This is a genomic window from Coprococcus sp. AF102-57 (genome assembly GCF_027686195.1).
In the GTDB taxonomy this organism is placed as follows: Bacteria; Bacillota; Clostridia; order Lachnospirales; family Lachnospiraceae; genus Allocoprococcus; species Allocoprococcus comes.
In genome coordinates this window covers 1-50,070 of sequence record NZ_JAQCSY010000024.1, presented here as the reverse complement: position 1 = coordinate 50,070, position 50,070 = coordinate 1, and the positions used below count along the sequence as shown (strand labels likewise).

Here is a 50,070-nt window from a genome sequence, read left to right as displayed (position 1 = left end):
CCTTGACTTTTTATTTGCAGGCTATTTTTACGATAATCTTTTCCCCACTAGATTTTTTTCTTCACCTTCTTAATCAACTTGTTTTTTGAAAAAAGCTCTCTCCGTTCATAAAATTGTTCATTTTTCTTATTTCCGCTTCGACTTTCTTTATGCATATTATACATAACATTCCTGCCCGTGACAAATCAATTCTTTTTCTTTATAATAGAATTTCTTAATATATAATGAACGTCCATTTTCATTAAGCAACATGAAATTATATTTTCAATAGAATTTTTACAAAAAAACCGCCGCATCAGCTTCATTCTGACACAGCGGTACTTTTTTCTTTCATAAAACTAGTGAGTAGTTCCCATAGCCTCTTTTACATCTTCTGTATTATTCACTACAGCTTCAACACAATATTCCAGAGACTTTGCGATTGTCTCAAGCGGCATACTTGCCATTCCGTTCGCCTTATCTACAACCTGATCGCAAGCATATGGTACATGGATAAATCCGGCACGGATGTTAGTGTATTTGGTTGCACACATATGCAGTACATTGTACATTACACAGTTGCATACGTAGGTTCCTGCCGTGAAAGATACATGGCATGGAAGTCCGTGAGCACGTACATTCTGAACCATTGCATTTACCGGAATTGTTGCAAAGTATCCGGTTGGACCGTCTGCCTGAAGTGGCTCATCAAGTGGCTGGTCACCTGCATTGTCCGGAATCCGGGCATCTGCAAGGTTGATTCCTACTTTTTCTACAGTGACGCAGGAACGTCCGCCTGCCTGACCTACATTGATCACTATATCCGGGTTATGTTCTTTGATTGCCGCTTCAACTGCCGGTGCACTTTTCTTGAATTCTGTAGGGATCTCTACATATACGATCTCGGCCCCCGCAATTGTTGACGGAAGAAGCTTGATTGCCTCGAATGCCGGGTTTACGCTTTCTCCTCCAAATGGATCAAATCCTGTTAATAAAACCTTCATGTTAATTTCCTCCTTTATATCTCTTAGTATAACACAGGCTCCGGGATAATAACCTTCCCCTGCTGCATAATCTGTCGGTTGTCCGTGTAGATATCCGGTTCCATACATACCAGATCAAAATGCCCTTTGGCGTTCTGAATACCTCCAAGAGCAATATTACGCCCAAGTCCTACATGGAATGTCCCATAAGCAGATTCATCTTCAATATAGCAGTTTCCAAGGCATTGTGAGCATGAATTAAGCCCGATTCCGAGTTCCCCCGCAATATAGATCCGAGAATCCTGATAATCTTCCATGTATTTTTTCAACCGAATACCGGTCGGAGTCTCTTCAATCTCCGTAATCCGTCCGCCTTTAAATAAAATCCTTGTCGGTTCCTCTGCGCGACCAATATATCCCAGAGAACCGTCAAGCACCATCACACCTTCTGTCTTTGTCTCCTCGATCGGGACATAGACCTCAATACTGGAAGAAGAATATCCCTTTCCATCCTTTAGAACTCCGTTAAAAAATCCCGGATCTCTGCCCACTTTGTAGAACATCATATCCGTTCCTGCCGGAGTTGTCACACGGACTTTTTCTGAATACTTGAGATATTTGATAAATGCCTTTGCCATCAGCCGGCTCTTCTTCGTATCCATCGTCAGGAAATCGTATTCCAGAAAAGATCTTCCGTCATTGGTTGCCAGTGGCAGGGACAGAAATTTCTTGTGTCTTTGTATCGCACGCTTTGCGGCTTTCGTTGTCACCAGCGAATACTCTGTCGCCGCGATAATTGCCGTATAAGGATCAAAAACTGCTTCATTATCATCAAAAAAGATTCCCACATGGCGCCCCTTGTTCTCGACAAGCAGTGTATTCACTGACCGTGCTTTTCCGGAAGCCTCTTTTTCCATTGCTTTTGCTTCTGCAAGATATTCCTTCGATGTCACGATCAGTACTTTGTCCCACGCCCTTACTTTTACCCATTCGTGAATAATGATCCGGGCACCCCGTTCCATATTCGGTGTCATATGTCCCTCTTCTTTCTCCATACCAAAAACTAGAATAAGCTTACGAATTCTAAGGCCATTATTTTCTGCTTTTCCAGTGAAATAATGACCTTAGCTACTTATGTCTTATTTACTTTAATACTATCATATAACAGATCTGGAACACAAGCATAATAATTGCAACCAGAACCTGTTTTTTGATTACGCCCCAACGGTCCTTCATATTCAGGATCGCTACCGGCAGGATATTGAAGTTTGCTGCCATTGGTGTAAGCAGAGTTCCACAGTATCCACATGTAAGTGCGAGCATACCGATCACTACCGGATTGGCACCGTAAGCAAGTACGAATGGTGCACCGATACCAACGGTCATAACAGTGATCGCTGCAAATGCATTTCCCATGATCATAGTAAAGAGTACCATACCGATCGCATATACGATGATACCAATGTTTACATTTCCCTTCGGAACGATCTTTTCAACAAGCTGTGCGACAACATCGCCGACTCCTGCTGCTGTAAATACACCACCAAGGCATCCGAGTAACTGTGGAAGCATACTGAGTGGTCCTGTAATCCCGAGGAATCTTTCCGAATCCTTTAAGAATACTACCGGTTTATTCTGTTTTGAATCGTAAGCAATCAGTAAGATCATTGCAACAACGACACCAAGTGTGATTGCGACCATTGAACTCATGTTACTGAATAATGCAAAGAACAGGGAGCATACAGCTACGGAGAATGCCGGGATGAAAATTTTCATACCGATCTTCTTAAACTGCTGTTCTGTATGTTCTTTTGTCGGATTATCGACTTTGCCGATTTTAACCTTCTTAAAGATCGGCGGCAGGCACATGATCAGAACAAGGGCACCGGAAACTTTTGCCGGCAGCCATGTACCGAATCCACATACGATACCGAAAGAGCACCAGAAAACAGCGGTTCCGACTCTTGACGGATTCTCTTTGTCCAGAAGGTTCTTGATTCCTGCATAAATTGTGATCAGTCCAATAATGAGCCATACTACATTCAGTCCGTTGGCATTAAACGAATCACCGATCTGTATAAATTTTAAATTACTCATCTGTCTTCCTCCCTCTACTTCTTAGTATCTGCTGATTTCCCGTAATATTTCTTCATCAGTCGGTTGTCTTTCACGATAACAAAAATGCAAGAAACAGCCAGTGCGACTAATGCTACCGGGATTTCAACTGCGGCAAGGTCGATCAGTTCTACTTCATATCCAAGACCAGCAAGTGTTGTCTGTACAAGGATTCCACCTGCTCCACCTACGAACAGTACCTGGAAGAAGAACCATGTGAAGTTCTGCATTGCAACGGAAAGTCCTTTTGCCTCGTCCACGTGATCCTCATTTGCTTTGCCAAATTTGTTGGTGATCGCACCTTCTTCCATCGGAAGAAGTACCGGACGGATAAATCCGGCTACACCACCGAAACTGACATTAAATGCTCCAAACAGTGCATTCAGAATACCATATACAGCAACCAGTTTACCTGCTGTCGCACTCTTAACCTTTCTGATCAGGTTTGCGGCTGCTTCACGCAGACCGTTTCTTTCAAGAGTACCTGTAACAAGCAGAATCATGATAAAAATCGCCATACTTCTGTTCGCTACAAAGTTTGTACCGATTGTTTCCAGTAGTCCGCCCACTCCAAGTCCTCCAACAATCCCTGTTGTAATAAGGGCCAGGAAAATGATGAGGATTGAATCCAGTTTCAGCGCGAATCCAACGATTACGATCAACACGCCAAGTAATTTGATGAGTTCCATACCTAACTCCTCCTTTAGAAAAATATTAAAAAGTTATTTATTTTTTCCAGTCACTTTGACAATCATCGGACGCTGTCTTATGTAACTGGTCAAAATCTGTCCATCCTGCTCTTCCAGATGACATTCCATCACATGCACTGCTTCCATCAACATCCGGATAGTCGCCTCGTCATGTGCCACATGAGCCCTTGCACACAAATTCAGGTATTCACCCTGTGCGGTCTCATCTGCAACCTCGCTAGTATAAGCAACCGTTGTGATCCACGGAAAACGGATCGACGGATAACGATGGTTTGGATCTGCCGCGAACGGGATCCAGTAGTTGATCATTTCTTTATAATAGTTTGCCGGGAACAATTTCGGCATCCATGCATGTGCATATTTTTCAAACTGAGCACTCCATTCACGGTTCAATTCTCTCATCTCCGGATACTCGGCAATCTTGTCTGCAATCACATCTTCCATTACCTTATTGACCGGGTAATTGTCCTTGTACTCTGGATTGGTCACATACCAGAAATAACCATAAAGCAGAGATCTCGGAAGCCAGAAGCCTTTGTAAGACGGGGAGGTATAACCTGAAAACTGCTGCTCCCATTCATGGCTCGGTACTCCGTGATTGTCCACGATCATATCCGGGACATACCGGTCATAAATACGGGTTAATCCCATCGCCTCGCTGTGGATCGTATCCTGCTGGAAATGTTCATAGTAGAACTCTTTTCCAAGCGAATTAAATCTTGCCACATGGAATTTCCAGGTTGGATGCTCTTTCTGCAATTCATAATGGATTGCCGCACCATCCACATTTTCCATCGGAACGATCACCAGATTCAGTTTATCCGGTAAATCTTTGTAAACATCTTCTGTCAGCAGCTTCTTGATCAGGATAAATGCTGCATTTGTCGAAGATACTTCATTTGCATGATGTCTTGCATTGATCATCTCGCCAGGAATTCTTGATATACGCTTCGTCATGGACAGATAGCCTTCGTATTCCGGTTTGATCCATACTGCATAGAGTTCACGTCCTGTATAAGATACCGCAGTCCGGAACACTTCGATTCCAGGAACCTGCTTCAATTCTTCGATGATCTCACGGTAAGTATCATATCCGATCAGTTCATGCTCATGCAGGTCAATCTCTTCAATCCGTTTCGTCTTTGGTTTTTCTTCTCTTTCCGGTGTAAGTGCTACATACTGTATCTCGCCCTGCTCACTTTCAAACAAAAGCTTCGTACCTGCTGCAACACTTTCACACTCTGCTAGTACACCCTTTGACCACAATGTTGAGTAAGTGTGTAATACATTAGATTGTACCCCATTTGTGCGGATATGGAAAGTAAAATTATCATTTTCCCATGAAATAGCACGAATCCATGCATCTGCTTCTTCCCGTTTTCTCTGTAAAAGAACCGTTTTTCCATCTTTTACAATGCATGCTTCTTCTTTTAACGGCTCGGTCAGTGTCACTTTAAATACCGGTCTGCCTTCTTTTTCATGGATCACCGGAAGGATCAGTCCCGGCGCATCCAGCATGACATCTGCTTTCTTCACACCGTAATTTTTAAAATAGTCGCTTCCGACAAAATACATATCTTCATGCAAAGCATCCAGTGAAGAGATCAGATCCTCTCTTGATCCGGTCGCATAGTCCGGTTCACTTGCGGTCACGTCCAGACGCAGTTCATGGAAGAACGGCTGCAGGTCTGCGGAAATCTTTCCGCCTGTCTTTTCCTCAATATATCGTCTGCAATCCGGAAGAACTTCCTTCTGGTAAACATCCCAGATCTCTTCCATATCGGTACGGACGGTCTGATAAAATACTTCCTGTCCGTCAATCTCTGCTTTTACATAACCGGTTGCCGGATGAACCTTTCCCATCTGCGGATATTCATCCATATATGGTCTTTCCGACCAGACTGCTTTGTAAGTATCCTCACAGCAGACCTTTTCGTCCTTGATCCCCTTGCAGAGATAAGTGATATCTTCTTCGCCTTCATAAGCTTTGAAAATGACTTTATCTCTTTCAATTCCAAGCTCTTTTACCAGAATATCTTCTACCGGATACAGTTCCTGCAGATAGCGGATCGGAAGATCATACCACTTGTCCGGAGTGTCTGCATTCAGATTGTGATAGGACGGGGTTGCACCGTTCTCATCCAGCCAGTCTGTCTGACCTTCCGGCAGGAACGGTTTGAAATAAATCTCAACCTGATCTGCCTGCGCTTCCTTCATCACCGGAAGCATCTCTTCAACGATCCAGGAATATCCCTGTTTGTATGCACAGATAACAGAGGTATCCTCAGGCTTGGCACCTAACATCTGGATTCTGTCTTCGATTTTTTCTTTTATCTTCTGGCGTACTTTTATATTTTCACTTACCGCACCGGTAATCTTTACCTTGCTTCCTTTCCTAATCTGCGGATAAACCTTTTCTTCCAGAAGTTTTTCAAAAACTTCCACTTCCCACGGAAGCTCATACACCTTCTCGTACATCTTCTGTCCGGATTTGTAATTATATATCTTTGCATCCCCGGCTTCTTTTTTCTGTGTATCATTCCAGAGCGGAGATCCGTACACTTCGTATTCTCCTGTCTGCTCTTTCTGCATCGCTTTCAAAGCTGCAAGCTGTCCATCTGCGCTGCGCAGTACAAAGTCATCCACCATATCCATCAGCAGGTCTTTCCAGCTTCTCTGACCATTGATCTGTGGAAATTCCATACAGAGGCTGGAGGTAAATGCAATTAGTTCCTCTCCGTCACCGCGAAGAGATACTTTTACACTTTCTCCTTCTTTTTCCCGTACAAGCTCTGTCTGCTCTGCTTTTTCCAGAACGAGCCGGTTGCCTGTATAAGCTGCATCTGCCGTAATATTTCCTTTATATCCGGTTGTCTCCATACCAAAACGCCATGCCAGGTTACATGCTGCAACGAGCATCGCATCATCTGCATCCTCCGGAAGTACAATCTTCACATCCAACACATCCGGAAGAAGATCCTGATTCTCGTCTTTCAGGAAATCCCCTTTCTGAAGCATCGTCTCCAGCCCTTTTTCCTTACGGAAATCCAGATCAAAGATCGGACCTGTATGCTTTGATGCTGATTCGTACTCTTCCGGCACCTCCCCTGTACTCTTTTTCCACAGGGCTTTCAGCTCTTCCATATTCTTCGGCACCGGAATCTCACCGTCCGCTGTGATCACCGGAAATGTAGCTGTCTCTGTCTGAAATCCCAGAAGCAGTGCCGCTTCAACCGCATAACGCTTCTGTTCTCCTGTCATGCCGGCTGCAAGTTTTAATTTTTCCATCTTACACCTCCAAAAGCACTGTAGTTCGTTTTCGTACTACGGTCTAAAAAGATACTGTATTCCGAACTACGTTCTGCTTTTTATATCCTTCATTCTACTAAAGTGTTCAAATAAAGTCAACCATATTATCCTTATATGGACATTTTCAATAAAATGTATGCAGAAACAAAACATTGCACTCTCCACATCCCTGTGTTACAATAGCTTCAATACTTTTAAGAAGGCAGGAACGATCAATTATGACAACGCACGGCAAACGACATGCAAAACAGGACATCATGGATGCAGCATGGAAGCTGTTCACAGAACAGGGCTATGACGAAACTACGATCGCGCAGATCATCGAACTCTCCGGTAATTCCCGCAGCACCTTTTACCACCATTTTCGTGGAAAAGATGAACTTCTCTTCAGCCTCGCCTATTCCTACGACAGTGACTATGATAGCTGGCTTCAGACCTGCGACCGGACGCTTCCAGCCGCCGATCTGCTGCTCGCCTTCAACCATTTTGTGCTGAATAACCTGGAGCACTCACCATATATGGATCTCTTTGCGTCCCTCTACGGTCTTCAGGTAGCTACTACCGGAACCAGACATATTTTAAACCCGGATCGTAATTATTATAAGATCCTGCGCAAGATCCTTTTCGACGGGATCAAATGTGGAGAACTAAAGTCAGACTACTCCTACGTCGAGCTCTCCCAGATGATCACCTCTGCCCAGATCGGTCTCACCTACTCCTGGTGTCTCACCCAGAGAAGCTTCTCCCTGCTTCAATACGGCGAATCCCTCCTGACACCATTTATTGAATCTTTACGCGTCAACTAACCTAACCCACCCTCAATATAAATACCCTCTCCCATATACCAGGAAACTATCTCTCTATAGTTTCCTGAATTTTTATGTTTAGCAGCCGCCAGGTCTGCGCCCAAAGTCTTGAGGGCGGATTTAGAAAAAGAATAGGTGTGAAGGCACTTATTGTGCAATAGAGATGAGACTCAAAAATTGTGGAAGCCTTTGCTGACACAATTTTCGTTCTCAGAGGCTCATCGGAATGCCCTGCACAATGGACTTCACACCTATTCTTTTTCTAAATCCGCCACACAACCTCCCCCTCGCAGACCGTCTCTCTCCACAATCGAGTAGGCTGACTCCTACTCGATTTGTATACTTTGTACACCATCTCGCTTAACAACTCGATGATGTACATTCGCCAAATGCAGATCCTTGTGCAAGCACAAATCTGCACTTGGCTCATCGTATACACAAAAAAACAGGAACCAAATCACTTTGATTCCTGCTTCTCACTATTCCTGGTATTTATATAAATTAGCCATTGATCATGAAGTTAACCAGTTTATCGATGTCTTCTTTTTCGTATGCAATGATTTCCAGTTCCGGAATCTCTCCGTTAGAGAAAATATTTGCCATAGAAACATACTGAGAAAGTTTAGATTTCAGATTCAGTCTGTCGCCTTCTCCTGTTACAAGTTCTACTTTTCCTTTGCAGCTGTCTACTACTTCAAAAAACTTATCAATGTTTGTAATATTCTGTACCTTCATGATGTACACTCCTTTTCTTTTATCTCTTCCTATCTTTTACACCCTCAATATATACAATTTTTTTTTGAAAATCAAGGGTTTTTTTTTAAATCAGCGTTTTAGGTATTGTGAACAATTTAACAGTCTGTTTTTTGTGCATAATCACAATGTCTATTTCAAAACAATACTGTCCTTACGGATCTCGATCTTACGCTCTTTATACAAATGTCCGACTGCACGCTTGAATGCATTCTTGCTCAGATCAAACTCCGCACGGATCACCTCCGCATCTGCTTTATCGTTAAACGGAAGGACTCCGCCCTTTTCTTCCAGACGCGCCAGTACCAGAAGCGCATCCTTATCCATCTGGATAAATGCTTTCTCACGGACACTTAAATTCAGCTTTCCATCCGGTTTTACTTCTGTCACTCTCGCATGGATCTTCATTCCCGGTCTTAGACTTTTCGGTGCTTCTCTCTTTGGCACAAGCGCAGAATATTTTCCGTCCACTGCAACGAAAGCCCCGAAATTATCACTCACTTCGTAAACGATTCCCTCTACCTGATCATCCTTCTGATAAGGAGAATCACTGGTCAGATACTCATATACCTTCATGGTCGCACAGAGTCTCTGGCTCTTATCAATATAAAGTCCTACCAGACATTCATCCCCCGGTTTCACCTTATAAGTCTGCTCCTTAAATGGCAAGAACAGATCCTTTTCCAGTCCCCAGTCCAGGAAGGCACCGAATTTGCCAACCTGCGCTACCTTCAGGATTGCACTTTCCCCCAGTGTAAGCTTCGGTTCATTTACCGTTGCGATCAGACGGTCAGAAGAATCCTTATACAAAAACACCTCAATCGGATCGCCCGGTTCGATTCCTGCCGGAACCTGCTTCTTCGGAAGAAGAACCTTTTCTCTGTCATCTCCCAGATATACTCCGAAATCAACTACCTTTACTACCGTAAGCATCTGTTTTTTCCCTAATTCCATCTCTTATTTCTCCTTGAATTCTACTACCGCATACGGATTTCCCTCCGCATCACAAAGTTCCACTATTTTTCTCTGTTCCTCTACCGCCATCTTTGGATAAATAATATCACCCATAACTGCGGATTTTTTATATTCTACCCGGATCTGTCCGGCACGCTCACATTCCGGCACCACATCAATTGCCATCTGGATATACTGGCAGTTATTGACATGCTCGTTTGTGTCGATCTGATGACGTCTTACCGGAAAACTTTCTCCATCTTCCAGTTCTTTTGGAAGCACGATCTTACGCGGCGCAAACTCTACATCCAGTGGTGCTTCCGGCCGATAAGCCTCGACCTCTTCTTTCGCCGGTCTGCATGGTCTTCCTTTTTTCATATCCATATATACCCAGACCGAATTGGCCCAGGCTGTCATCTCGCCTGCTTCATCCTCCATCTTAAAATTACGAAGTCCGAAAAGTCCGGTAAAATCCGTTGCCCAGGTGGACACCCGGATATGTTCCCCGAGTTTCGGATAACGGTTTACTACAATCTGCCATGCGGAAAGAATCCATGCCTGCCCGCTTTTTTTCAGTGATTCCACGCCATATCCGATATCCTCAGACTGAAAAGTACTACAGTCCTGAAAATAATTAACAAGCCCCGGTAATGTCAGAAGCTCCGTATGGTCTGCTTCACTGAATCGTACTCTGCTTTCAAATGTATACATCTCTTTTACCTCTGTTCTTCCACATAACTTCTGTCTAATGTGATAACACACTGATACTTTGGGTTATGATGCTGCAATCGGTCCATCAAAGTCAGTGTCAGTTCATTCCCTTTTTCCTCAGAATACTCTCTCGGAATGACAAAATCAAAAATGAGATTGATCTGTTTTTCTCCATTCACCATGCGGAAATCATGGATACTGCATCTCGGATCCAGTTCTTCCACAGCTTTTTCTGTCTCATGTTTTGCCTGAAGTACTTCTTCATTACGAGTCTCCACCGGATCCATATGAATTGTCAGCGAGATCCCCAGTTGTTCCATTGCCTCTCTCTCAATCCGGTCAATGATCTCATGGGATACATCAATCGGGACATCATTCGGAACCTCTGCATGAATGATCGCCATACTTCTTCCCGGTCCGTAATTATGGATCACCAGATCATGGCTGCCCTCGATTCCAGCATATTTTTCCACAAAATGCTTGATCTTCTCATAATCTTCCCATGTCGCCGGAATTCCGATCAACGGCTCAAGCGTATCCTTCGCAATCCCAAATCCGGCCCACATAACGACCAGTGAAACACCAAGTCCGACAAAGCCATCGATATTGATCCCTGTGATCCGCCAGAATACAACCGACAGGATCGTCGCTGCTGTCGTGATCACATCTCCAAGTGCATCTGCTGCCGTCGCCATCATCACCTGGGAGGAAATCTTTTCACCAAGTTTCCGGTTAAACATCGCAAGCCACAGCTTCACACCTATGGACAACACCAGGATCAGGATCGACACCAGACTGAATTTTAACTCTTCCGGCTCCCGGATCTTCACGATCGCATTTTTGAAAAAGGTAAATCCAACTTCGATCACCAGAAAGGATACGATCAGTGCCGCTATGTATTCCAGCCTGCCATGCCCAAAAGGATGCTCCTTGTCTGCCGGTTTTTCTGCCATCTTCACTCCGATCATTCCAATGATCGAAGAACCTGCATCCGATAAGTTGTTAAATGCATCTGCAGTAACAGACACACTGTGAAGAAGGATTCCTATCACCATCTTCGCAATCGTCAGCAGAACATTACAAAAGATGCCTACTCCGCTTGCCAGCACTCCATATGCTGTACGGACAGACACCTTTTCTACATCTTTATAATCTTTTACAAATAATTTTACAAGTATATCCGTCATTAAACTTTCCTTTGCCTTAGGCGAAACAAATTTTCCTGCCATCTTCGTTGAAGTATATTCTACACATTTACTCCGTCAATTGCAAGAAAAACCATTTGATTTTTACCGGTGTGCCTTTTACGATCATCGCATACTCTTCATCCGTCAGCACACTCCGCAGCTCTTCCTTCCCTTCTTTAGGAACAATTGCATGGACAGAATCCATAAAACAGAGATTCGGATAAAGAACACACCACCAGTTGTGCCCCTGTGCCTTTCCGATCTTGATCCGAAGTGCATCGTACCAGCCTGCGGGGAAGATGATGTCTCCGTAAGTTTTGTCCGGAAATTCACACCGCACGACCTCAGCTGTTATCTGATCGTTACATCCTTCTTCCTGCAAGACTTCCCTGGCCGTCCGGATCAGTTCTTCTTTGTGGCGGATCGCCCATGCTTTCGCCTCCGCTGCATTCCCTGCATCCGAAAGATTCTCACACATATAATCTACAACAGCCTCTTTCACCTTCATCTTAAGTTCCTGGTCTTCTTTGCTGTCACTGTTGGCAAGCACATGAAAGCGGAACACCTCACCGGATAACTTTTCCTGCACTGCATTCGCCTTCGCTTCCACCTGCATTCCCCTTGCAAATGCCGCACCACACAGAATCATGATCAGTACCAGCGCCACTGCTTTTATTTTTTTCATTTTCGTATGTACCTCCTGTCTTTGATACCAGGAGTATTGACAACATATGGAAAACTATACATTTTTATCTGTGATATTCTACCTGATCTCTCCGGATAACATCCGATACTGTAGAGGCCTGATTGTCAATATGACATCCCATGAGCTCACATGCCTCTTCAACCTCTCCACCCGAAATCAGTGCGATCAGCTTATCATGTTCTTCCAGGAGCTGTGGATAACATTCCTTCTGCTTCAGGTATTCTACGCGGAACCGGTACATCTGTTCCCGCAGGTTATTCAGCAGCGTGATCAGTCTCTGGTTATTGGTTGCGGCAAAGATAATATCATGGAATTTTACATCTGCTTCAGCGATCTTCGTCACATCACCACTCTTTAAGACTTTACGGAAATCTTCAGCTGCCATCTTCATTTCTTCAACCTGCTCCGGCGTGATTCGTTCACACGCAAGCTGTACGGAAAGCTCTTCCAGTGCCTTTCTGACTTCCAGCACATCCTGCATATTCTTCTCTGTGATCTGTGCCACTTCTGCCCCTTTTCGCGGAATCATCAGAACCAGACCTTCCAGCTCCAGTTTACGGATTGCTTCACGGATCGGGGTGCGGCTTACTCCAAGCTTGTTGGCAAGCTGGATCTCCATCAGCCGTTCTCCCGGCTTCAGTTCTCCTCTTAAAATTGCCTTCCGGAGTGTATTGAACACAACATCTCTCAACGGCAGGTATTCATTCATATTTACTTCAAAATCCATATCCATTCTTATCTCCTCCTGACGTTATGCACATTTGCAAGATAAATCTGTTTTGCCAGATTCTGTGCTTTTACTTTTGTAAATGCTTCCTTCGCTGTCCTGCGATCCCTGAAAATCCCAAATACAGTCGGACCGCTTCCACTCATCATCGCCCCAAGAGCACCTGCTTCCATCATACATTCTTTGATCTGTGCAATGACCGGATATGCTTCAACCGTAACCTTTTCCAGCACGTTACCCAAGGATGCTGCCACTTGCTCAAGATCCTGGTTCTTCAATCCGTCCAGGATACCATCTATATCCGGATGCTCCTTGATTTCACAGGAATCCAGCTTTTCATAAACCATCTTTGTCGATACACTGATCGGCGGCTTGGCGATCAGAATCTGACATTTCGGCATCGGAGGAAGCGGCGTCAGTTTTTCCCCGATTCCTTCTGCGAGTACTGTTCCGCGCATAATGCAGTAAGGAACATCCGCCCCAAGCTTCACGCCTCTTTCCATCAACTCTTTTTGAGAAAGTCCCAACCGGAACATCTGGTTCATTCCGTAAAGCACTGCCGCAGCATTGGAACTTCCGCCTGCCATTCCCGCTGCAACCGGTATATGCTTGTCCAGATGGATTCTAATCCCATCTTTGATATCAAATTCATCGATCAGAAGCTTTGCCGCTTTCCATGCAATATTGTCCTCATCATTCGGCAGATAAAAAAGATTCGAATCGATCTCGATACCTGGGGCCGACTTCTTTTGCAGCGTCACATTATCGTACAGATACAGCGTCTGCATGACCATGCGCACATCGTGATAACCATTCTCCCGCCGCCCCAGCACATCAAGTCCAAGATTGATTTTCCCAAGTGCTTTTAACTCCAGTTTATCCATGCGTGTATCTCCTTATTGTATTTTTTCGACCTTTTTTTGTATCTTGTATACATCATTTCATTACTATAGTATACTCAAACTCTCCCGAAAAATCAATATTTTATCACCCGTTTTCAATTCTTTTGATAATAATTCATTATTAAGCAGAATGCTTTCTTCTGTGGTCGAATATTTCTTTGCCAGGCTCCACAGATCATCTCCGTCTTTTACGATATATCCCACAATTCCCGGCTGGTTCATCCGCTCTTCTTTTTCATAATCCACAAGTGCAGCCTCTGTCACCATCTGTATTTTTTCCGCTTTTCGCATGAAGCTTCTGAACGCCACGACCGCTTTGATCTCTACTTCATCATTTCCGGCAAGATCTACCGCAAGCTGCTCCACTGCATATGTGACGTCATATTTCATATCGCTGCTTCCTTCCCGGCATTCAAGCATTGCCGAGAATGGAACCATCCCCTTCCACACACCAAATGGTACTTCATCGTTTGCCTTTACATACAGAAAGCTGACATTTAGAATCCCCTCTGCCAGAATTCCTCCATCCTGCACTTCCATTTTTTCTATCTGCAGATCTGCGCTGCTGTGGCACACCTGAAGGATCTCATCTTTCAGCTCCGGCAGACTTAATCGTTCTGTGATCTTACTTTTTGAATGATTCTGCATCAGAAGCTCCTCAACAACAACTTCTTCTGTCTCCAAAACACATTTTTTATCAAGGGAATACGCATCCTCTAAAATCTCCAGCTTTTCTTCCCCATAGACAAAAAGACGAACCTGAAGTGCCGCTTCAATGCCAAGCGCACGCATCTCACCGTCCTCATCCATCCGCACTTCCACACTGATATCATCCAGCCGGTCATAGACATGATGATACATACCTTCTTCTGCGCCGGCACACTCGATCCGCCCCTCATAAGGAACCGTCTGCTCCACCCAGTCTGTCTTGCCCTCCTGGGATTCATAGAGAACAAAGATCTGTAATTCTCCATTTATCAGCATAGCATCCTGCACAAGTCTGGTATCCATTTTCCGGGAGCTTACCTCTGTCCACAAGAGCGTTCCGATATTCTCTTTGGTCCCCGGTATCTTAATCTCCTCTTTGATCCTGTAAATGTCTCTCTTCGCGGTAAACAGCTGCAGCAGCTCCACCGGACATTTTTTCAGATAGATTCCCTCTTCCCCATCCACATCAAGTGTCACCTGTTTTTCTGTGATCTGCTCTGTATGTACCGTCATTTCCGCAAGCGCTTTTACCGCAAGCTTTCTCGAATGGATCAGTGATACCCCGCATTCCACCCGCTGAACTTGCACAATGTCTTCGCCTTCTCCGTTCTCTTCCTCCATGTAGACCATTTCCTCAAACGGAATCATTCCCTCCAAAGCTCCGGGACGCGGATCTCCCGAATCTGTCACATACAAAACTTTAAAATTCAGTTTTCCCGTCACACGGAGATAATTTTCCACTCTTCTTGTCTCTTCAATCCGCAGACTTCCCTCACCGGAAAGCACTCTTCCCACGTCACTTTTCGCATCTGGTACATTATAATCCCCACCGATCATAAACTGATCCGTCACTGTTTTGCCCATCTGATTCATGCGTACCTGTTTTCTTATCAGTTCCATAGTCAGCCTCCTACTCAAATATCACCGGTTTTTCGCTTTTTGCCATTTCCAGGACAACATATGGGTATTGGGAAAATCCATCTTCCCGCATACAGATATTTCCCATCTCCTCCCCATCTTTTTCTGTCTCGTCACTTCCCGGTCCCAGAAGTGTTGTCTGTACACAGATCACATCTTTTTCTTCCGTACAGCCATCAACCCGGATCGCATATCCCTCCATTTCCTGTCTCCCATACCCCTGTCCGACATACAGCCGGTCTCCTTGCACATACATGATCTGAAATGGGGTTTCTTCCATCCCGGCAATGCGTTCGGTCATTTCCGCCGGAACTTTTTTCTCATCCACAATGGAATATTCCAGCATTTCTCCACCCGCTTCCTCTTTTTCCATGACCTGACAGCCGCCAAGGAAAATCAGCATCCAGATCACCCCTGTCACACGGCATTTTATTCTCATAATTATTCACAAACTTTTCCATTTTTTTGTCTCTTTATTATCATATTATCTTCCTTGTATTTTCATGCCTCGAATAGTATAATCGAAGAAAAGTATGTTACTTTATACAATGAAAGAGAGGATTTTGGGGTAATGATACGATTTATCTGTATCGCAGTCTTTTTAATTCTTTACCTGATCCTGTCCATTCCGGTTTTTCTGGTGGAATGGATCATTGGTAAATTCAATCGCAGAGCCAAAGATATCAGTTCTCTGCGCATCGTTCAGTGGGGCTTTAAAGTGATTCTTAAGATGACCGGTGTCACGACAACCGTGATCGGTGAAGAAAATGTTCCGGATGAACCGGTACTCTTTATCGGCAACCACCGCAGTTATTTTGATATTCTCCTTACTTACAGCCGGTGCAGGCGTCTGACCGGTTATGTTGCCAAAAAAGAAATGGAAAAGATTCCGCTTCTTTCCACATGGATGAAGAATCTGTACTGTCTCTTCCTTGACAGAGACAATATGAGAGAAGGTCTGAAGACGATCCTTCAGGCAATTGATTATGTAAAAAATGGCATTTCCATCTGCATTTTCCCGGAAGGAACCCGCAACAATGGCGAAGAGCTTTCTATGCTTCCATTCCGTGACGGTGCACTTAAGATTGCCGAAAAGACCGGGTGTGCGATCATTCCGATCAGCATGAACAATACTGCTGACATTTTTGAAGCACATTTCCCACGTGTAAAAAAAGTACATGTCGTCATCGAATACGGCAAACCAATCTATCCAAAAGAACTGGATAAAGAGACAAGAAAACATCTTGGAATCTATTGTCATGATCTTATTCAGGACACAATTAAGAAAAACGCCAGTCTGATCTAAACCTATAACAGAAAAGAGGTACGATTATGCATTCTAAAAATTTAACATTACTTACAGACTTATACGAACTGACTATGATGCAGGGTTATTACGATAAACAGGACAATCCTACCGTAATTTTTGATGTATTTTACCGTTCCAACCCATTTTCTTCCGGTTATGCAATCGCAGCCGGACTTGAACAGGTTATTGAGTACGTGAAAAATCTGAACTTCAGCTATGATGATGTGGATTACCTTCGCAGTCTCCACATTTTTTCTGAAGATTTTCTTCAGTATCTGAGCGGCTATCACTTTACCGGAAGCATTTACGCAATTCCGGAAGGAAGCCTGATCTTCCCAAAGGAGCCGATCCTCAAAGTCGTTGCCCCGATCATGGAAGCTCAGCTTGTGGAAACCGCAATCCTGAACATTCTGAACCACCAGTGTCTGATCGCGACCAAGTCTTCCCGTATCGTATACGCTGCCGGTGATACCGGTGTTATGGAATTCGGGCTTCGCCGTGCCCAGGGACCGGATGCCGGATTATACGGCGCACGTGCTGCCGTGATCGCCGGCTGCGTGGGAACCTCCTGCGTACTTACCGGTAAGCTTTTTGACGTTCCGGTTATGGGAACCCATGCACACAGCTGGATCATGAGTTTCCCAGATGAATATACCGCATTTAAAGCCTATGCAGATCTTTATCCTGAAGGATGTACCCTTCTTGTCGATACTTACGACACCTTAAAATCCGGTGTGCCGAATGCGATCCGTGTCTTCCAGGAGATGAAAGATGCCGGCATCAGTCCGAGAAAGCTTGGTATCCGTCTTGACAGCGGCGATCTTGCCTACCTGTCCAAAAAAGCACGTAAAATGCTGGATGAGGCCGGCTTTGAAGAAGCAACGATCTGCGCATCCAACGACCTTGATGAATATCTGATCCACGACCTCAAGATGCAGGGCGCAGCGATCGATTCATGGGGTGTCGGAACCAATCTGATCACCTCCAAAGACTGTCCTTCATTCGGTGGTGTATATAAGCTCGCTGCCATCCAGAATAAGAATGGCGAGTTCGAACCTAAAATCAAACTTTCTGAGAACACAGAAAAGATCACCAATCCGGGCAACAAGACGGTTTACCGTATTTACGAAAAAGAAACCGGCAAGATGAAAGCTGATTATATCTGCTTTGTAGACGAAGAAATCAATCCGGAGGAAGATCTTCTCCTCTTTGATCCAAGCGAAACATGGAAAAAGACAAAGATGAAAGCCGGAACCTATACCGTCCGCGAAATGATGCAGCCAATCTTCATCAACGGTGAATGTGTCTACACTTCCCCGTCTGTCAAAGAGATTGCCGCTTACTGCCGTCAGGAAAAAGATACTCTGTGGGATGAATCCAAACGACTCTTCAATCCTCACCAGATGTATATCGATCTGTCTCCAAGACTTTATGAAGTAAAGAAACAGCTTCTTGACCGCATGAGTGCTGATGACTAGGTTACAATTTGAAAAGAGGTATTACCGATGAAAAATATGACATTAAAAAATATAACCGCTGCCTGCCATGGAACCTTCCATGGCGACAGCAGTTTTCTTGAAAAAGAGATTACCGGCGTTGCAATCGACAGCCGGAAAGCAGCACCGGGATTTCTTTTTGTCCCACTCAAAGGAGCCCGTGTAGACGGCCACACCTTTATCCCACAGGTTATGGAACAGGGTGCACTTGCTACTCTTACAGAAGAAGATCCTTCTTCCCTTACCTGTCCCTGCATTCATGTAGAATCCTGCGAAAAAGCACTTCGTGATATCGCAGCGTTTTACCGCATGCAGCTTGACATCAAGGTTGTCGGCATCACCGGAAGTGTTGGCAAGACCAGCACCAAAGAAACGATTGCCTCTGTCCTTTCCCGGAAATACAATGTTCTTAAAACAGAGGGAAACTTTAACAATGGAATCGGACTTCCGCTTACCATCTTCAATCTTACCGAAGAACATGAAGTCGCTGTCCTGGAGATGGGAATTGACCATTTCGGAGAGATGCATGAACTTGCATCCATCAGCCAGCCGGATATCTGTGTAATCACCAACATCGGTCTTGCACACATGGAAAATCTCGGAAGCCGCGACGGAATCTTAAAAGCCAAAACCGAAGTTTTTGATCATCTACGTCCAAATGCTTCTGTCATCTTAAACGGAGATGACGACAAACTTTCCACAGTCGCAGAGGTACAAGGGAAAAAGCCTGTTTTCTTCGGTCTTTCAGACCATCTGGATGCCTATGCAGATGGAATCGTAAGTCAGGGACTTCGCGGAACTGACGCTGTACTCCACCTTCCACTTGGTGAAATCAACGTACATATCCCGGTACCGGGAAAACACATGGTCTACAATGCTCTCGCCGGAGCATGTGTCGGCATGAAGCTTGGACTTACTCTGGAGGAAATCCAGACCGGGATCTCTTCCCTGAAGACGATTGCCGGACGTACCAATCTGATCGACACAGGATCTCTTTTGATCATCGATGATTGCTACAACGCTAATCCGGTTTCCATGAAATCTTCTCTGGATGTACTTTCTACCGCAACAGGAAGAACCGTAGCTGTAATGGGCGATATGTATGAGCTTGGTGATAAGGAGAATGAACTTCACTACAATACCGGCGCACATGCTGCCGAGATCGGCATTGATGTGATCTGCTGTATCGGAGAACTTTCCCACCACGCATACGAGGGTGCAAAAGCCTGTGCAAAGAGCAGTGCCGTACTTTACTTTAAAACCAAACAGGACTTCCTGGGAAAAATCCGGAATGTTGTCAAAAAAGATGATACCATTCTAGTCAAAGCTTCCCACGGTATGGAATTTCCTGAGATCATTGATGTACTCAGACAGATGAAGTTTTAAGAGAGGTAAGACATGAAATATCAGATACTTGTTCTTGACCTGGACGGAACACTTACCAACTCCAGGAAAGAAATCACTCCACCAACGTTAAAGGCTCTGATCGAGATCCAGGAAGCCGGAAAAAAAGTTGTTCTTGCAAGCGGTCGCCCTACATACGGCGTGGTTCCCCTTGCCAGGCAGCTCCATCTGGAACGTTACGGAAGCTATATCCTATCCTTCAACGGAGCACGGATCACTGACTGCCGCATCGGCCAGGTCATTTACAACAAAACACTTCCGCAGGACGTGATCCCGGATATCTACCGGATCGCTTCCAACTACCCGGTTGATATTCTGGCTTATGAGGATGGACAGCTTCTGTCCGGATTTACCCCGACAAAATATTCCGAATTAGAATCCCGGATCAACCATTTACCAATTGTACAAATTGATAATTTCTGCGAGAAAGTATCCACATTTCCAAACAATAAATTTCTCCTGACCGGAGAACCGGACAGCATCGCTGCTGCTAAAGAGGAAATGTCCGCTCATTTCCATGGTTATATCGATGTTTACTGTTCGGATCCATTTTTCCTCGAAATTGTTCCAAAGAATGTAGACAAAGCCGCCTCTCTTCTGAAGCTTCTTACCAGCATCGGTCTGACTGCTGATGAAATGATCTGCTGCGGTGACGGATACAACGACCTGACTATGATCGAAACCGCAGGTCTTGGAGTGGCAATGGAAAATGCACAGCCACTGGTCCGTGAAAAAGCAGATTTTATCACAAAATCAAATGATGATGACGGAGTTCTCTATGTGATCGATCAGTTTATGCGCGATTGACCATCGTAGAAATATCATTTCTCAAAATATAAAAATCCCGGAGAACTGGTTTTACTTCCAGTCTCCGGGATTTTTGTTTTCAGTATTTTTCTGTACTTAGATTTCTGCAGTTTCCGCGTCGTCAGTCTCTTCCAGTACTTCCGCATACTTGTCCAGAATGATCTTCTGGATTCTGTCTCTTGTACCGGAATTGATTGGATGCGCAATATCACGATATTCCCCATCCAGTGCTCTCTTACTCGGCATTGCAATGAAAAGTCCTTTTTCCCCTTCAATGACTTTAATATCGTGAACAACAAATTCTTCGTCCATTGTAATTGATACTACTGCCTTTAATTTTCCTTCTTTTGCTACTTTGCGCACGCGTACATCTGTAATCTGCATAACTTTCTAGCCCCTTTCTCCAGTAACGCACATACCGGTCCGCTCCTTTTCCTTTATTTGACCGGCATGCCTTCTGATCCGGACTCTTACAAGTCCCCCTCAGTTTTTATAATGCGTACCTTTCGTTCTTTTCTATTACTACTTTCACGCCATCTTCACCAACATGCCGTGTATTGGCACGGATCGTATCCCTGCTCTCTACAATACAGTTCTCAATGTAAGTATTGTCCCCAAGATACACATCATTTAAAATAATTGAGTTTTTGATCACACAATTATTTCCAACAAACACTTTTTTAAACAGAACCGAATTCTCAACGGTTCCGTTGATAATGCTTCCGCTTGCCACAAGGCTGTTCTTAACGACCGCACCCGGATTATATTTTGCCGGAGGCAGGTCTGTCACCTTGGAATAAATACTTGGAAGCTGCTTAAAGAAATAGTTCCGGACTTCCGGTTTGAGGAAATCCATGTTTGTCTTATAATAGGCATCGACCGTGGAAATATTGCTCCAGTAGTCTTTTATCTTATAACCGTATATCTTTTTCAGATTCTTGTATCTGATCAGGATATCCGTTACAAAATCATATCTGTCTTCCTCAGCTGAATGCTCGATCAGATCGATCAGCTGACGTCTGCGGATGATATAGATTCCTGTGGAAATCGTGTTGGAATTTGCCACCATCGGTTTTTCCTCAAAATCTTCGATCCGCATATTCTCATTCATCTTCAGGATGCCAAAACGGGTTGCATCCTCGCCCTGATCCAGATCCCGGCATACCACAGTGATATCTGCTTTCTTGGCAATGTGGTATTCCAGTACTTTGTTATAATCCATCTTGTAAACCGCATCACCGGATGTGATGATCACATAAGGTTCATGGCACCTCTTCAAGAAATCCAGGTTCTGATAGATCGCATCTGCCGTTCCACGATACCAGTAGCCATTGTCTGCGGTGATCGTCGGTGTAAATACATAAAGACCACCCTGCTTACGTCCGAAATCCCACCACTTGGAAGAATTCAGGTGTTCATTCAGTGAACGTGCATTATACTGAGTAAGCACTGCTACCTTCTGGATGTGCGAATTGGACATATTGCTGAGTGCAAAATCAATTGCCCGGTAGCTTCCTGCGATCGGCATCGCTGCCACTGCACGCCTCTGTGTAAGCTCCCGCATCTTGTTGTTGTTACCGCCTGCTAAAATGATTCCAACTGCTCTCATGATCTGTCACCCGCCTTTATCAATACTCCGCCGCTTTCAAGAGCACCCTGTACATAATCCTCCTTCACGGTAATACCGCTGATCGCAGTATTCTTTCCAATCTGTACTCCTGCCGGAATCACAGAATTCTCACCGATCGTAACCAGTCCGGAATTGTAGATATCAGACCTGAGCTTGTTCGGTGCTTCATTACCGATTCCAAGGGTTACATTATCTCCAACCTTAACATTCTCCGCAATGATCGCTTTGTCGATCACACAGTCATTTCCTATCGCAACATCCTGCATGATAATCGAATCCCGGATCACGCAGCCTTGTCCAACAACAACACCTGCGCCGATCACACAGTTATGTATCTCGCCGTATATCTCAGCTCCGTCGCCAATGATGCTTCTGTCGATCACAGCTTCTTTTGAGATATACTGTGGCGGTATAATTGAATTATTCGTATAAATTTTCCAGAATTCCTCATAAAGATTAAATTCAGGAATAATGTCGATCAGTTCCATATTAGCTTCCCAGTAAGAACTCAATGTACCGACATCCTTCCAGTAACCATTATATTCATATGCAAACAGTCTCTGCTTCTTTTCATGACAGTACGGAATGATATGCTTTCCGAAATCACATCCCGGCTGATCTTTCATCTTGATCAGTGCCTCTTTGAGCACCGGCCAGCTGAAAATATAAATTCCCATGGACGCAAGATTGCTCCGCGGATTCGCCGGCTTCTCCTCAAACTCGGTGATTCTCTTGTCTTCATCGGTAATTACGATTCCGAAACGACTTGCTTCTTCGATCGGAACCGGCATTGCCGCGATCGTCACATCTGCATGATTCTCCTTGTGAAAATCCAACATGACCTCGTAATCCATCTTGTAAATATGATCTCCTGATAAGATCAGTACATAATCCGGATTAAATGTCTCCATATACTCCAGATTCTGATAAATTGCATTCGCCGTTCCTGTATACCATTCGCTGCTTGTACTCTTCTCATACGGCGGAAGAATTGACACCCCTCCGATATTCCGGTCCAGATCCCACGGAATACCAATTCCAATATGTGTATTAAGCCTGAGTGGTTGATACTGGGTCAGGACACCGACTGTATCGATTCCTGAGTTGATACAGTTACTCAGCGGAAAATCAATGATCCTGTATTTGCCGCCAAATGCAACAGCCGGTTTAGCAACTTTTGCAGTCAGGACGCCAAGTCTGCTGCCCTGTCCTCCTGCCAATAGCATTGCTATCATTTCCTTTTTTATCATGTCTTCACCCCTTCTCAGTAATTCTGGTTTTTTCATTATAACATATTACATACATATAGTGAACATATTTTACAAAAATATTTCTGTTTACCTATCTTTTTTATAGAAATATCACAAAAAGAAAAGGTTTGGTTTTTGGCCTATCTATGTTATAATTATGCACGTAAGTCAAATACTATGAAACAAATTCACAGAACAGGAAGTGTCATTATGTATAAAATTGATTTTAATCAGCCTTGCCATATCCACTTCATCGGAATTGGCGGCATCAGTATGAGCGGACTCGCTGAGATCCTTCTTGAAGAAGGCTTCACAGTATCCGGATCCGATAACAAAGAATCGGCACTTACGGATCATCTGTCTCAGAATGGTGCAACCGTATTTTACGGTCAGAAAGCTTCCAATATTATAGACGGTATCGACCTTGTAGTTTATACCGCAGCGATCCACGAAGACAACGAAGAATTTGCAGAAGCAAAGCGTCAGAATCTTCCGATGTTATCCAGAGCAGAATTACTCGGTCAGCTTATGACTAACTATAAGACACCGGTTGCTATATCCGGTACACACGGTAAGACAACCACAACCTCTATGCTTTCTCATATTGCTCTTGCAGCAGACTTGGATCCGACAATCTCTGTCGGCGGTATCCTGAAAGCGATCGAAGGCAATATCCGTGTCGGCGGACCTGACCTTTTTATCACGGAAGCATGCGAATATACCAACAGTTTCCTGCACTTTTTCCCGAAAATCGGTATTATTCTGAATGTGGATGCGGATCATCTGGACTTTTTTAAAGACCTGGACGATATCCGTAATTCTTTCCACCTTTTTGCTAAGCTTCTTCCGGAAAACGGAACTCTCGTCATCAACGGAGATATTGATAAAATTGAAGAGATCACCTCCGATCTTTCCTGTCGTGTTATTACTTTTGGCAAAGAAGCTTCCCTGGATTACAGTGCAGCCAATATTACTTATAACGAACAGGGCAATGCCTCTTTCGATGTCGTAAAAGACGGACAGAATGTTGCACATCTCGCTCTTGCAGTTGGCGGTGAGCACAACGTATATAACGCACTTGCGGCAATCGCAGTTGCCGATATTCTTGGTGTTCCTGCGGAGACGATCCAGACAGGTCTTGCTTCCTTCCACGGAACAGACCGCCGTTTTGAATACAAAGGTGAAGTCGGCGGAGTGACTATCATTGATGATTACGCACACCATCCGACAGAGATCGCAGCAACTCTGAAAAGTGCTGCACATTATCCACATAAAAAGCTGTGGTGTATTTTCCAGCCACATACTTATACCCGTACAAAAGCATTATTCTCAGAATTTGCTGAAGCACTCGCACATGCAGACCATGTAATCCTTGCTGACATCTATGCAGCGCGTGAGACAGATACTTTAGGCATCTCTTCTGCACAGCTTGCAGATGCAGTCAAAGAACATGGATGTGACGCAACTTATCTTCCAAGCTTTGCAGCCATCGAAGAATTCGTCACCACCCATTGTCAGCCTGGCGATCTTCTGATCACAATGGGTGCCGGAGATGTTGTAACCATTGGGGAAGACCTGTTAAAAGCCTGATTTTCTCCAATATTTGCGAAATTTTATCTGTAATAACAAAAATTTCCGTCAGAAAATTCTTTTTTGCAATCTGGGATGATGTTATAATGAACAAAGTCAGAAAAGAAAGGAAGCGGAAATTATGAGTGCACTTATTTTGCGCAATCATTCCCACAATAACATAACGATCGTGGAGAATGACTTTATCGATCATTATATGGTATCTGCGAACGGAGAATATGTAAAAGTCTATCTTCTTCTTCTCCGTTATCAGAATATCCCGGAGCAGCTTCCGGATATCCCGCAGATGGCAGACCTTCTGGAGAATACCGAAGGCGATATCCTGCGCGCACTCAAATACTGGGAAAAAGAAGGAATTCTTTCTCTCGAATATGACGAAACAAATGAACTCGCCGGAATCTGTATCGGAAAAGCACCAACTCATCAGACACCTGTCAAAGCGGCTTTCCATACACCTTCCGCACAGTCTGCTTCCGTTCATGAAAAATCTCCGGTCGCGCAGTCTGATGGAAATACCACTGTTTCAGACAAAGCTGCCGGTCAGAATCTTCCTGCATCAAGACGTTCCCTTGCTGCAAGAAGAGAATTAAAGCAGATTCTTTTTATTGCTGAACAATATCTTGGCAAAACCTTATCCCGTACCGATGTTGATGCGATTACCTACTTTTATGATTCCCTTGGTTTTTCCGCAGACCTGATCGAGTATCTGATCGAATACTGTGTGGAGAACGGACATAAGAGCATGCATTACATTCAAAAAGTAGCACTTTCATGGGCAGATGAACATATTACAACCGTCGATCAGGCACGTAATTCCTCTGCATTTTACAACAAAACCTGCTATTCTATCCTGAATGCATTTGGCATCAAAGGGCGGGGACCTGCATCTGCCGAACTGGATTATATCCGCAAATGGCTGGAGGATGGGAATTTCGAACTGGATCTCATTCTGGAAGCATGCAACCGCACCATCAGTGCGATCCACCAGCCAAGTTTTGAATATACTGACAAGATTCTCGAAAACTGGAAGACGGGCAACGTTCGTACACTGGCAGATATTGAGCGTCTTGATTCTGCCTTTGAGCAGGAAAAAGACCGAAGGAAAACTCCTTCGGGGCAAAACCGTACACCTTCTGCCCAGCAGCCTTCCAAATTCCGTAATTTTGAAGAACGTTCTTACAATATGGACAAGCTTACCAAAGAATTATTACGCAGTAACTAAGAAAGGGGAACACTGTGCCGTTAACTAATTCACAATACAATGCGCTGATGCGCGTATATGAAGAAAAAAGAGCGAAGAGCCGCGACCTCGCGAATCTTCACTACGAACGTGCCTGCCAGAAGATTCCGGAGCTTGCATCGATTGATGCCTCTATTTCTTCTGCCAGTCTTGATCAGGCGAAAAAGCTGCTCGCAGGCGATGACACTGCCCTCGCTTCTTTGAAGGAAGATATCCGGTCTCTTTCTGACAGACGCCGCCGACTCCTTTCCGACGCCGGATTCCCGGAAGACTATCTGGAACAGCATTTTGAATGTCCGGACTGTCAGGATACCGGCTATGTCGGCACGAAAAAGTGCCATTGCTTTTTAAAAGCGATCATTGATCTGTTCTACACCCAGTCCAACTTAAAAGGACTTCTCGAACAGGAAAATTTTGAACATTTTAATTTTGATTATTATTCATCCAATTATAGAGACCGGCTTTCCGGTCAGAATTCCCGCGAGCTTGCAACGCGGGCTTATCAGGAATGTATGAATTTCATCCACAATTTTGATACCGAACATGGTAATCTGCTCCTTTTTGGGAATACTGGTATTGGGAAGACATTTCTCAGTCACTGCATTGCAAAAGAAGTGATGGATTCTCTGCATTCCGTTCTTTACCTGACTGCCTCTGAATTTTTCGATGCGCTCCTTGAAAAAGCACTGACCCGGAATGATGAGAGCTGTCTTTTATATGAGCAGATCCACCAGTGTGATCTGCTGATCATTGATGACCTGGGAACCGAACGAAATACAGACTTTGTCGTTTCTCAGCTTTTTGTGTGTTTAAATGATCGGATCCTGAACAGGAAATCCACGATCATTTCTACTAATCTTACTCTGGAGGAAATCAAGACGAACTATACAGAACGTACATTTTCCCGGATAAGCAACCATTATAAGATACTTCGCCTTGCCGGTGATGATATCCGCATTCAAAAGAAACTTATGTACAGGGAGGAACACTGATGTTACATCGAAGTGAACGAATTCTGGATAATATTCCAGTTGGCTCTCTCGGCATTATTGCTGTAGACGGCTGTGAAGAGATGGGAAATAAAGTCAATGACTATCTCGTAAAATGGAGAAAGGAAGAGACTCGTTTCCAGAAAGACAATCTTGTTTTCAACGGCTACGAAAAGCCGAACTATCTGATCAACGCAAAGGTACCGCGTTTTGGATCTGGTGAAGCCAAAGGTATTATCAATGAGTCTGTACGTGGAAAAGACCTTTATCTGATGGTCGATGTCTGCAACTACAGCCTGACTTATTCGCTCAGCGGCAATACCAACCATATGTCACCGGACGACCATTTCCAGAACCTGAAGCGTGTCATCGCCGCTGTAGGAGGAAAAGCACGTCGTTTGAACGTCATTATGCCTTTCCTGTATGAAAGCCGCCAGCACAAGAGAAGCGGCCGTGAATCACTGGACTGTGCACTTGGTCTGCAGGAGCTTGTCCGCATGGGTGTTGACAATATCATCACTTTCGATGCACACGACCCACGTGTCCAGAATGCGATCCCGCTGAACGGATTTGAGACGATCCGTCCGACTTACCAGTTCGTAAAAGGACTTTTAAAGCATGTACCGGATCTTCAGATCGATGCTGACCATATGATGGCGATTAGCCCGGATGAAGGTGCAACCGGACGTGCAATCTACTTTGCCAACGTACTCGGACTCGACATGGGTATGTTCTACAAACGCCGTGACTACACAACCATCGTAGACGGACGTAACCCGATCGTAGCACACGAATTCCTTGGCTCTTCCGTAGAAGGAAAAGACGTAATCATCCTCGATGATATGATTTCGTCAGGTGACAGTATCCTCGATGTAGCACGCCAGCTCAAGATGCGTAAAGCAAAACGTATCTACGCTGCTGCAACCTTCGGACTTTTCACAAACGGTATGGAAAAATTCGACCAGGCTTACGAAGAAGGACTGATCAACGGAATCCTCACAACAAACCTGATCTATCAGACACCGGAACTGCTCAGCCGTCCTTACTACATCAACTGCGACATGAGCAAGTACATCGCACTGGTGATCGATACACTGAACCATGATGCTTCTATCAGCAGCATCCTTGATCCAAGCGAACGTATCCAGAATGTAGTTGAGAAATATAAAAAAGGGGAAGCGATCGATTAATTTATACGAGCGAAATTTTTCCGCTATATGACAAAAAATACTGCTTGAATATCATTTTCTGATATCTAAGCAGTATTTTTTTACTCTTAAACGTTAATTTGTGAATACTCGGTAATTCTCTTTTTTATCGTAATCTTTGCGGATCCCATCATCCTCATACATGGTATAACTACTGTTTTCGTATCCGATAAGCTGCAGATGTTCGGTATCAATATTCTTCACACACTCTGCCGCTTCTGCAACCGGGATACATTTACCATTTCGAATAAAGAGCGGTACTTCATTTGATGCCACATCTACATAATGGATACCTTTCGCGAGAATCTCTTCCGAAATGCTTCCATCCGGCAGGAACTTGACAAATTTCATTTCTTCCGGCAGATAAACATAACGGCCTCTTGCGTTCTGCTCGTAAACCGGAGCAATCATGATCTCGTTTCCGAGCATCAGCTGATCCTCTACTCGGATTGCTCTCTTGTCATCCGGATAAACAAACCCTAACGGCTTAAAATACATGTCATCACTCAGCGCAGCTTTCATGTACTCGCTGTACAGATACGGCACAAGACGATATCTGGTGTTAATGACAGCACGGAAATCCTCGATATTTTCGAATTGATAACACTCCTGCTCTCTTGTTCCCGTCGCCGAATGATTACGCATCAGTGGTGTAAATACACCAAGTGCAAGAAAACGAAGCAGCAATTCTCTTGTTGTATCAGCACCAAAACCTCCAAGGTCAGCACCTGTATACAGGAAACCACACATGTTCAGAGACGGCAGCATCTTCAGGTTAAGAAGGATATGTGACCACCAGGATTTATTATCTCCGGTCCAGATTCCTCCATAACGATGCATTCCGATGTAAGAAGATCTGGAAAACATCAGAAAACGTTTTTCCGGGTCAATGCGTTCAAACGCTTCTCCGGCCGCTCTTGTCATATTATAGCCAAAAAGATTATGTACTTTGTCATGACGGATCTTTTTGCCTTCCACATTGTGATAAAATCTTTTATAGTCTTCCGGATTATTCGCAATACTGAGCATCTTGTCCTGCATTTCCCAGGGATGGGTCTTGCCTTCGGTATCCTTTGCAAACTCTCCGGCAAGTTCTCTTGCCTCTGCAAGGCCTTCGGAAGAATAAAAGATCGCAGGCTCGTTCATATCATTCCAGAAACCTTCTATTCCCTGTTCGATCAGAAAACGATATTTGTCCCCGAACCATTTTCTGGCTTCCGGATTCAGCATATCCGGAAAATGGGTATCTCCCGGCCATACAGCTGCAACGAAATCACTTCCGTCTTCTCTCTTGCAGAAATAGTTGTTTTTGACACCTTCCTCGTAAATCTCATATCCCGGCTCAACCTTGACACCGGCATCAATGATCGGAATCAGGCGAATATCCTGGTCATTCATTTCCTGTACGAATTCCGGAAAATCCGGGAAATTTTCTTCACTCACTGTGAAATCTTTGAATGACTGCATATAGTCAATATCCATGTAAATCATGTCGATCGGAATATGATTCTCCCGATATCCTTTTGCGACAGTACGGAAATCTTCTTTCGTCGTATAACCCCAGCGGCTCTGTCCGAAACCAAAGGCAAACTTCGGCGGGATATAGCTGCGCCCGATCACATGGCGGAACTGTTTTACGATATCGTAAGCATTCTCTCCTTCGATCACATAAATATCCAGATCAGGATTTTCGCAAGATACCCTGAGGGTATCCTCTCTGTCATATCCAATATCAAAGGTCAGTTTTGACGGATAATCAAAAAACAATCCGAACGTCCTCTTTCCGCTCACAATAATGAAGTTGTGCGCTCCGTACAGAGAACGCTTGTCCTCTGTGTGTACCGGATCATCTGTACAATTACTGATATAACAGTACCCTCTCTTGTTGATTCCACGATTGGCTTCACCCAGACCATAGACAATGTCATCTTCATCCATGATATAAGTAAAAACAAATCCTTCCTCCTGACTGACCTCTCCATACGGGAGAACGCCCTTAGTTGTTTCAATCTTTTCAGTCAATGCCTCCGTATCAAACGGAGTTCCATATCTATATTTTCTTATCATTTCTTTATCACCTAGTGTTTATAATATAGTACAAATGCTTCATATGGATTCAGAACAATTTTTCCTTCAAATTCTTTTCTTCCAAGGTTTGTGATCAGACACTCTGCGCCTTTAAATTCTTCCGGCACTTCTACTTCTGCATTCTTGTCACTGAAGTTGCAGACAGTCAGAAGCTTTTCCTGATCCTGTTTTCTTGTGTACGCAAAAATCTGTTCATCCTCACGGTAAAGAGGTTCAAATTCACCATAAACAATAATGTCTTTTTCTTTACGCAATCGGATCAGTTTCTGATAGTAGTGGAAAACAGAATCCGGATCTTCAAGCTGCTGTGCTGCATTGATCTTCTTGTAGTTCGGATTCACTTTGATCCACGGCTCGCCCTCTGTGAATCCAGCCTGTTTACTGTCGTCCCACTGCATCGGAGTTCTCGCATTGTCACGGCTTCTCAGCATCAGACATTTCATCATGTGTTCCGGAGTCATAAGACCTGATTCCGTAAACTCTTCAAAGTAATTAATACTTTCAATATCACGGTAATCTTCCAGTTTGTCAAAGTAAATGTTTGTCATACCAAGCTCTTCACCCTGATATACATATGGCGTTCCCTGCATCATATGAATACAGGTCGCCAGCATTTTTGCGGAGGTTTCTCTGTATACCGGATTGTCATTTCCAAAACGGCTGACACTCCTCGGTTGATCATGATTACCTAAAAACAAACTGTTCCACGCCTTACCCTGAAGTTCTTCCTGCCATTTGATCATAATATTTTTGAACTCTTTGAAGTCATATTTTGCAGTCGTCCACTTTCCATAATCTCCGCATCCACTCTCCACATGCTCGAATTGGAATACCATGTTCAATTCATTTCGGTCATCACCCGCATATTTCTGTGCTTCTTCTATTGTGACTCCTGCGGTCTCACCGACTGTCATGATATCATATTTTGAAAGAACTTTTTGATTCATTTCCTGAAGGAATTCGTGAATCCTTGGACCATGTACACAATATGGTCCAAAGTCCCCATAAAGACCGTTATTCATTTCTCCGTCCGGAAATCTCTGATCTTTGGAAATCATACTGATAACATCCATTCGGAAGCCATCGATTCCTTTTTCACACCAGAATTTCATCATGTCATAAACTTCCTGGCGTACTTTTTCATTTTCCCAATTGAGATCCGGCTGTTTTTTTGAAAACAGATGCAGATAATACATCTGAGTTTGCGGATCATATTCCCATGCAGAACCGCCAAATACTCCGCCCCAGTTATTAGGTTCTTTTCCGTTTACCGGATCTTTCCAGATATAATAATCACGATATGGATTATCTTTTGATTTTCTGCTTTCAATAAACCAGTTATGTTCATCTGAAGTATGGTTGACTACGAGATCCATCAGAATCCTGATGGATCTTTTGTGTGCTTCACACAACAATTCCTCGTAATCCTCCATCGTTCCATATTCTTCATAAATTCTGCGGTAATCAGAAATATCGTAACCATTATCGTCCTGAGGTGATTCCAGCATCGGAGAAATCCACAATACATTTACCCCAAGTTCTTTGAGGTAATCCAGTTTCTGTATGATTCCTCTGATATCTCCCACACCATCACCGTTACTGTCTTTAAAACTCTTTGGATATATCTGATATACTACACTTTCTTTCCACCATTTTTTCTCCATGCCAAATCTCCTCGTTTATAATTGTTTAGTATTATTTAACCGCTCCTGTAATAACACTATTCATGATACCCCATACATCTTAGCAAAATCAAGAGGTTTCTCGCGAAACTATAAAAGACAACAAAGTTTATTTCCTGTTTTTATACAGTCTGCACAAAAACAACCAGACCATTCCACCGGCTTACCTGTATACATGCAAAGTTGAAAAAAGGATCCTGTCATTCCCTGACAGAATCCCTCTTTACCAGATAGACTGGATTTTTTATATTTAATTCGTCCAGTGTCTCTCCCTGAATTAATTTCAGCAGACGTTTCAGCGCCACATGCGCCTTTTGCGGAACATCCTGATGAACCGTTGTCAGTTTCGGTCGAACCATACTTGCGTAGACACTGTCATCATATCCTGTAACAGAAATCTGATCTGGAACCATGATGCCTTCATCAAAAAAGAAATTTATCGCTTCCATCGCATTATAATCTGAGGAAAACGCAAGTGCTTTTGCTTCTAAAAAACGTGGGAGAAGCTCTCTGTATTTTCTGAGACGCAATCTTTTTTCACTCGGAATAATTATATATCGGGAGCGACTGCAGAATCCCCCCGATTTTTCCATCACCTGTTTGAATCCCATCCACCGATAGTAATCACTGTCTCTCTCCGTTTCCGCAACAAACAATGCTTTCTTATATCCACAGGAATACAGGTATTCTCCAATCTGATACCCTCCCGAATAATCATCTATACCGACATTCTGGAAGGTATAAGCACCTTCCGGATAAGCATCGATCAGAATCATTTTCTTGTTTAATCTGCGCGAAAGCCTGCGATACTGTTCTTCATTGTAGCCAAGGATAAGCAATCCCTCTACATTCCATTTTGAGGCAATATCCACTACATTCTGAATACTTTCACCGCCAATAAGCATAACATAATATCCATTTTCTTCCGTTTCCATCTGAATCGTTCCGATCAGTTCTCCCACAAATGGATCCTGAAGTGACTGCATACCATGGGCATAAGAAAATCCGAGTACTACACCTATAATTCTGGAACCATGGCCGGAAAGCATCACGGAACCCATATGCGGAACATAGTTCTGTTCTTTAAGAATAGTCGTGATTTTATCAATCGTTTTCTGGGAAACTCTTTTGGTATTGCCATTTATAACATTAGATACCGTAGTACGGCTGACACCTGCCATTTCTGCAATATCCTGAAGCCGAATCATAAAATCTTCCTCCTCTTTCTTTACAACATTATCTTATGATATCCACACCCCATCTTTTCCAGCATTTCCATCTCTCTCTTCTGGCAGCTGAATATGATCACCTGCCGCTTACTGTCTTTCAGCCAGCGAAGTGTCTGGATAAGTCTCCTGTCATCATAATAGCCAAATGCATCATCCAGGATTATCGGACATTCTTCCTCGTGGAGAATTTTTGTAGCCGCCATCCGGATTGCAAAATAGATCTGCTCCAGGGTTCCCCGGCTCACCTGATCCATGGATATCTTTTTCCCATTACTCATAAGCTGCACATGCAGATTTTCGTCTACCCAGAGTCTGTTATATTTTCCATCTGTGATGGCATCCATGACTGCAGATACTTCTGTATTCATAAGATCGCTTGTCCGGCTCTGCATCTGTGCGGCAAGTCTGGTCAACTGTTCCATAGCAAGTTCAACACCCTGCTTGTTTTTTAATCGCTCTATCTCTTCACTGTTCATCTCATCGAACTCGCCGACTCGTTCCTGCAGATTTTCATACAACACTTCTTTTTCATGATAGGTTTCCTGTACTTTTGCAAGCTTTCCTTTCTGCCTCTCATAATCTGCCTTGAGAGAAATGCCCTGTTCTTTTATCTCCTGTAATCTGGCTTTCTTTTTCTTCTTTCCATCTTTCAGACAATTCCAGACATACAGCCCTTCAGCCAGTGCCACCACGATTGCCACAAGAAAATTCCACGGCTTATGAAAAAGCAGAAAAGTCACAAAAAATGCCCCCAGCATACTCACTGCCTCCAGTGGATGAATCCTCCACCCGGCAAAATATCCTGCTGCCTCTTCCCGTTTCTTCCGCTTTTTATCTTCATTTACCCAGCTTTCCCATTCTCTGCGTTTCTCTTCACAGCTTCTTTTCAGCTGTTCCGCTTCATTTTCTAACTGATGCAGATCCCGCCAGACATAGGATGCCTCCATCTCTGCCCGCTCTTTCTTTTCGCTGATCAGCTGCCTCTTTTCACGTTCTTCTTTTTCCAGCTCTTTCTTCCGCTCTTTTAAAAGGGCAAGCGCCCCTTCGAGGTCAATCTCGCTGTTCCCGGTTGCATAATAATTTGCCGCATAATTCTTCAGCTCCGCCGCCAGTATTTCTCCGGTCTGTACCCGGAGCTGTCCTATCGAAACTGTATTTTCATAATCACTTTCTGTCATACCACCTAACAGAACTTCCAGATCCCCATGCTCAAGTGACAATTCTTCTCCATCATCTTCACAGATCAGAGAGCCGCCTTTCGCATACCGATCGAAATTTCGTTCCAGCAGGAATTTTCGACCGCCACAGGTAAACCGCAGGATTCCCGCATAAAAGTTTGGATTCTCCCAAGGCTCATAGGTACGGAATGTATCTGTTGCGGCGGCACGCCCGCGCTTTCTTTCCATTCCAAAAAGCATTCCCTTCAGAAAGGTATGCAGCGTTGTTTTTCCCGATTCGTTTTCTCCGTAAATAATATTGATCCCATCCGTAAGCAGGATCTGCTTATTCGTGAACTTACCGAAATTCTTCAGGATCAGTTCTGTTATCTTCATAATTTGCTCCCCTTTGCCTCCAGCATGGCCTGTACTCCTTCAGCCAATGCGATTGACTCCACACTGTCATCCTTTGCTTCTGCAAAGCTTTCTATGTACCAGCCCAGAAGATTTCCTGCATTTTGTTTTTTCAACTTTTCATAATCATATGCCGGCTTTGTTTCATCCAGGATTTCGACAATATTTCCATAGGAATCCATCCGGTCGGTATCATAGATCATATCCGGATCCCGAAATCCCCGCAGAATGATTTTATAAATGTTCTGTATACCTCTTTCCCGTATGGCAAGGGAAATTTTTTCTTTCATTTCCCGTCCGGTCATCTCTCTTCCTGCTTCTACTTCCATATGCACATATTCTCTGGATGCAAAAGGAATAAATTCCGTCCGGGTTCTTCCATTTTTAATCTCCCCTTTGATATAACCATGCTTCCCGGTGTCATTTTTATCTGTAGGCTCCAGGGATCCTGCGTAATACATCCGATCCTTTGCAAGCTCTGCCGGAAGATGAATGTGCCCAAGAGCAATATAATCATATCCCAGCTTCAGTAATTCGTTCTTTCGGAACGGGATATGCTTTTCATCGCCGCCATGGGCCAGAAGGATGGAGGCTATTCCTCTTTTTTCCGGAAGGATTTTCTCATAAAGCGGTTCTGTGATTTCCCGTTCCTCATAGCTGAGTCCGTATATGCGGACTCCAAGCTCTTTAAATTCCATACAGGCAGGTTTCTGAGACAAAAACATGTGCACCGGTCCCTGCCATTTATAATTCCGGTAATAGGACGTACTTTTCAGGTAATCATGGTTGCCCGCCATCAGCACGACCTGTGTATGTGTCAGTCTGGAAAATAAATAATCCAGTTCCTTCAGCTCTCTTAAAAGCGGCTGTCTGTGAAACAGATCCCCTGCGATCAGAAGAAGATCTGTCTGTTCTTCTTCACAGATATTTAAAAGACGCTCAAAGCTATTCCACAGTTCTTCCGGTCGCTTTGCGGTGTAAGAACTTCCTGCGTCCGGCTCTGCCCCCAGATGAATGTCCGCTGTGTGTATGAATTTCATTACTTTCTACTCCTCCTTTAAGGGGAAGTGTCACGATAAAACGTGTCTTTCCCCCACTGCTCTCGGCAATGATCTGTCCCTTGTGCAGCTCTACAATCTCTTTTGCAATGGCAAGCCCCAGTCCCGCTCCTCCGGTACTGCTGGATCTCGCCGCATCCGCGCGATAAAATTTATCAAAGATCCTCTTCTGGCTCTCTTCAGGTATCGTATCTCCTTCATTTTCAAAACAGATTCTTACCTGGTTCTCCTCCTTGGCAGCCTGGATCAGAAGCACACTTTTCTCCCGGCAGTATGCTATGGCATTTCGCAGAATATTATCAAAAACCCTGGCAAGCTTATCCGGATCTCCCTCGATCAGGATTTCTTCCTCTGCTTCCACCTTGCAGGTAAGCATCTTCTCCTGAAGTACCCCATAGAGTTCGTCTGCAATCTGTTCCAGCATCATGGTCAGATCAATATCTACCTTATCCAGTTCAATATCCTGCAGATTCAACTTTATACTTTCAAAAAACTCTTTCAAAAGATCCCCCAGTCGATTCGCCTTCTCCAGAGATATCTGCGTATATTTGGCGCGCTCCTCTGCCGGCATCTCCGGATGAGAATCCAGCATACTCAGATACGCCACCACAGAAGTAAGCGGTGTTTTTAAATCATGTGCCAGAAAAAGCAGGACATCATTTTTCCTCTGCTCAAGCTTTTCTGCCTCTTCCTCCTGGCTCCTTAATGTCTCTTTAATCTCATTGAGACGATCCTCGATTGGTTTTAACTCCGTAATCAACCGGATTGGCTGGTCAGACGCTGAAATAATATTTTCAATCCCATCTTCTACCTGTTCCAGATAACGCGTCATTTTTGAAAGTGCCACATAAAAAAACAACGAAAATAAAAGTAAAAAACCGAGGATCATAAAGAACACTTTATTATTGCCGATCCACTGCCAATACAAAGATGTTGCGGTCTCTTCACTCACATGAAAAGCTTCCAATATTCGCAAAAAGCCATTGGCAAAGCTGTCATTATAAATACCATCGATAAAATACTCCAGAATAAATCTGCCAACCAGCACCGTCAGGGCCGTAATAAAAACCGTCTGAAGCAATATGCTCAGTTTTAATTTTCTGTAATTATTCTTCAATTTTGTATCCCACTCCCCAGACAGTCTTGATAAGATCTGATTTTCCAGTCGGTTTACTCAATTTCTCACGCAGATGCCGGATATGTACCATCACCGTATTGTTGCTGTTCTTCAGATACTCTTCATGCCAGACCTCTTCAAATAATCTTTGTGAGCTGATCACCTTTCCGCGATTCTCACAAAGAATCCACAGAATCTCAAATTCCGTCGGTGTCAGCGGAAGAGACTGCTCATTATAGATGCATTCATGGGATTCTTTATTTAACAAGAGTCCTGCAAAATCAATGATATTCTCAGAATCACTTTTCTTACCATCGTTGTACTGCGTGTATCTGCGCATCTGTGCTTTCACTCTCGCTACCAGCTCCAGCGGGTTGAATGGTTTCGGAATATAGTCGTCAGCCCCCATCGTAAGCCCGGTGATCTTGTCCCGGTACTCCGTCTTCGCGGTCAACATAATCACCGGAAATGTGTATTTCTCACGGATTTTTCTCAGAATCGTGAAACCGTCAATATCCGGCAGCATCACATCCAGGATCGCCAGATCCACATTTGTCTTCTCAATACATTCCAATGCTTCCTGCCCTGTGTAAAATTTCAAAACATGGTATTCATTTTGCAGATATAATTCTACGACATCCGCAATTTCTTTTTCATCATCTACAACTAAAATATTCATATTTCACTTTTCCTTTCCGTATATAGAAAGATTTGCGCTATAAAACAACAGACCGGAAAACACACCCTTTTGATGCAGTTCCCGGTCCCCTTTTTCTTCATTCTTCTTTTTTACAGTTCGCAGTTATTCACAGTTCTTGGGAACGGAATTACGTCACGAATGTTGGACATTCCTGTAAGATACATGATGCATCTCTCAAATCCAAGTCCGAATCCTGCATGTCTTGTAGATCCGTACTTTCTCAGATCCAGATAGAATCCGTAATCTTCTTCCTTAAGTCCAAGCTCTTTCATTCTTGCAACAAGCTTATCGTAGTCGTCCTCTCTCTGGCTTCCTCCGATGATCTCACCGATTCCAGGAACCAGACAGTCAACTGCTGCTACGGTCTTGTTATCATCATTCATCTTCATGTAAAAAGCTTTGATCTCCTTCGGATAATCGGTAACGAATACCGGACGTTTGTAGATCTCTTCTGTCAGATAACGTTCATGCTCTGTCTGCAGATCTGCTCCCCATGATACTTTGTATTCAAATTTGTCATTGTGCTTTTCAAGGATTTCGATTGCTTCTGTGTAAGTAACTCTTGCGAAATCAGAATTTACAACGTTGTTCAGACGGTCGATCAGTCCTTTGTCTACGAAAGAATTGAAGAAATTCATCTCTTCCGGAGCGTTTTCCATCACGTAGCGGATAACATATTTCAGCATGTTTTCTGCAAGGATCATGTCATCTTCCAGATCTGCAAATGCGATTTCCGGCTCGATCATCCAGAACTCGGCGGCATGACGTGTGGTGTTGGAATTCTCCGCACGGAATGTCGGTCCGAATGTGTAAATGTTGCGGAATGCCTGTGCATAAGTTTCACCGTTCAGCTGTCCGCTTACGGTAAGGTTTGTCTCTTTTCCAAAGAAATCTTTGGAATAATCAACAGTTCCGTCTGCATTTTTCGGCACATTGTTCATATCCAGTGTTGTTACCTGGAACATTTCTCCTGCACCCTCGCAGTCACTTCCTGTGATCAGCGGTGTATGTACATATACGAATCCTCTTTCCTGGAAGAATTTGTGGATTGCGTAAGCAGTCAGTGAGCGTACTCTGAACACTGCCTGGAAAGTATTGGTTCTTGGACGAAGATGTGCAATACTTCTTAAATATTCAAAGCTGTGACGTTTTTTCTGAAGCGGATAATCCGGTGCAGAGGTACCTTCTACAACAACTTCTGTTGCCTGGATCTCAAATGGCTGCTTTGCCTGTGGTGTTGCGACAAGTGTTCCTTTTACAATGATTGCCGCACCAACATTCAGCTTGGAAATCTCGCCAAAGTTCTCCATATTATCATGATATACTACCTGAAGGTTTTCAAAGAAAGATCCATCATTTACAACGATAAATCCAAATGTCTTAGAATCACGGATACTACGCACCCATCCCCCGATGGTCACTTCTTTATCCAGATATTCCTCTCTGTTTCTGTATAATTCTCTTACTGTTACCAAATCCATCTGTTCTGTTCCTCCGTATTACTCTCTTATATATTTCACATAACCCCAATGAGCCTTGTAAACATTGCCGACAGCTTCTGCTGCCATTTTCTACTTTTGCAATATGTCCAGTATACCATTAAACTACCGCAGTTGCAACGATGTAAAAAGAATCTGATTACATTTGAAAGTACTTTCGCAATGATTTTTTTATTGTACTCTAATCAATATTCCTTAATCGATAGTTCATTTTTCCTTAAGAAATTTTCTTTTTCTTTTATGATATAGACATATTTTGAACACAATTTATCTGTATACTAAGAGTCAGATAGTTGATAAACAACTATCTCCCCCCTCATAAAGTAAGCGCAATCGGGTTACCCCGATTGCCGCACTTTACTCTCATTCCTTTAGAAATTAAATAAAAGCACAAGAAAACCCGCTGGTCGAAAGATCAGCGGGTTTTCTCGTTACTGTTTATGAAACACAAAATATCAGGGAGCTGCAAAACAGCTCCCTGAATCACATACGATTATTCTTCTACATCCTGCACATCATAATACTTGATCAGCGCCTGTGTCCCAAGATCTCCAAGCTCTTCCTGTGCCAACTCTTCATAATTTGACAGTACCAGACTCAGCACCTCAAGACTCAGTCCGCTCATATTTGCCTCAGTCAACGCAAGCTTCATATCCTTGATGAAATGCTTCATAAAGAATCCCGGTGCATAATCTCCGGCAATGATCTTCGGTCCGAAAGCATCCAACTGTTTGCTTCCTGCTGCCCCGGTAGAGACCGAATCAAAAAGGACATTCAGATCCAGTCCTTTGGCCTGCGCATAGGAAAAGGCCTCACATACACCACTTAAGGCCCCGGCGATCATAATCTGATTAGCAAGCTTTGCATGCTGTCCACATCCGGCTTTTCCCTGATAATTGATGTTTGTTCCCATTGCTTTGAAAAGCTCCATACAAGCTTCATAATCTTCTTTCTCGCCGCCGACAAGGATGGATAATGTAGCGTTTTTTGCTCCGGTATCCCCACCTGTTACAGGCGCATCCAGCACATGGAATCCTTTTTCTGTGCCCTCTTTTGAAATCTTTTCTGCAAGCATCGGGCTTGTAGTTGTCATATCGATCAGATAGGTTCCCGGATCTGCATTTTCCAGAATACCGCCTTCATCGAAGTAAACCTCTTCCACATCTCTCGGAAAACCAACAATGGTGATCACTGCATCACATCCGGGTACACATTCTTTGATAGATTCATGGAAAATTGCACCTTCGCTGATCACATCATCGACTTTCGCTTTTGTTCTTGCGTAAATATGCAGTTCATATCCTGTTTTCATAAGGTTGCGCACCATGGATTTTCCCATGATGCCAACACCGATAAATCCAATTTTTTTCATAGTGAACTCCTCTACTTTGGACTTACAATCTTTCCTGCCACCGCGCAGCTTGCCGCTGTTTTCGGAGATGCCAGATAAATCTCGACCTTAGAAGTTCCCATACGTCCAAGGAAGTTACGGTTGTTGGTTGCAACCACACGTTCTCCGTCTGACAGAATTCCTCCGGTACGTCCACAGCAAAGTCCGCAACCAGGATGGGTAATGATCGCACCTGCCTCAGATAAAGTCGTAAGGATTCCCATATCTGCTGCCTGTTTGTAGATCTTACGGCTCGCCGGAGTCACGATCAGTTTTACAAAATCCGCAACTTTTTTGCCCTTTAACACTTCTGCTGCTGCCTGAAGATCCTCCAGACGTCCGTTTGTGCAAGAGCCGATAAATACCTGATCGATCTCGGTTCCTTCTACCTCGGATACATTTCTGATCTTGTCAACCTGTGACGGAAGGGCCATAACCGGTACAAAGTCCTCTGCTTTATAAGTGATCGTTCTCATATAAGTTGCATCCGGATCACCAACCAGACTCTTCTGATAATCATTTAATTCAATATTGCAATACTCGGCAGTTTTCTCATCCGGTGTGAAAAGTGCGCATTTTGCACCTGCTTCGATTGCCATGTTTGCCATTGTCATACGGCTTGCAACTGTCATATTTTCAATGGTGCTTCCGGCAAATTCAAGTGCTCTGTAAGTAGCACCGTCTGCTCTCAAATCACCGATCAGTCGTAAGATGATATCCTTTGACATGACATTTTCCGGAAGTTCACCATCGATTACAACTTTGATCGTCTCCGGCACCTTGATCCACATCGTTCCGGTTCCAAGGATACTTGCCATCTCGGTATAACCGATACCAGATGAAAATGCTCCAACACAACCATAAGTTGTGGTATGGCTGTCGGTTCCGAATGCGATATCACCCGGTTTAACATAGCCAGCCTCTGTCATCAGCTGATGGCAGATTCCGTCACTTCTGTGTACATGTGTAAGTCCGTATTTATCTGCAAATGCATCTCCGGTACGAAAATGTCTGGTATCATCCTGCTGACTTGCCGGAACCAGATGATCATAGATCAGAACAACCTTGTCCGGATCATGCAGTTTCGTAAATCCCATTTCTTCAAATTTTTCTGCCACAAAGGGGATGAAAATATCATGGATCATCACGCGGTCAACGTTAACTGTCACAATGTCTCCCGGCTTTACGGCTTTTCCTGTATTGTGTCTGATAATTTTTTCAATAATCGTCTCGCCCATTTTCTTCTCCTTTCCGGTTAATCCAGTCCATTCAGCTTGCGCATGGCTTTTACCAGACCGCCAGCCTGAATAATGCTCATCAGATTCTCCGGCAGAGAAGCAATCGGATATTCCTTGCCATTATAATCCACATGCTCATTCATCACTACCGTGATCTCGTCGCCCTCTTTCATATCATCATAAAGATCCGGCTGTTCAATCAGAAGAAGTCCGTTGTTGATCGAATTACGGAAAAAGATCCTTGCAAATGATTTGGCGATCACACACTGCACACCCATTGCCTTGATGATCTCCGGTGCCTGTTCTCTTGACGAACCGCAACCAAAGTTCTTTCCTGCTACAATGATATCCCCCTTCTGGATCTGTCCGGCAAGTTCCGGACGAAGAGGAGAAAAGCCATACTGCTTCATATCATCGATTGTCTTGAGTGCAAGGTATTCAGTTGGAATGATGATATCGGTATCAATGTCATCTCCAAGAACCCATACACGTCCTGTAAATTTATCCATCTTATGTCACCTCGTCAAACGTAATTTCGTCTCTTACACATCACTTGCCAGTGCAATTTCTCCGGCAATGGCAGATGCTGTAACGGTTGCAGCCGATCCAAGATATACCTTGGAACTCGGATGTCCTGCACGTCCCTTAAAGTTGCGGGTTCCTGTACTGATCAGGACTTCATTTTCACCGATTACGCCCTGGCAGCTTCCCCAGCATACACTACAGTTCGGGTTCATCACGATTGCACCTGCATCCATGAAGATGTCGATCAGTCCTTCTTCCAGAGCCTGTCTGTAAATAGTCTGACTTGCCGGAACAACAAGGAATCTTACTTTTTCAGATACTTTCTTTCCTTTGATAACCTGTGCTCCTACACGGAGATCTTCGATACGTCCGTTGTTGCAGGATCCAAGGAATGCCTCATCAATCTTGATACCACGCACGTCTTTTGCCGGCGCAAGATTGTCTACAAAATCCGGTTTTGCAACAACCGGCTCTACCTTGGATAAGTCAAATGTATATTCTCTTACATAATGCGCATCCGGATCGCTGTGATATACAGCCTTTGGCTCGCGTCCATGCTCTTTTAAATATTCCATTGCCACATCATCAACTTCAAAAATACCGGTCTTAGCTCCGGCTTCTACTGCCATATTGCAAAGTGCGATACGGTCACTGATTGTCAGAGTCTTCGCGCCCTCTCCGGTAAATTCCATCACCTGATAGTTACATCCGTTGGCTCCGACTTCACCGATGATGGTGAGGATCAGATCTCTCGCATATACACCTTCCGGCAGCTTTCCAACCAGGTTGAATTTCACAGTCTCCGGTACCATTACCCAGGAAGTTCCTGTTACCATACCGTAAAGGAAGTCTGTACATCCAACACCGGTTCCGAATGCACCAAGTGCACCGTAAGAACAGGTATGGCTGTCTGCACCAAAGATCAGTTCTCCCGGACGAACATAATTTTCCATCATAATCTGATGGCATACACCTTTCCCTTCCCAGAAATCAATGTGGTTTGCCTTTGCAAAATCACGCATCTTCTTCTGGGATGCGGCTGTCTTTGGACAGTCAGACGGTACGTTATGATCTACGATAAATACCAGCTTGTCTGTATCTGCAATATGTGGATTTTTTAATTTATTATTATACATATCAACGGTAAGATGTGTAGTTCCGTCATTACTCATCAGACGATCCAGTTCTACTGTATGGATGTCACCCGGCTTTACGCTTTCCACACCGGCTGCCGCTGCAATGATCTTTTCAGCAATTGTCATTCCCATCGTCTATTCCTCCTCACGGTTCAGAGACGCAATAAGTCCGCCCTGATTCAAAATATTCTGCATATATTCCGGCAGTTTTGTGCAGGAATAAACCTTTCCATTTGCCTCAGCGGTTCCTTCCAACATATGAAGCTCCATCTGCTCTCCGGTCTTTACTTCATCCGGAAGGTCTTTACAGACAATAGCAGGAAGTCCGATATTGATAGCATTTCTATAAAAAATTCTTGCAAATGATTTTGCGATAACAGCTTTTACACCTAACGCTTTTAACACACCCGGAGCCTGCTCTCTGGAAGATCCACATCCAAAGTTCTCTCCTCCGACCACGAAATCTCCCGGTTTTACCTTCTGTGCAAAATCCGGATCCAGAGATTCAAATGCGTGGCTCTTCATCTCCTCAAGATTCGGCAGCAACAGATACTGGGATGCGATGATCTGGTCTGTATCCAGATCGTTATGAAATTTAAAAATAGTCCCTTTTTCCATAAAGCATATTCCTTTCTGTATACACATGATTCCTTTATTTTAAGGCTTTTCCGGCATTTCCGCAAGGGAATATTTTAACAGGCTAACGTTGTACTTTATTCAATTCCTATTTTTCATAGGTTCCCTTGCAAATGATTTTTTCTTTTTGCATAAAGATTTTTCCACCTGCAATATAACTGTCAAGCTTCAGGTCATTGTCCCACAAAAGCAGATCTGCATCGGCTCCTTTTTGTATTGTCCCTTTCTTACCCTGCAATCCCAGTGCCTCCGCTACATGTGATGTCATATATGGAAGTGCATCTTCCAGCTTCATATCAAGCTCATGTACCATATACAGAAGTTCTTCCCGCAGCGCATCTACTGAGGAAACACCGATTTCCAACAGACTTCCGTCTTCTCTGTATTTTGACCAGCTTCCGTGTCCGTCGGAGCTGATGGTAATATGCTCTGTCGGGATTCCCTTTTCTTTTGCTTCTAAAATGCATCCGCCCGGACAAAAGTCCTCACTGATGCCACAGGTGAGATCGATGTATCCACCCTTTTCAAGCAACTGATAGCCCTCTTCCAGAAGACCTTTTCTGCGGTTCACATGAGTCGGACGGAAAATCTTGATTGGAATCATACTCTTTTCCAAAGCTTCAAACACCGGCGACAATCCAGCATCTGCATCTCCCATATGCAGCACCACGATTCCAGGTTTTCCGCTTAACATACCTGCCGTTCTGGTCTTGCTCGCAAGTTGGATCAGTTCACTTTCCGTCACATTCGGTGCCCGGTGATCTGAAATGGCAAGTTTCACGCCAAGTACTTTTTCAACAAACATAATATCCCGATCTACCTCTCCGGTAATAGTCGGACTTGGATATCCATATGCACCGGTAAGCATATACGCACTTACCCCTTCTTCGCATAAAGCCTGTACTTTTGCGTAAAGATTTTCAACACTCCTTGTAAGTCCGTCCGTTCCAAGAAGTCCTACAACCGTTGTAATTCCGCCTTTTACCAGTTCTGACAGCTGAAGTTCCGGTGTACGGGTATGAAAGCTTCCTTCCCCACCGCCTCCGGTAACATGAACATGCTGATCAATAAACCCCGGTGTAAGAATTCTTTCCTCTGCATCAATAACTTCACATGCGATTGGAAAATCCTCGATCTTATCTTCCATACATTCAATTTTTCCCCCACATACTAAAAGATCCTTTTTTCCAACATACTCCGGTGCATAAACTTTTGCATTTTTAATAAGTAACATTTCTTTCCTCCTCTTTATGACATTCTTTTATTTTCATACATTAATTTGTCTGCCTGATGAATTGCCTCTTAATTTTCTCTTTCTATATTATCCTGCTTCTTCAGCAATTCCAAAAGCTCTTTTTCAGGAAGCGGCTTGGAAAAATAATAGCCCTGGATCATATCGACTCCCCAGCTGCTGATCTGTTCCATTTCTTCCTGTGTTTCCACTCCTTCGGAAACGATATGATAATTCATTTTATGAAATGTTTCTACAACGCTTTCATAGAAAATTGCCCGTTTCTCATCCCTGCAGATATCAAAAAGCAGAGATCTGTCAACCTTGATTACAGAAAACGGAAGCCTCATTACCGTATTCAGATTTGCATATCCGGAACCAAAATCATCCAGACAAAAACCGATGCCAGCGGCCGTAAATTCCTCCGCAACTCTTCTCAGACCTGCATTGTATTCAGTCGCAACCGTTTCCGTGATCTCAAACTGTATCCAGTTATGTGGAATCTTATAAGCATCCATAATCCGGATAAAATGTCTGCTACAGTCATTTCTCATCAGATCCAGAGAAGACAGGTTCACTTTTACATTCAGAAGATGCCTCATCAGGTATCGGTTTTCTCCTAAAAATCTGCAGACACGACTAAACTGTAGATCTGTGATCTGTTCGATCATATGATTTTTTTCTGCAATCTGAATAAATACATCTGGTGCGATCCAGCCAAGCTCCGGATGTTGAAGGCGACTTAGCGCTTCCAGTGTGATAAAGCATTTTTTCCGTGTAGAATAAACCGGCTGATAGTATATCTCGAACAGATCCTCTGTAATCGCCTTATGCAAATACTGTTCTACCCGTTTATTATAAAGGAAACCATTCATCGTCTGATAATCATCCTGTATCACCTCTGTCAGACCATTTTTCGCAGATAAGGCTTCCAGATATTCAGCATATTCTAGAATAAGCCCACTGTCTCCGAGTTTCTGCGCATTCATGATCCCGCTTATGATCACAGGCATCGTAATAATTTTATTGTTGACATTCAGCTTACTGTTTCCATCAAACATTCTCTTCAGCTGCGTAAGATAATATTCATATTCTTCAAGTGAACCGGTAAGTATCATAAAACTCTTTCCCGTTGTACGAAATGCTTTTTTCCCGCACATCTCACCAAGTTTTCTTGCTGTCAGCTTTAAGATTGAATTACCTCCCTGTACCCCTGCGATTTTATTAATGTGCTTCAATTGATAAAGATACACCGTAATAATGTGAAATGATTTTCCCGCACTGATCAGCTCATTGCTTTTTCTGACCAGATACAGATGATTGTATAATCCGGTAAGTGTATCGATATTTGCATGAGGATTGTTGATCGTAATAAATAGTACCAGAATTCCCAGACTCATACCAAACCCTGTTGTAAGAAGCGGATGATATAAAAGCTGGATCACCACTCCCGCACCGGATATCAACAGGATTTCCAGCAGGCTCTTCACTTTTTGATAGCCCAGTTTTTTCCGCCATATAACAATAAGGATCAAGGCTGCTGCCATATGACAAAGTGCACTGTAATACATCAGCATATACCATGGACCTTTCATATAGCCTGCCGGTATATCAAAATAAAACAGCTTTTCTGTGAACGGGTTTGTCAGAATCATCCCCATCAGAATGAATGTCGGCACACCTGATAAAAACATCTTTTTTGCCGAAATGATCTTATTATCATGTAATGTCTGAATATAACAGATCACCGTAAACGGCAGCAATGCCTGAAGCAGATAAAAGATCGTTGTTGCAAGCATTGCAGCAATTTCACAATTACTATTTGGAAAAGAAATATAATAATTACTGGCAAGTTCCGCAACCACATCTAAAATACCGATGATGGCAAAGAAAAGGAATACCTGATTATTCAGATCCTCTGCTCTTTTCTGTCCCAGAAAATACCATAAAACCAGCAACAATATAACCATTGCCGCAATAAGAAAATCTATATTATAAGTCATATTTATCCTCCGCCGGTTTTTATTTATTTGAACAAAGCATATCGTCTGCCTGCTGTTTCCAGTCACTGAATGAAAGAAGACTACCATTCTTTTCTCTCAGATAACTATACCCGAACTTCAGCCGCACAGGCTGTCTGTTTCCACATTCTTCTTCCATCTCTTCTTTTATAAAATGCTCCCATTCTTCCGGTGTCTTTTGCGGATTTTTTACGATAATCGCAAACTCATCACCTTCAACACGAAAACTTACCGCCTGCTGTTCCAGAACACTCCTTTCTGCACTCTGGATGCTTCTTGCCGTTCGGATAACCGTTTCATCACCCATCTGTCTTCCAGACATATCATTAATCTTCTTCAGTTCTGCAATTTTCACAAACAACAATAATACATTTTCAAGTAAAATCGCACCCTCCTGGATCTCTTCAAGATACATCTCAAATGATTTCCGGTTTTTCATATCTGTCATCCGGTCTTCCAAGGACATTCTCCTATAAACCTCCTGTTCCAGGCAAAACTGAATGTTGTTGGATACTTTACAAAGCAATCCCCAAAACAAAACAGCAATATAAAGAAGAATGCCAAACTGGAAAATAGATTCATACCAGTAAATGGATAATACCCAGTACAGTACCAGTGCGATTACACCGCTTATCCCTAATACACCAAATGCCTTTAGACAGAGATTTACTTCCTTCTCCTGCGTTTTCCGATACTCTTTCCACAAAAGAAGGATCATAGACACAACCCCCGTAAATAATAAAAGATGTGTGATAAATAACATGTCTATAAAAGGAATCCTAAACAGAAAATACAAGAATCCCTGTAAAACAGCATTTGCATAAAGAAGAAAAATCCAGACCTGCGGTATCCATCTTACACTTTCACTCACTGTATTTTGTACAAATAACAGCATGGGAACAGGCATCGTCATAAACGCATAAAAGGATATCAGTGTTCCTGCTGCACTCTGACTGCCATACATCTGGTAAATTCCTGAATCCAGAATACACCACAAACTGCATAAAAGCAAAAACAATGCTACATTTAAAAATCTCTTTTCTACAATCTGCCTGTATCTGGTATAGAAAAAGACAATCACCGAAACGAGACCGAGACCGGTCATTCCCAAAACTACCAGTATCGAAAAAATCGATCCTAGCAGATGCTGTCTGAAAACAGAACAAAACTCTCCGATCATCGGGGCATACACATATAGTCTGGCATTCTTTTTAGTTTCATAGCTGATTGATAACACTTCCTGCCCGATTTTCTCCGGCAAAGAAATATCTGCCCATATTTTCCCTTTCATCTGCCTGTTTTTTTCAAATCTGTTATCCTTATATTGGTAGAGAAGCCGGTCTCCTATGCAGACTTCCAGCTGATCCTGTATTCCTCGGATCGACAAGATTTTTCCCTTATCAGCCTCTGATAACATATCATTGTAAAGAATGATCTGCCCATCTTTATCCGCTGTAACAAAACACGGCAATTTGAGCTCCGTCTTTTTCCCATCCTTCAGCTGATACCATCCATTGCTGAAGGTGTACAACTCGCCCCTTTCCGACTCCGTACCCGGCTGATACAGTATTCTGACAAAAATAAGCAACAATGTCACAATGAGCAAAATGCAGAATGCTTCAATTTTTTTCCATTTCTTTCCTTTTTTCATTTCCCTCATCTCCTATGCATTCTGCCGGAAGCTTTTCTACATAGAAAATGTAATTTCCTATGAAACAAAAAAGTCACCTGCGTTATACAGGTGACTAAAATTTAAGCCGAATAACTTTTTTCACTTACTCTATTAACCTATCCGCATCTTCTTATTGCAACCGGCTGACATAGCGTACTGCCTTAGTCCCTTTGGCTTTGCGTCACAGTTTTTCAACAGCTTTGCCCCTATAAACATAATTCAAGTATAGCATATTCAAGATGACGAAACAATATTTTAATTGTTATAATAATCTATAGTTTTACACATAATCCATAACAAGAAACATCAGATACTTTCTGATATATTCTTCCATCTGCTCAATGGTTCCCGAAAGCTGATTTTCAATATATTTTCTGTTATTTTTTGATGTAGGAAGCACATTTTTCACATACCGCATTTTTATATATGATATATTATATTTGTATACCAAAAAATCTGGAAACAATTGTTTCCAGATTTCTCCTAGAGGCGCCAACCAGATTTGAACTGGTGATAGAGGTGTTGCAGACCTTTGCCTTACCACTTGGCTATGGCGCCAGATGACTCCGACGGGAATCGAACCCGTGTTACCGCCGTGAAAGGGCGATGTCTTAACCGCTTGACCACGGAGCCGGATATTGATTTTTTTCAAAATTAAAATCTGCAAGTAATTGGCTGACAGATTTTAGAACTCCCCGAGTTGGGTTCGAACCAACGACCCTTCGGTTAACAGCCGAATGCTCTACCGCTGAGCTATCGAGGACTACTTTTATTATTATAAACACTTTACATATATTTTGCAAGTGCTTTTTTCATTTTTTATGTACTCTGAAAACCACATACAAATTTAAATCTTCACTCCATCCATTCTTCCTTACCCTGTCCT

General features: G+C 43.5%; 42 protein-coding genes, 3 tRNA genes and 1 riboswitch. Of the genes, 9 read left to right on the top strand and 36 right to left on the bottom strand.

Annotated elements, in window-relative coordinates; all coding sequences use genetic code 11:
• Nucleotides 1-338 precede the first annotated feature (338 nt).
• From pcp to PGZ10_RS13810, 5 genes are all read right to left on the bottom strand, one after another.
• The gene (gene pcp, locus PGZ10_RS13830; RefSeq protein ID WP_117559045.1) at nt 339-983 is read right to left on the bottom strand and encodes a pyroglutamyl-peptidase I; all 645 of its coding nucleotides are present in this window, start codon (nt 981-983) and stop codon (nt 339-341) included.
• A 23-nt stretch (nt 984-1,006) separates the two neighbouring features.
• Nucleotides 1,007-1,996 (bottom strand): peptidase, encoded by a 990-nt coding sequence (locus tag PGZ10_RS13825; RefSeq protein WP_243002857.1) that lies wholly within the window; start codon nt 1,994-1,996, stop codon nt 1,007-1,009.
• A gap of 109 nt (nt 1,997-2,105) precedes the next feature.
• On the bottom strand, nt 2,106-3,059 hold the full coding sequence (locus PGZ10_RS13820) for a DUF979 domain-containing protein (protein WP_117824486.1): 954 nt from the start codon (nt 3,057-3,059) through the stop codon (nt 2,106-2,108).
• A 14-nt stretch (nt 3,060-3,073) separates the two neighbouring features.
• The gene (locus PGZ10_RS13815; protein ID WP_117824487.1) at nt 3,074-3,766 is read right to left on the bottom strand and encodes a 5-oxoproline transporter, DUF969 family subunit; all 693 of its coding nucleotides are present in this window, start codon (nt 3,764-3,766) and stop codon (nt 3,074-3,076) included.
• 33 nt (nt 3,767-3,799) lie between these two features.
• On the bottom strand, nt 3,800-7,075 hold the full coding sequence (locus tag PGZ10_RS13810; RefSeq protein ID WP_270541672.1) for a M14 family metallopeptidase: 3,276 nt from the start codon (nt 7,073-7,075) through the stop codon (nt 3,800-3,802).
• A 239-nt stretch (nt 7,076-7,314) separates the two neighbouring features.
• Here PGZ10_RS13810 and PGZ10_RS13805 point away from each other — a divergent pair, with 239 nt between their 5' ends.
• Nucleotides 7,315-7,902: a TetR/AcrR family transcriptional regulator gene (locus PGZ10_RS13805; protein WP_173826290.1), complete on the top strand. Its 588-nt coding sequence runs from the start codon at nt 7,315-7,317 to the stop codon at nt 7,900-7,902.
• 501 nt (nt 7,903-8,403) lie between these two features.
• On the opposite strand, the gene PGZ10_RS13800 is transcribed toward PGZ10_RS13805, so the two are convergent.
• The 9 genes from PGZ10_RS13800 to PGZ10_RS13760 form a co-directional block, all read right to left on the bottom strand.
• Entirely contained in the window at nt 8,404-8,637 is a 234-nt protein-coding gene (locus PGZ10_RS13800) for a hypothetical protein (protein ID WP_008368971.1), read from the bottom strand.
• Nucleotides 8,638-8,787: 150 nt separating this feature from the next.
• Nucleotides 8,788-9,609, bottom strand: coding sequence for a CvfB family protein (locus PGZ10_RS13795; RefSeq protein ID WP_008368973.1), 822 nt, complete (start codon nt 9,607-9,609; stop codon nt 8,788-8,790).
• Nucleotides 9,610-9,612: 3 nt separating this feature from the next.
• Nucleotides 9,613-10,320, bottom strand: coding sequence for an acyl-[acyl-carrier-protein] thioesterase (locus tag PGZ10_RS13790; protein ID WP_055157924.1), 708 nt, complete (start codon nt 10,318-10,320; stop codon nt 9,613-9,615).
• A gap of 5 nt (nt 10,321-10,325) precedes the next feature.
• Nucleotides 10,326-11,507: a cation diffusion facilitator family transporter gene (locus PGZ10_RS13785; RefSeq protein WP_195412830.1), complete on the bottom strand. Its 1,182-nt coding sequence runs from the start codon at nt 11,505-11,507 to the stop codon at nt 10,326-10,328.
• 67 nt (nt 11,508-11,574) lie between these two features.
• Nucleotides 11,575-12,192 (bottom strand): stage II sporulation protein R, encoded by a 618-nt coding sequence (spoIIR, locus tag PGZ10_RS13780; RefSeq protein ID WP_070097341.1) that lies wholly within the window; start codon nt 12,190-12,192, stop codon nt 11,575-11,577.
• 64 nt (nt 12,193-12,256) lie between these two features.
• On the bottom strand, nt 12,257-12,946 hold the full coding sequence (locus tag PGZ10_RS13775) for a GntR family transcriptional regulator (protein ID WP_008368980.1): 690 nt from the start codon (nt 12,944-12,946) through the stop codon (nt 12,257-12,259).
• A gap of 2 nt (nt 12,947-12,948) precedes the next feature.
• Nucleotides 12,949-13,824: a 4-(cytidine 5'-diphospho)-2-C-methyl-D-erythritol kinase gene (gene ispE, locus PGZ10_RS13770; protein ID WP_055297431.1), complete on the bottom strand. Its 876-nt coding sequence runs from the start codon at nt 13,822-13,824 to the stop codon at nt 12,949-12,951.
• Nucleotides 13,825-13,887: 63 nt separating this feature from the next.
• Entirely contained in the window at nt 13,888-15,450 is a 1,563-nt protein-coding gene (locus PGZ10_RS13765; protein ID WP_173685835.1) for a DUF3794 and LysM peptidoglycan-binding domain-containing protein, read from the bottom strand.
• A 10-nt stretch (nt 15,451-15,460) separates the two neighbouring features.
• Nucleotides 15,461-15,907, bottom strand: a complete 447-nt coding sequence (locus PGZ10_RS13760; RefSeq protein ID WP_008368986.1) for a protease complex subunit PrcB family protein — start codon at nt 15,905-15,907, stop codon at nt 15,461-15,463.
• Between the two features lie 132 nt (nt 15,908-16,039).
• On the opposite strand from PGZ10_RS13760, the gene PGZ10_RS13755 reads away from it, so the two are divergent.
• The 4 genes from PGZ10_RS13755 to PGZ10_RS13740 are packed head-to-tail and all read left to right on the top strand — an operon-like array spanning nt 16,040 to nt 20,484.
• A complete protein-coding gene (locus tag PGZ10_RS13755; protein WP_022221115.1) occupies nt 16,040-16,774 on the top strand; it encodes a lysophospholipid acyltransferase family protein in 735 nt (244 codons plus the stop codon).
• Nucleotides 16,775-16,800: 26 nt separating this feature from the next.
• Nucleotides 16,801-18,255: a nicotinate phosphoribosyltransferase gene (locus tag PGZ10_RS13750; RefSeq protein WP_055157914.1), complete on the top strand. Its 1,455-nt coding sequence runs from the start codon at nt 16,801-16,803 to the stop codon at nt 18,253-18,255.
• A 27-nt stretch (nt 18,256-18,282) separates the two neighbouring features.
• Entirely contained in the window at nt 18,283-19,659 is a 1,377-nt protein-coding gene (locus tag PGZ10_RS13745) for a UDP-N-acetylmuramoyl-tripeptide--D-alanyl-D-alanine ligase (RefSeq protein WP_270541670.1), read from the top strand.
• A gap of 12 nt (nt 19,660-19,671) precedes the next feature.
• A complete protein-coding gene (locus PGZ10_RS13740; RefSeq protein ID WP_270541669.1) occupies nt 19,672-20,484 on the top strand; it encodes a Cof-type HAD-IIB family hydrolase in 813 nt (270 codons plus the stop codon).
• Nucleotides 20,485-20,580: 96 nt separating this feature from the next.
• Here the strand turns inward: PGZ10_RS13740 and spoVG are convergent, their stop codons facing one another.
• From spoVG to PGZ10_RS13725, 3 genes are all read right to left on the bottom strand, one after another.
• Nucleotides 20,581-20,868 (bottom strand): septation regulator SpoVG, encoded by a 288-nt coding sequence (gene spoVG, locus PGZ10_RS13735; protein ID WP_008368997.1) that lies wholly within the window; start codon nt 20,866-20,868, stop codon nt 20,581-20,583.
• Nucleotides 20,869-20,974: 106 nt separating this feature from the next.
• Complete coding sequence (glgD, locus tag PGZ10_RS13730) at nt 20,975-22,093, bottom strand: glucose-1-phosphate adenylyltransferase subunit GlgD (protein ID WP_117559025.1); 1,119 nt, start codon at nt 22,091-22,093, stop codon at nt 20,975-20,977.
• Complete coding sequence (locus tag PGZ10_RS13725; protein WP_055157904.1) at nt 22,090-23,364, bottom strand: glucose-1-phosphate adenylyltransferase; 1,275 nt, start codon at nt 23,362-23,364, stop codon at nt 22,090-22,092. The genes glgD and PGZ10_RS13725 overlap by 4 nt, the downstream gene beginning before the upstream one ends.
• Before the next feature lie 210 nt (nt 23,365-23,574).
• Here PGZ10_RS13725 and murC point away from each other — a divergent pair, with 210 nt between their 5' ends.
• The 4 genes from murC (at nt 23,575) to PGZ10_RS13705 (ending at nt 28,373) form a co-directional block, all read left to right on the top strand.
• Entirely contained in the window at nt 23,575-24,954 is a 1,380-nt protein-coding gene (murC, locus tag PGZ10_RS13720; protein ID WP_117824497.1) for a UDP-N-acetylmuramate--L-alanine ligase, read from the top strand.
• 121 nt (nt 24,955-25,075) lie between these two features.
• Nucleotides 25,076-26,176 (top strand): DnaD domain protein, encoded by a 1,101-nt coding sequence (locus tag PGZ10_RS13715; protein ID WP_270541668.1) that lies wholly within the window; start codon nt 25,076-25,078, stop codon nt 26,174-26,176.
• 14 nt (nt 26,177-26,190) lie between these two features.
• Nucleotides 26,191-27,186 (top strand): ATP-binding protein, encoded by a 996-nt coding sequence (locus PGZ10_RS13710; protein WP_117824499.1) that lies wholly within the window; start codon nt 26,191-26,193, stop codon nt 27,184-27,186.
• Entirely contained in the window at nt 27,186-28,373 is a 1,188-nt protein-coding gene (locus PGZ10_RS13705; RefSeq protein ID WP_055261717.1) for a ribose-phosphate pyrophosphokinase, read from the top strand. The genes PGZ10_RS13710 and PGZ10_RS13705 overlap by 1 nt, the downstream gene beginning before the upstream one ends.
• Nucleotides 28,374-28,466: 93 nt before the next feature.
• Here the strand turns inward: PGZ10_RS13705 and PGZ10_RS13700 are convergent, their stop codons facing one another.
• The 19 genes from PGZ10_RS13700 to PGZ10_RS13610 form a co-directional block, all read right to left on the bottom strand.
• The gene (locus tag PGZ10_RS13700) at nt 28,467-30,458 is read right to left on the bottom strand and encodes a glycoside hydrolase family 31 protein (protein WP_270541665.1); all 1,992 of its coding nucleotides are present in this window, start codon (nt 30,456-30,458) and stop codon (nt 28,467-28,469) included.
• Nucleotides 30,459-30,469: 11 nt separating this feature from the next.
• The gene (locus tag PGZ10_RS13695) at nt 30,470-32,143 is read right to left on the bottom strand and encodes a glycoside hydrolase family 13 protein (protein ID WP_117559019.1); all 1,674 of its coding nucleotides are present in this window, start codon (nt 32,141-32,143) and stop codon (nt 30,470-30,472) included.
• 218 nt (nt 32,144-32,361) lie between these two features.
• The gene (locus PGZ10_RS13690; RefSeq protein ID WP_270541663.1) at nt 32,362-33,369 is read right to left on the bottom strand and encodes a LacI family DNA-binding transcriptional regulator; all 1,008 of its coding nucleotides are present in this window, start codon (nt 33,367-33,369) and stop codon (nt 32,362-32,364) included.
• Between the two features lie 20 nt (nt 33,370-33,389).
• On the bottom strand, nt 33,390-34,943 hold the full coding sequence (locus PGZ10_RS13685; protein WP_270205678.1) for an ATP-binding protein: 1,554 nt from the start codon (nt 34,941-34,943) through the stop codon (nt 33,390-33,392).
• A complete protein-coding gene (locus PGZ10_RS13680; protein WP_173685932.1) occupies nt 34,940-36,001 on the bottom strand; it encodes a metallophosphoesterase family protein in 1,062 nt (353 codons plus the stop codon). The genes PGZ10_RS13685 and PGZ10_RS13680 overlap by 4 nt, the downstream gene beginning before the upstream one ends.
• Nucleotides 35,907-37,136: a sensor histidine kinase gene (locus tag PGZ10_RS13675; protein ID WP_173826281.1), complete on the bottom strand. Its 1,230-nt coding sequence runs from the start codon at nt 37,134-37,136 to the stop codon at nt 35,907-35,909. Before PGZ10_RS13675 ends, PGZ10_RS13680 begins: the two co-directional genes overlap by 95 nt.
• A complete protein-coding gene (gene vanR, locus PGZ10_RS13670; protein WP_008371692.1) occupies nt 37,126-37,815 on the bottom strand; it encodes a VanR-ABDEGLN family response regulator transcription factor in 690 nt (229 codons plus the stop codon). The genes PGZ10_RS13675 and vanR overlap by 11 nt, the downstream gene beginning before the upstream one ends.
• A 110-nt stretch (nt 37,816-37,925) precedes the next feature.
• On the bottom strand, nt 37,926-39,317 hold the full coding sequence (gene asnS, locus PGZ10_RS13665; RefSeq protein ID WP_008371696.1) for an asparagine--tRNA ligase: 1,392 nt from the start codon (nt 39,315-39,317) through the stop codon (nt 37,926-37,928).
• A gap of 511 nt (nt 39,318-39,828) precedes the next feature.
• Nucleotides 39,829-40,707: an NAD(P)-dependent oxidoreductase gene (locus PGZ10_RS13660; protein WP_270541660.1), complete on the bottom strand. Its 879-nt coding sequence runs from the start codon at nt 40,705-40,707 to the stop codon at nt 39,829-39,831.
• Between the two features lie 11 nt (nt 40,708-40,718).
• Nucleotides 40,719-41,963, bottom strand: a complete 1,245-nt coding sequence (locus PGZ10_RS13655; RefSeq protein WP_055157887.1) for a 3-isopropylmalate dehydratase large subunit — start codon at nt 41,961-41,963, stop codon at nt 40,719-40,721.
• A 17-nt stretch (nt 41,964-41,980) separates the two neighbouring features.
• Nucleotides 41,981-42,472 (bottom strand): LeuD/DmdB family oxidoreductase small subunit, encoded by a 492-nt coding sequence (locus tag PGZ10_RS13650; RefSeq protein WP_008371705.1) that lies wholly within the window; start codon nt 42,470-42,472, stop codon nt 41,981-41,983.
• A gap of 33 nt (nt 42,473-42,505) precedes the next feature.
• Nucleotides 42,506-43,756 carry a 3-isopropylmalate dehydratase large subunit gene (locus PGZ10_RS13645; RefSeq protein WP_204575712.1) on the bottom strand — a complete coding sequence of 417 codons (1,251 nt, stop codon included), beginning with the start codon at nt 43,754-43,756 and terminating at the stop codon, nt 42,506-42,508.
• 3 nt (nt 43,757-43,759) lie between these two features.
• On the bottom strand, nt 43,760-44,242 hold the full coding sequence (locus PGZ10_RS13640) for a LeuD/DmdB family oxidoreductase small subunit (RefSeq protein WP_175305174.1): 483 nt from the start codon (nt 44,240-44,242) through the stop codon (nt 43,760-43,762).
• Between the two features lie 106 nt (nt 44,243-44,348).
• A complete protein-coding gene (iadA, locus tag PGZ10_RS13635; protein ID WP_055157883.1) occupies nt 44,349-45,494 on the bottom strand; it encodes a beta-aspartyl-peptidase in 1,146 nt (381 codons plus the stop codon).
• A 68-nt stretch (nt 45,495-45,562) separates the two neighbouring features.
• Nucleotides 45,563-47,494, bottom strand: a complete 1,932-nt coding sequence (locus PGZ10_RS13630; protein ID WP_270541659.1) for a GGDEF domain-containing protein — start codon at nt 47,492-47,494, stop codon at nt 45,563-45,565.
• Between the two features lie 19 nt (nt 47,495-47,513).
• On the bottom strand, nt 47,514-49,163 hold the full coding sequence (locus tag PGZ10_RS13625) for a sensor domain-containing diguanylate cyclase (protein WP_270541656.1): 1,650 nt from the start codon (nt 49,161-49,163) through the stop codon (nt 47,514-47,516).
• Nucleotides 49,164-49,315: 152 nt separating this feature from the next.
• A riboswitch (cyclic di-GMP riboswitch) is annotated at nt 49,316-49,399 on the bottom strand.
• Between the two features lie 272 nt (nt 49,400-49,671).
• Nucleotides 49,672-49,742: transfer RNA gene (locus PGZ10_RS13620), tRNA-Cys, on the bottom strand.
• Nucleotides 49,743-49,745: 3 nt separating this feature from the next.
• Nucleotides 49,746-49,817: transfer RNA gene (locus PGZ10_RS13615), tRNA-Glu, on the bottom strand.
• Nucleotides 49,818-49,875: 58 nt separating this feature from the next.
• Nucleotides 49,876-49,947 (bottom strand) — tRNA-Asn (locus PGZ10_RS13610).
• Nucleotides 49,948-50,070: the final 123 nt, after the last annotated feature.

Excerpts from the sequence above, each read along its gene's own strand:
- pcp (WP_117559045.1), bottom strand. The coding sequence starts at position 983 with ATGAAGGTTTTATTAACAGGATTTGATCCATTTGGAGGAGAAAGCGTA.
- PGZ10_RS13825 (WP_243002857.1), bottom strand. The coding sequence starts at position 1,996 with ATGACACCGAATATGGAACGGGGTGCCCGGATCATTATTCACGAATGG.
- PGZ10_RS13820 (WP_117824486.1), bottom strand. The coding sequence starts at position 3,059 with ATGAGTAATTTAAAATTTATACAGATCGGTGATTCGTTTAATGCCAAC.
- PGZ10_RS13815 (WP_117824487.1), bottom strand. The coding sequence starts at position 3,766 with ATGGAACTCATCAAATTACTTGGCGTGTTGATCGTAATCGTTGGATTC.
- PGZ10_RS13810 (WP_270541672.1), bottom strand. The coding sequence starts at position 7,075 with ATGGAAAAATTAAAACTTGCAGCCGGCATGACAGGAGAACAGAAGCGT.
- PGZ10_RS13805 (WP_173826290.1), top strand. The coding sequence starts at position 7,315 with ATGACAACGCACGGCAAACGACATGCAAAACAGGACATCATGGATGCA.
- PGZ10_RS13800 (WP_008368971.1), bottom strand. The coding sequence starts at position 8,637 with ATGAAGGTACAGAATATTACAAACATTGATAAGTTTTTTGAAGTAGTA.
- PGZ10_RS13795 (WP_008368973.1), bottom strand. The coding sequence starts at position 9,609 with ATGGAATTAGGGAAAAAACAGATGCTTACGGTAGTAAAGGTAGTTGAT.
- PGZ10_RS13790 (WP_055157924.1), bottom strand. The coding sequence starts at position 10,320 with ATGTATACATTTGAAAGCAGAGTACGATTCAGTGAAGCAGACCATACG.
- PGZ10_RS13785 (WP_195412830.1), bottom strand. The coding sequence starts at position 11,507 with ATGACGGATATACTTGTAAAATTATTTGTAAAAGATTATAAAGATGTA.
- spoIIR (WP_070097341.1), bottom strand. The coding sequence starts at position 12,192 with ATGAAAAAAATAAAAGCAGTGGCGCTGGTACTGATCATGATTCTGTGT.
- PGZ10_RS13775 (WP_008368980.1), bottom strand. The coding sequence starts at position 12,946 with ATGGATATGGATTTTGAAGTAAATATGAATGAATACCTGCCGTTGAGA.
- ispE (WP_055297431.1), bottom strand. The coding sequence starts at position 13,824 with ATGGATAAACTGGAGTTAAAAGCACTTGGGAAAATCAATCTTGGACTT.
- PGZ10_RS13765 (WP_173685835.1), bottom strand. The coding sequence starts at position 15,450 with ATGGAACTGATAAGAAAACAGGTACGCATGAATCAGATGGGCAAAACA.
- PGZ10_RS13760 (WP_008368986.1), bottom strand. The coding sequence starts at position 15,907 with ATGAGAATAAAATGCCGTGTGACAGGGGTGATCTGGATGCTGATTTTC.
- PGZ10_RS13755 (WP_022221115.1), top strand. The coding sequence starts at position 16,040 with ATGATACGATTTATCTGTATCGCAGTCTTTTTAATTCTTTACCTGATC.
- PGZ10_RS13750 (WP_055157914.1), top strand. The coding sequence starts at position 16,801 with ATGCATTCTAAAAATTTAACATTACTTACAGACTTATACGAACTGACT.
- PGZ10_RS13745 (WP_270541670.1), top strand. The coding sequence starts at position 18,283 with ATGAAAAATATGACATTAAAAAATATAACCGCTGCCTGCCATGGAACC.
- PGZ10_RS13740 (WP_270541669.1), top strand. The coding sequence starts at position 19,672 with ATGAAATATCAGATACTTGTTCTTGACCTGGACGGAACACTTACCAAC.
- spoVG (WP_008368997.1), bottom strand. The coding sequence starts at position 20,868 with ATGCAGATTACAGATGTACGCGTGCGCAAAGTAGCAAAAGAAGGAAAA.
- glgD (WP_117559025.1), bottom strand. The coding sequence starts at position 22,093 with ATGAGAGCAGTTGGAATCATTTTAGCAGGCGGTAACAACAACAAGATG.
- PGZ10_RS13725 (WP_055157904.1), bottom strand. The coding sequence starts at position 23,364 with ATGATAAAAAAGGAAATGATAGCAATGCTATTGGCAGGAGGACAGGGC.
- murC (WP_117824497.1), top strand. The coding sequence starts at position 23,575 with ATGTATAAAATTGATTTTAATCAGCCTTGCCATATCCACTTCATCGGA.
- PGZ10_RS13715 (WP_270541668.1), top strand. The coding sequence starts at position 25,076 with ATGAGTGCACTTATTTTGCGCAATCATTCCCACAATAACATAACGATC.
- PGZ10_RS13705 (WP_055261717.1), top strand. The coding sequence starts at position 27,186 with ATGTTACATCGAAGTGAACGAATTCTGGATAATATTCCAGTTGGCTCT.
- PGZ10_RS13700 (WP_270541665.1), bottom strand. The coding sequence starts at position 30,458 with ATGATAAGAAAATATAGATATGGAACTCCGTTTGATACGGAGGCATTG.
- PGZ10_RS13695 (WP_117559019.1), bottom strand. The coding sequence starts at position 32,143 with ATGGAGAAAAAATGGTGGAAAGAAAGTGTAGTATATCAGATATATCCA.
- PGZ10_RS13690 (WP_270541663.1), bottom strand. The coding sequence starts at position 33,369 with ATGATTCGGCTTCAGGATATTGCAGAAATGGCAGGTGTCAGCCGTACT.
- PGZ10_RS13685 (WP_270205678.1), bottom strand. The coding sequence starts at position 34,943 with ATGAAGATAACAGAACTGATCCTGAAGAATTTCGGTAAGTTCACGAAT.
- PGZ10_RS13680 (WP_173685932.1), bottom strand. The coding sequence starts at position 36,001 with ATGAAATTCATACACACAGCGGACATTCATCTGGGGGCAGAGCCGGAC.
- vanR (WP_008371692.1), bottom strand. The coding sequence starts at position 37,815 with ATGAATATTTTAGTTGTAGATGATGAAAAAGAAATTGCGGATGTCGTA.
- asnS (WP_008371696.1), bottom strand. The coding sequence starts at position 39,317 with ATGGATTTGGTAACAGTAAGAGAATTATACAGAAACAGAGAGGAATAT.
- PGZ10_RS13660 (WP_270541660.1), bottom strand. The coding sequence starts at position 40,707 with ATGAAAAAAATTGGATTTATCGGTGTTGGCATCATGGGAAAATCCATG.
- PGZ10_RS13655 (WP_055157887.1), bottom strand. The coding sequence starts at position 41,963 with ATGGGCGAGACGATTATTGAAAAAATTATCAGACACAATACAGGAAAA.
- PGZ10_RS13650 (WP_008371705.1), bottom strand. The coding sequence starts at position 42,472 with ATGGATAAATTTACAGGACGTGTATGGGTTCTTGGAGATGACATTGAT.
- PGZ10_RS13645 (WP_204575712.1), bottom strand. The coding sequence starts at position 43,756 with ATGGGAATGACAATTGCTGAAAAGATCATTGCAGCGGCAGCCGGTGTG.
- PGZ10_RS13640 (WP_175305174.1), bottom strand. The coding sequence starts at position 44,242 with ATGGAAAAAGGGACTATTTTTAAATTTCATAACGATCTGGATACAGAC.
- iadA (WP_055157883.1), bottom strand. The coding sequence starts at position 45,494 with ATGTTACTTATTAAAAATGCAAAAGTTTATGCACCGGAGTATGTTGGA.
- PGZ10_RS13630 (WP_270541659.1), bottom strand. The coding sequence starts at position 47,494 with ATGACTTATAATATAGATTTTCTTATTGCGGCAATGGTTATATTGTTG.
- PGZ10_RS13625 (WP_270541656.1), bottom strand. The coding sequence starts at position 49,163 with ATGAAAAAAGGAAAGAAATGGAAAAAAATTGAAGCATTCTGCATTTTG.